At 65.5% G+C, this 57,671-nt stretch carries 49 protein-coding genes (1 of these 49 running past the window's edge); 19 read left to right on the top strand and 30 right to left on the bottom strand.

Annotated elements, in window-relative coordinates:
- The 5 genes from AC3FOF_RS08670 to AC3FOF_RS08650 all read left to right on the top strand — a co-directional run.
- Positions 1 to 83 carry the 3' portion of an NAD(P)H-dependent oxidoreductase gene (locus AC3FOF_RS08670; RefSeq protein ID WP_017226241.1) on the top strand. 409 nt of this gene lie to the left of the window's left edge, so only the last 83 of its 492 coding nucleotides appear in the window; its start codon lies off the left edge, out of view; it ends in the stop codon at positions 81 to 83.
- 156 nt (positions 84 to 239) lie between these two features.
- The gene (locus AC3FOF_RS08665; protein WP_488726335.1) at positions 240 to 983 is read left to right on the top strand and encodes a DUF3348 domain-containing protein; all 744 of its coding nucleotides are present in this window, start codon (positions 240 to 242) and stop codon (positions 981 to 983) included.
- Positions 984 to 993: 10 nt separating this feature from the next.
- Positions 994 to 4,134 carry a DUF802 domain-containing protein gene (locus AC3FOF_RS08660; RefSeq protein ID WP_488726334.1) on the top strand — a complete coding sequence of 1,047 codons (3,141 nt, stop codon included), beginning with the start codon at positions 994 to 996 and terminating at the stop codon, positions 4,132 to 4,134.
- Positions 4,131 to 4,778, top strand: a complete 648-nt coding sequence (locus AC3FOF_RS08655) for an OmpA family protein (protein WP_276269246.1) — start codon at positions 4,131 to 4,133, stop codon at positions 4,776 to 4,778. Before AC3FOF_RS08660 ends, AC3FOF_RS08655 begins: the two co-directional genes overlap by 4 nt.
- Complete coding sequence (locus AC3FOF_RS08650) at positions 4,771 to 5,496, top strand: DUF2894 domain-containing protein (RefSeq protein ID WP_488726333.1); 726 nt, start codon at positions 4,771 to 4,773, stop codon at positions 5,494 to 5,496. Before AC3FOF_RS08655 ends, AC3FOF_RS08650 begins: the two co-directional genes overlap by 8 nt.
- Positions 5,497 to 5,592: 96 nt before the next feature.
- Here the strand turns inward: AC3FOF_RS08650 and AC3FOF_RS08645 are convergent, their stop codons facing one another.
- On the bottom strand, positions 5,593 to 5,775 hold the full coding sequence (locus AC3FOF_RS08645; protein WP_488726332.1) for a hypothetical protein: 183 nt from the start codon (positions 5,773 to 5,775) through the stop codon (positions 5,593 to 5,595).
- A 436-nt stretch (positions 5,776 to 6,211) separates the two neighbouring features.
- On the opposite strand from AC3FOF_RS08645, the gene AC3FOF_RS08640 reads away from it, so the two are divergent.
- Positions 6,212 to 7,150 carry a type VI secretion system accessory protein TagJ gene (locus AC3FOF_RS08640; RefSeq protein WP_488726331.1) on the top strand — a complete coding sequence of 313 codons (939 nt, stop codon included), beginning with the start codon at positions 6,212 to 6,214 and terminating at the stop codon, positions 7,148 to 7,150.
- 72 nt (positions 7,151 to 7,222) lie between these two features.
- Here AC3FOF_RS08640 and AC3FOF_RS08635 read toward each other — a convergent pair whose 3' ends face one another.
- The 19 genes from AC3FOF_RS08635 to gspG form a co-directional block, all read right to left on the bottom strand.
- Positions 7,223 to 7,846: an SCO family protein gene (locus AC3FOF_RS08635; RefSeq protein ID WP_488726330.1), complete on the bottom strand. Its 624-nt coding sequence runs from the start codon at positions 7,844 to 7,846 to the stop codon at positions 7,223 to 7,225.
- Positions 7,847 to 8,086: 240 nt separating this feature from the next.
- Positions 8,087 to 9,835: a c-type cytochrome gene (locus AC3FOF_RS08630; protein ID WP_488726329.1), complete on the bottom strand. Its 1,749-nt coding sequence runs from the start codon at positions 9,833 to 9,835 to the stop codon at positions 8,087 to 8,089.
- 2 nt (positions 9,836 to 9,837) lie between these two features.
- Positions 9,838 to 10,671, bottom strand: a complete 834-nt coding sequence (locus AC3FOF_RS08625; protein ID WP_488726328.1) for a hypothetical protein — start codon at positions 10,669 to 10,671, stop codon at positions 9,838 to 9,840.
- Between the two features lie 16 nt (positions 10,672 to 10,687).
- Positions 10,688 to 11,473 (bottom strand): outer membrane lipoprotein-sorting protein, encoded by a 786-nt coding sequence (locus AC3FOF_RS08620; protein WP_488726327.1) that lies wholly within the window; start codon positions 11,471 to 11,473, stop codon positions 10,688 to 10,690.
- A gap of 47 nt (positions 11,474 to 11,520) precedes the next feature.
- Positions 11,521 to 12,006, bottom strand: a complete 486-nt coding sequence (locus AC3FOF_RS08615) for a hypothetical protein (RefSeq protein ID WP_017225291.1) — start codon at positions 12,004 to 12,006, stop codon at positions 11,521 to 11,523.
- 137 nt (positions 12,007 to 12,143) lie between these two features.
- Complete coding sequence (locus AC3FOF_RS08610; protein WP_488726326.1) at positions 12,144 to 20,912, bottom strand: cadherin-like domain-containing protein; 8,769 nt, start codon at positions 20,910 to 20,912, stop codon at positions 12,144 to 12,146.
- A gap of 17 nt (positions 20,913 to 20,929) precedes the next feature.
- Entirely contained in the window at positions 20,930 to 22,531 is a 1,602-nt protein-coding gene (locus AC3FOF_RS08605) for a multicopper oxidase domain-containing protein (RefSeq protein ID WP_017225289.1), read from the bottom strand.
- Between the two features lie 10 nt (positions 22,532 to 22,541).
- On the bottom strand, positions 22,542 to 24,074 hold the full coding sequence (locus AC3FOF_RS08600; protein WP_488726325.1) for a multicopper oxidase domain-containing protein: 1,533 nt from the start codon (positions 24,072 to 24,074) through the stop codon (positions 22,542 to 22,544).
- Positions 24,075 to 24,337: 263 nt separating this feature from the next.
- Positions 24,338 to 24,946 (bottom strand): hypothetical protein, encoded by a 609-nt coding sequence (locus AC3FOF_RS08595; protein WP_017225287.1) that lies wholly within the window; start codon positions 24,944 to 24,946, stop codon positions 24,338 to 24,340.
- Positions 24,943 to 25,332: a type IV pilin protein gene (locus AC3FOF_RS08590; protein WP_017225286.1), complete on the bottom strand. Its 390-nt coding sequence runs from the start codon at positions 25,330 to 25,332 to the stop codon at positions 24,943 to 24,945. The genes AC3FOF_RS08595 and AC3FOF_RS08590 overlap by 4 nt, the downstream gene beginning before the upstream one ends.
- Before the next feature lie 6 nt (positions 25,333 to 25,338).
- Positions 25,339 to 25,857 carry a type II secretion system protein gene (locus AC3FOF_RS08585; protein WP_035807942.1) on the bottom strand — a complete coding sequence of 173 codons (519 nt, stop codon included), beginning with the start codon at positions 25,855 to 25,857 and terminating at the stop codon, positions 25,339 to 25,341.
- A 3-nt stretch (positions 25,858 to 25,860) separates the two neighbouring features.
- The gene (locus AC3FOF_RS08580; protein WP_488726324.1) at positions 25,861 to 28,194 is read right to left on the bottom strand and encodes a secretin N-terminal domain-containing protein; all 2,334 of its coding nucleotides are present in this window, start codon (positions 28,192 to 28,194) and stop codon (positions 25,861 to 25,863) included.
- On the bottom strand, positions 28,195 to 28,782 hold the full coding sequence (locus tag AC3FOF_RS08575; protein ID WP_488726323.1) for a hypothetical protein: 588 nt from the start codon (positions 28,780 to 28,782) through the stop codon (positions 28,195 to 28,197).
- A 20-nt stretch (positions 28,783 to 28,802) separates the two neighbouring features.
- On the bottom strand, positions 28,803 to 29,369 hold the full coding sequence (locus AC3FOF_RS08570; RefSeq protein ID WP_017230878.1) for a hypothetical protein: 567 nt from the start codon (positions 29,367 to 29,369) through the stop codon (positions 28,803 to 28,805).
- The gene (locus AC3FOF_RS08565) at positions 29,366 to 29,896 is read right to left on the bottom strand and encodes a hypothetical protein (RefSeq protein WP_017230877.1); all 531 of its coding nucleotides are present in this window, start codon (positions 29,894 to 29,896) and stop codon (positions 29,366 to 29,368) included. Before AC3FOF_RS08565 ends, AC3FOF_RS08570 begins: the two co-directional genes overlap by 4 nt.
- Positions 29,893 to 30,801 carry a hypothetical protein gene (locus AC3FOF_RS08560; RefSeq protein WP_035818125.1) on the bottom strand — a complete coding sequence of 303 codons (909 nt, stop codon included), beginning with the start codon at positions 30,799 to 30,801 and terminating at the stop codon, positions 29,893 to 29,895. Before AC3FOF_RS08560 ends, AC3FOF_RS08565 begins: the two co-directional genes overlap by 4 nt.
- Positions 30,782 to 32,485 (bottom strand): GspE/PulE family protein, encoded by a 1,704-nt coding sequence (locus tag AC3FOF_RS08555; RefSeq protein WP_488726322.1) that lies wholly within the window; start codon positions 32,483 to 32,485, stop codon positions 30,782 to 30,784. The genes AC3FOF_RS08560 and AC3FOF_RS08555 overlap by 20 nt, the downstream gene beginning before the upstream one ends.
- Positions 32,486 to 32,498: 13 nt before the next feature.
- Complete coding sequence (locus tag AC3FOF_RS08550; RefSeq protein ID WP_488726470.1) at positions 32,499 to 33,701, bottom strand: type II secretion system F family protein; 1,203 nt, start codon at positions 33,699 to 33,701, stop codon at positions 32,499 to 32,501.
- A gap of 67 nt (positions 33,702 to 33,768) precedes the next feature.
- The gene (gene gspG, locus AC3FOF_RS08545; protein ID WP_017230873.1) at positions 33,769 to 34,290 is read right to left on the bottom strand and encodes a type II secretion system major pseudopilin GspG; all 522 of its coding nucleotides are present in this window, start codon (positions 34,288 to 34,290) and stop codon (positions 33,769 to 33,771) included.
- Between the two features lie 313 nt (positions 34,291 to 34,603).
- Between gspG and AC3FOF_RS08540 the strand changes: the two genes are divergently transcribed.
- Positions 34,604 to 35,740: a PAS domain-containing sensor histidine kinase gene (locus tag AC3FOF_RS08540; RefSeq protein ID WP_488726321.1), complete on the top strand. Its 1,137-nt coding sequence runs from the start codon at positions 34,604 to 34,606 to the stop codon at positions 35,738 to 35,740.
- A gap of 138 nt (positions 35,741 to 35,878) precedes the next feature.
- Here the strand turns inward: AC3FOF_RS08540 and AC3FOF_RS08535 are convergent, their stop codons facing one another.
- Entirely contained in the window at positions 35,879 to 36,706 is an 828-nt protein-coding gene (locus AC3FOF_RS08535; RefSeq protein ID WP_051078635.1) for a response regulator, read from the bottom strand.
- Positions 36,707 to 37,507: 801 nt separating this feature from the next.
- Between AC3FOF_RS08535 and AC3FOF_RS08530 the strand changes: the two genes are divergently transcribed.
- Entirely contained in the window at positions 37,508 to 38,392 is an 885-nt protein-coding gene (locus AC3FOF_RS08530; protein WP_276269230.1) for a peptidylprolyl isomerase, read from the top strand.
- A gap of 60 nt (positions 38,393 to 38,452) precedes the next feature.
- Here the strand turns inward: AC3FOF_RS08530 and AC3FOF_RS08525 are convergent, their stop codons facing one another.
- Entirely contained in the window at positions 38,453 to 39,124 is a 672-nt protein-coding gene (locus AC3FOF_RS08525; RefSeq protein WP_488726320.1) for a lytic transglycosylase domain-containing protein, read from the bottom strand.
- A 303-nt stretch (positions 39,125 to 39,427) separates the two neighbouring features.
- Between AC3FOF_RS08525 and AC3FOF_RS08520 the strand changes: the two genes are divergently transcribed.
- From AC3FOF_RS08520 to AC3FOF_RS08510, 3 genes are all read left to right on the top strand, one after another.
- Positions 39,428 to 40,750 (top strand): cytochrome C, encoded by a 1,323-nt coding sequence (locus tag AC3FOF_RS08520; protein WP_488726319.1) that lies wholly within the window; start codon positions 39,428 to 39,430, stop codon positions 40,748 to 40,750.
- Between the two features lie 21 nt (positions 40,751 to 40,771).
- Positions 40,772 to 41,092, top strand: coding sequence for a high-potential iron-sulfur protein (locus AC3FOF_RS08515; protein WP_488726318.1), 321 nt, complete (start codon positions 40,772 to 40,774; stop codon positions 41,090 to 41,092).
- Between the two features lie 429 nt (positions 41,093 to 41,521).
- Entirely contained in the window at positions 41,522 to 42,163 is a 642-nt protein-coding gene (locus tag AC3FOF_RS08510; protein WP_488726317.1) for a DsbA family oxidoreductase, read from the top strand.
- Positions 42,164 to 42,348: 185 nt separating this feature from the next.
- On the opposite strand, the gene AC3FOF_RS08505 is transcribed toward AC3FOF_RS08510, so the two are convergent.
- The gene (locus tag AC3FOF_RS08505) at positions 42,349 to 43,140 is read right to left on the bottom strand and encodes a DUF2182 domain-containing protein (RefSeq protein WP_488726316.1); all 792 of its coding nucleotides are present in this window, start codon (positions 43,138 to 43,140) and stop codon (positions 42,349 to 42,351) included.
- A gap of 53 nt (positions 43,141 to 43,193) precedes the next feature.
- Positions 43,194 to 43,958: a DUF899 domain-containing protein gene (locus tag AC3FOF_RS08500; protein WP_276269225.1), complete on the bottom strand. Its 765-nt coding sequence runs from the start codon at positions 43,956 to 43,958 to the stop codon at positions 43,194 to 43,196.
- 125 nt (positions 43,959 to 44,083) lie between these two features.
- Here AC3FOF_RS08500 and AC3FOF_RS08495 point away from each other — a divergent pair, with 125 nt between their 5' ends.
- Entirely contained in the window at positions 44,084 to 45,304 is a 1,221-nt protein-coding gene (locus tag AC3FOF_RS08495; protein ID WP_488726315.1) for a helix-turn-helix domain-containing protein, read from the top strand.
- Positions 45,305 to 45,313: 9 nt separating this feature from the next.
- Positions 45,314 to 46,000, top strand: coding sequence for a Vgb family protein (locus tag AC3FOF_RS08490; protein ID WP_488726314.1), 687 nt, complete (start codon positions 45,314 to 45,316; stop codon positions 45,998 to 46,000).
- A 69-nt stretch (positions 46,001 to 46,069) separates the two neighbouring features.
- On the opposite strand, the gene AC3FOF_RS08485 is transcribed toward AC3FOF_RS08490, so the two are convergent.
- The 3 genes from AC3FOF_RS08485 to AC3FOF_RS08475 all read right to left on the bottom strand — a co-directional run bounded on the left by AC3FOF_RS08485 (position 46,070) and on the right by AC3FOF_RS08475 (position 48,439).
- The gene (locus tag AC3FOF_RS08485; RefSeq protein ID WP_488726313.1) at positions 46,070 to 46,471 is read right to left on the bottom strand and encodes a cupin domain-containing protein; all 402 of its coding nucleotides are present in this window, start codon (positions 46,469 to 46,471) and stop codon (positions 46,070 to 46,072) included.
- 82 nt (positions 46,472 to 46,553) lie between these two features.
- Positions 46,554 to 47,381, bottom strand: coding sequence for an AraC family transcriptional regulator (locus AC3FOF_RS08480; RefSeq protein WP_488726469.1), 828 nt, complete (start codon positions 47,379 to 47,381; stop codon positions 46,554 to 46,556).
- A gap of 119 nt (positions 47,382 to 47,500) precedes the next feature.
- On the bottom strand, positions 47,501 to 48,439 hold the full coding sequence (locus AC3FOF_RS08475; protein WP_051078465.1) for a MurR/RpiR family transcriptional regulator: 939 nt from the start codon (positions 48,437 to 48,439) through the stop codon (positions 47,501 to 47,503).
- Positions 48,440 to 48,529: 90 nt separating this feature from the next.
- Between AC3FOF_RS08475 and AC3FOF_RS08470 the strand changes: the two genes are divergently transcribed.
- From AC3FOF_RS08470 to AC3FOF_RS08445, 6 genes are all read left to right on the top strand, one after another.
- Positions 48,530 to 49,693: a M20 family metallopeptidase gene (locus AC3FOF_RS08470; RefSeq protein WP_276269220.1), complete on the top strand. Its 1,164-nt coding sequence runs from the start codon at positions 48,530 to 48,532 to the stop codon at positions 49,691 to 49,693.
- Positions 49,694 to 49,744: 51 nt separating this feature from the next.
- On the top strand, positions 49,745 to 50,746 hold the full coding sequence (locus AC3FOF_RS08465; RefSeq protein WP_276269219.1) for a Bug family tripartite tricarboxylate transporter substrate binding protein: 1,002 nt from the start codon (positions 49,745 to 49,747) through the stop codon (positions 50,744 to 50,746).
- 255 nt (positions 50,747 to 51,001) lie between these two features.
- The gene (serB, locus tag AC3FOF_RS08460; protein ID WP_488726312.1) at positions 51,002 to 51,856 is read left to right on the top strand and encodes a phosphoserine phosphatase SerB; all 855 of its coding nucleotides are present in this window, start codon (positions 51,002 to 51,004) and stop codon (positions 51,854 to 51,856) included.
- Between the two features lie 287 nt (positions 51,857 to 52,143).
- On the top strand, positions 52,144 to 52,446 hold the full coding sequence (locus AC3FOF_RS08455) for a hypothetical protein (protein WP_488726311.1): 303 nt from the start codon (positions 52,144 to 52,146) through the stop codon (positions 52,444 to 52,446).
- A complete protein-coding gene (locus AC3FOF_RS08450; RefSeq protein WP_276269594.1) occupies positions 52,443 to 52,757 on the top strand; it encodes a hypothetical protein in 315 nt (104 codons plus the stop codon). The genes AC3FOF_RS08455 and AC3FOF_RS08450 overlap by 4 nt, the downstream gene beginning before the upstream one ends.
- A 33-nt stretch (positions 52,758 to 52,790) precedes the next feature.
- Positions 52,791 to 54,419, top strand: coding sequence for a PepSY-associated TM helix domain-containing protein (locus AC3FOF_RS08445; RefSeq protein WP_488726310.1), 1,629 nt, complete (start codon positions 52,791 to 52,793; stop codon positions 54,417 to 54,419).
- 49 nt (positions 54,420 to 54,468) lie between these two features.
- Here AC3FOF_RS08445 and AC3FOF_RS08440 read toward each other — a convergent pair whose 3' ends face one another.
- From AC3FOF_RS08440 to bktB, 3 genes are all read right to left on the bottom strand, one after another.
- Positions 54,469 to 55,695 (bottom strand): cystathionine beta-lyase, encoded by a 1,227-nt coding sequence (locus tag AC3FOF_RS08440; protein ID WP_017228708.1) that lies wholly within the window; start codon positions 55,693 to 55,695, stop codon positions 54,469 to 54,471.
- 107 nt (positions 55,696 to 55,802) lie between these two features.
- A complete protein-coding gene (locus AC3FOF_RS08435) occupies positions 55,803 to 56,465 on the bottom strand; it encodes a hypothetical protein (protein WP_488726309.1) in 663 nt (220 codons plus the stop codon).
- A gap of 19 nt (positions 56,466 to 56,484) precedes the next feature.
- Positions 56,485 to 57,669 carry a beta-ketothiolase BktB gene (gene bktB / locus AC3FOF_RS08430; protein ID WP_488726308.1) on the bottom strand — a complete coding sequence of 395 codons (1,185 nt, stop codon included), beginning with the start codon at positions 57,667 to 57,669 and terminating at the stop codon, positions 56,485 to 56,487.
- Positions 57,670 to 57,671 lie beyond the last annotated feature (2 nt).

The following is a 57,671-nucleotide window of genomic DNA, read 5'->3' as shown; positions in this document are numbered from 1 at the left end:
AGGAGATCGGCGCCGAGGATCTGGCGCGCTGTGCCGAGCTCGGCGCCGGATTGGCGGCCGGTCTTGCGCTTGGCGTGTTCTGACGTCGAACCGTCGCTGATCGGACCTGGCCCGATCAGCGGCCGAACCAGTCCGACGCGCCCGTACTGCCACCCGGGCCGGAATCCGCCTTCCCCAAGCCTGCTTGCCCCATCCCCCCCGCCGGAGTGTAAACTCCTCCCTTTTTTGACTCTGGTGGTATGGTGCAAGCCCCCCGGCATACAGGTTTCAGCGGCCCGGCCCTCGTTCGCTTGCTGGCTCGCCTGACGAACGCCGATGTTCCCGAATCCAGCCAATCGCTCTCGGACCGGCTGAGCCAATGGCTTGGCTGGACGGATGCCATCGCGCTGTCCGCGGCCCTGAACGGCAGTCCGCCTGCGGTTGCCAGCGGCGCGCGGACATTCGGCAGCGCCGAGGAGCGCGAGTGCGCCCGTGTGCGGACCGCGCTGGCGGATGCCATTGCCAGCGATACCGCGTTCACCCCAGCCAGGCGGGCCGGGCGCACGCAGGCGCCGACGGAGGCAGCCCCCGCGGACACGGATGCCGATTACTCGACTTTTCGCCAGCGGTATCTCTCGCTGCAGCAGACGATGGAGACGAGCATCGGCAACCTGCGCCCCCGCCTGCGCGGGATGCTGGCCGCCAGGACGCCCGAGATGAGCCGGCTCGCGGTGGTGGATGCCGTGATGGAGCGCGGGCTGATTGTGCGCGAGCGGAGTCTGCTGGCTACGGTGCCCACGTTGCTCGCAGGTCACTTCGAGCGTTTGCGCCGGGCCGAGCGGGCGGCGCTGGCGGACGCCGAGGCCTCGGATGCGCCCGCGGCGATGACGCCCGGCGCCTGGCTGGAAGTGTTCCGCAAGGATATGCAGAGCGTGTTGCTTGCTGAATTGGAAGTTCGTTTACAACCGGTGGAAGGCCTGCTAGCGGCTCTTCGCACCAGCTAATTAGGACGCCATGTCCCGAAATCTTGTTAATTTCGCTGTTTTCCTGGTGGGTCTGGCCGCCGTGTGCTGGATCGGCGCGGGTTATGCCGGCTCGAATACGCTGGCGCTGGCCGTCACGATGCTGGTTGGCGTTTGCTATCTGGCGGGCGCGTTCGAGTTGCAACGCTATCAGCAGGCCACGTCCAGCCTGATGCGCGCCTTGGCAGGCCTGTCGGAGCCGCCGGCCAGCCTGGGTGCCTGGCTGGATCCATTGCATCCCAGCCTGCGCAATGCGGTACGCCTGCGCATCGAGGGTGAGCGCGTGGGCCTGCCGGGGCCGTCGCTGACGCCGTATCTGGTGGGCCTGCTGGTGTTGCTGGGCATGCTGGGCACGTTCCTGGGCATGGTGGTGACGCTGCGGGGCACCGGGATGGCGCTGGAAAGCGCGACGGACCTGCAGGCGATCCGGGCTTCGCTGGCCGCGCCGGTCAAGGGCCTGGGCTTTGCGTTCGGCACCTCGATCGCCGGCGTGGCCACTTCCGCGATGCTGGGGCTGCTTTCCACATTGTGCCGGCGCGAGCGGATCCAGGCGGCGCAGATGCTGGACGCCAGGATCGCAACGACGTTGCGCATCTACTCACAGACCCATCAGCGCGAGGCGTCCTTCACGCTGCTGCAACGGCAAGCCGAGGTGATGCCCGCGCTGGTCGACCGGCTGCAGGCCATGATGACGGCCATGGAGCAGCAGAGCCTGGCCATGAACGAGCGGCAGCTGGCCAGCCAGGACGCCTTCCAGGGCAAGGTCGAGGCCGTCTATACCCGCCTGGCCTCCTCCATGGAGCAGTCCGTCAAGGAAGGCGTCGCCGAAAGCGCCCGCGCCGCGGGCGCGGCACTGCAGCCGGCCGTGGCGGCCACGATGGCGGGTCTTGCGCGCGAGACGGCCTCGCTGCACGAGACTGTCTCGCAGGCCGTGCAGCGTCAGCTGGACGGCCTGTCGGCGGGGTTCCAGGCCACGACGAAGGATGTGGCGGAGATCTGGCACAAGGCGCTGACCGGCCAGCAGCGTACGAACGAGGCGCTTGCCCAGGACCTGCGCGGCTCGCTCGATGGCTTCGCCGCGACGTTCGAGCAACGCTCTGCCACCCTGCTGGACGGCGTCTCCGCCCGCCTGGAAATCGTGGCGGGCAACGTGTCGGCGGCGTGGAACGACGCGCTATCGCGGCACCAACACGTCAGCGAGAAGCTGGCGGGCGACAACCAGCACGCCTTGGCGGCAGCTGCGGCGACCCTGGAACAGCACTCGGCATCGCTGGTGCGCGCGGTGGGCCAGTCGCATGCGGACCTGCAGGCGGAATTGGCGGCGCGGGATGAACAACGGCTGGCGGCCTGGGCCGGGACGCTCGGTGCGATGACTGCAGCGCTGCGCCAGGAATGGGAGCAGGCCGGCGCGCACACCGCCAGCCGGCAGCAGGAGATCTGCGAGACGCTGGCGCAGACCGCGCGCGACATGTCGTCCCACGCGCAGGCGCACGCCAGCAGCACGATCGCCGAGATCGACCGGCTGGTGCAAGCCGCCGCGGAAGCCCCCAAGGCTGCAGCAGCCCTGCAGGCGGAACTGGCATCGCGGGACCAGGAGCGGCTGGCGGCCTGGACCGAATCCCTCGGTGCAATGGCCGCCACGCTGCGCCAGGAATGGGAACTGGCGGGTGCGCACAGCGCCAGCCGGCAGCAGGAGATCTGCGAAGCGCTGGGTCAGACCGCGCGCGACATGTCATCCCAGACGCAGGCACATGCCAGCAAGACGATCGCCGAGATCGACCGGCTGGTGCAAGCCGCCGCGGAAGCCCCCAAGGCTGCAGCAGCGCTGCAGGCGGAACTGGCGTCGCGGGACCAGGAACGGCTGGCGGCCTGGACCGAATCCCTCGGTGCGATGGCCGCCACGCTGCGCCAGGAATGGGAACTGGCAGGCGCGCACAGCGCCAGCCGGCAGCAGGAGATCTGCGAAGCGCTGGGTCAGACCGCGCGCGACATGTCGTCCCAGACGCAGGCGCATGCCAGCAAGACGATCGCCGAGATCGACCGGCTGGTAGCCGCCGCCGCGGAAGCCCCCAAGGCTGCAGCAGCGCTGCAGGCGGAACTGGCATCGCGGGACCAGGAACGGCTGGCAGCCTGGACCGAATCCCTCGGTGCAATGGCCGCCACGCTGCGCCAGGAATGGGAGCTGGCCGGCGCGCACACCGCCAGCCGGCAGCAGGAGATCTGCGAAGCGCTGGGTCAGACCGCGCGCGACATGTCGTCCCAGACGCAGGCACATGCCAGCAAGACGATCGCCGAGATCGACCGGCTGGTGCAAGCCGCCGCGCAGGCCCCCAAGGCTGCAGCAGCCCTGCAGGCGGAACTGGCATCGCGGGACCAGGAGCGGATGGCGGCCTGGACCGGATCGCTCGGTGCGATGGCGGACACCCTGCGCAAGGAATGGGAGCAGGCCAGCACGCAAACGGCGAGCCGGCAGCAGGAAATCTGCGAGACGCTGGCGCAGACCGCAAGCGATATCTCGTCGCGGGCGCAGGCGCACGCCAGCGAGACCATTGCCGAGATCGGCCGGTTGGTGCAAGCCGCTTCGGAAGCCCCCAGGGCCGCGGCCGACGTTATCGGCGAACTGCGCCAGAAGCTCTCCGACAGCCTGGCCCACGACAACGCGATGCTGGAGGAGCGCAGCCGCCTGCTGGAAACGCTGGCCACCCTGCTCGATGCCGTGAACCACGCCTCCACCGAGCAGCGCACGGCGGTCGACGCGCTGGTGGCCACGTCGGCGGACCTGCTGGATCGTGTCGGCACCCGCTTCACCGACAAGGTCGAGGCCGAAACCGGGAAGCTGTCGGAAGTGGCCGCGCAGGTCACCGGCAGCGCCGTCGAGGTGGCGAGCCTGGGCGAGGCATTCGGTGTGGCCGTGCAGTTGTTCGGCGAATCGAACGACAAGCTGGTGGCCCACCTGCAGCGCATCGAAGCGGCGCTGGACAAGTCCCTCGCGCGTAGCGACGAGCAGCTCGCGTATTACGTGGCGCAGGCCAGGGAAGTCATCGACCTGAGCATGATGTCGCAGAAGCAGATCGTCGAAGACCTGCAACAGCTCGCCGGCCAGCGGGCACTCGCCGGCACCGAGGCAGCATGAGCGAGGACATCGACGGCGGCCTGGAGCCGACAGTACCGGCCTGGGCTGTTTTCGGCGACCTGATGTCGGTGCTGCTCGGCACCTTCGTCCTGATCCTGGTGAGCGTGATCGGCGTGCAGCTGGAACTCTCGACCCGGCTGGAACAAGAGGTCAAGCAGCGGCAGGTGGAGACGCAGCGCCGCAAGGCCCTGGAAGACGCGCTGGCGGGGCCGCTGGCGGCGGGCCGGGTGACGCTGGTGAATGGACGCATCGGCATCAGCGGCAGCGTGTTGTTTGCGCTGAACTCCGATCAATTGCAGCCCGAGGGCCGGGAAGTACTGAAGAGCCTGACCGGGCCGCTGTCCGCATACCTCCAGGCCCGGGACGAGATCCTGATGGTAAGCGGCTTTACCGATGACCAGCAACTGCGCGACGGCAACCGCCGCTTCGCCGACAACTGGGATCTGTCGGCCCAGCGCGCATTGACGGTGACCCGCGCGTTGATCGATGACGGCATTCCGTCGTCCTCGGTATTTGCGGCCGCGTTCGGCTCCGAACAGCCCGTGGCGTCGAATGCCGATGTGGCGGGACAGGCCAAGAACCGCCGGGTGGAAATCGCGCCTATCTCCAGGCCATCCCGGGAATCGGTGAAGCCCCGTGAGTAACGACGGAACACAGAGCAGCGAGGCAGGCAGCGGGGCAAGCCACGCCCGGGCGACGCTCGACGCATGGCGCGAGCGCGGCGCCGATCGCCTGGATCCCATCCGCTTCCATTTCATGGACGCGCTCGATCGGCGCGCAGCCGGCCACCGCGGCGATGCGCGACGCATCCTGGACGACAGGCTGTCCGGCCTGCTCAAGGCCTATGGCGACGATATCGAAAGCGCCGCGCGCGCGGCCGGCGATGCCGACGGCACGCCATCGGCACCCGCGCCCGCCCGCGGGGCGCTTGGCGAGCTGATCGATTACATCGCCAGCCATGCCCACAGCCATGCCGACAGCCACGCCGCCAGCCAACCGCCGGCGGATGGCGGCGGCGCTGCGGCGAGCCCCCCCCTGCCCCGGCGCGCCGCCAAACCCGAACTGGAGGTACTCGATTACTTCAGGGACACCTGGTCCAAGGTCAGGGTCAGTTCAGATCGACAGTTGCGGCAGTCACTGCAGCAGGTTCCCGACAATGCCGGACCGCTCAACTCGAGTCACCTGGTGCATCGGGCGTTCCTGCTGATGCACGAGCTGTCGCCAGGCTATCTCCACCAGTTCCTGTCGTACATCGACGCCCTGTCGTGGATGGAGCAGCTGAACGGCGGCGGCGCCTTGCCTGCCAAGGACGCACCTCGCGCCGGCAATACCAGGAAGGGTGCGCGGGGCAAGACACGATAGACAGTGCCATGAACGCCGGCAATCGCGCATTTTGCTCCTCTCCCCTGCGGCGAGCACAGACCCCAGCCTGCATCCCGGTGGGCAGGGCTCGGGCAATCAGACCCGGCTGGCAAATTGCCTGAGCACTTCCGCTATTTGCATCGCTTCCGATTCTGACAACTCAACCGGATCATTCTCCTTTGCAACAGCCTTGATATGGATGGATGAACCCTGCTCGATCCATACTCGAACGGTACCGTCACAGGATTCAAAGTAGTCTTGATTCGCCAGGCTCTGCATTGCTATTCACCAGGTTGAGGGAAGATTGGATGGCGCCTTTGTCGCGCGGCCACCGAACAGCCTGTTCCGCGGTTCTTCCGACCCGCTGCTTCGCTGCCTGACCGCCATCGTATCCATATCCTTGTCGAACGGCATCAACCGTTTTGCCTTTCGCCGCAGATTTGCGCTGCTGCCGCTAGCAGGAACTTGTCCTGCTTCGCCTCCGGTCCGCTTGCCTCATGCCGTCCTTTCGGCCTGACACCACGCCTGATTCGTAGGATGCTGCCCCATAGCAAGCAGTATCGCCCGCCTATACACTGCAACAATCGCGAGTGAAATCGCGCGCTGCGTCTGCACAAAAAACAGTCGCCTCGTTCCGATAGCCGAGGTGCGACGAGGTTCATCCCGACAGCGTCATATCCGTCTGTCCCGGCCTCAGGAAATCGGGAGAAACGCCATGAAGAAAAAGCTCGATAGCGGCTCTCCACCCGGGTCCCGGTCGAGCCAAGCCAGCATCGTCCGTCCGCCGCAGAGTTCGCTGGAGGATAGCGCAGCATGGGTCCTGGCTGCGCATACACATATTGAATTCCTCCTCGCGGAATCGCTGAGCTGCACGAAACAGACACGGCAAGCCTGGCGTCCGCACTGGATGGCTTTCCAATGGAGTTGCGTCACCGGCCAATGGCATATCGCGCGTACCATGCTCGCGCGCTGCGCAACCATGGCTCCGGAGCTCCGCCAGTGCATCGACCAATACCACGGTTGCCTGGGAGCCGAGCGTCAGCGAGCGAGCGTCTTCCTCGGCCAGCCCGCTTCCGGCCCGGCACGCCCCAGCTATCTGCCCGGCACGCGCCAGTGGGTCAGGCGGCGGCTATCTTCGCTGCGGACCATCAATTTCACGGGGCGCCTTGCCGCGGATCCCGGCACCGCACCGTATGACGCGACGCCAACGGTGCTCCCGGGAAGCACCAATCTCGGCCCGTTCTCATGGCTGCGCGATAGCGACGATCGCCTGGGGCCGATCAGCGAGGTATTTCTCGGGGGAAAATATTTCTGGATCCCATTCGAGATGGTGGCCGTCATGAACTTCCCCCCTCTCGTCTATCTGCTTGACAGGATCTGGCGGCCGGTCGAGATTCTGCTATGGGATGGGACAAGGCACACCGGCTTTCTACCCGCACGCTATGTCGGATCGCAGTGGGTCGACGATGACCTCAAGCTTGGCCATGGCACAGCCTGGATATGGCTTAACGCGTTGCTGCAAGCCGGCCTTGGCGAGCGGCAGTTCTGCTCGGAGCTGCGCTGCTGGCCGCTCTCCCAACTGACCATCGTCCGTTTTCATTGCCCTCCGATTCCCGGCTTTCTGCTGGCAAGCGGAGACAGCCCGCAGGATTAGCGGGCGATGCCGGATATCGGGAGACGGGGGATGAAGGACGCGCCACGCTCGCATCGCGCCCTCCCTTTTCATTCAACTCGCTTCGACCAGCTTCCGATACGCCTGCAACAGCTCGTCGGCTGTGGCAAAACCGTCGATCCGCACCCATGGATTGCCAGGGGCCGCCCGCAGGAATACCACCGGACCGTGGTTCATCTTGTCCTCGTGATAGACGTTGAACGCGCGCTGCGTTGCTACGCTCGCGGCAAGCGCGCCGGTGTAGTGCTGCCATTCGGGGCCCGCCCCGAACTTCGTCGCATACTCCCGCAAGCGCGACGGCGTATCCTGCTCCGGGTCGATCGAGATCGACACCATATGCACCTTGTCCCGGTCCGGGCCAAGTTCGCCCTGCAATTGCGAGAGCGTCTGACTGATCACCGGGCAAACCGATGTGCAAGTGGTATAGATGAACGTCAGCACGACCGGACGGCCATCGTCCAGCTCGCTCTTCAGGGAGACGGTCTGTCCATCATCCCGCACCAGCATGACGGAGGGTAGCGCGTAGGCCACCGTCGATGTGCGCGTGTCCCGCATCATGTGGTGATGCGCATGCGGATCGGCACCATCGTGCGCAATGGCATAAGGTATCACCGCGGCGGCCGTGCTTCCGGCCGCAATGGCCAGGACCAGCGCCCTGCCCCATCGTTGCTTGAACATTCCCATGGCATCCTCCTTCAGAAATCATCGAAGCGCTGCGGCAACAGACCGCCCAGCGCCGGGTTCCCCTCCGGCAGCGCTATCCCGCACCTGAATGGTAGAGACCGGCCATGCGGCGCGGTATGGGTCGACGCCCTACCGCGGCGGTAGGGCAATCCATCCTGGCCTCTCGCCGGGACCTGCATCCGCATCCGGCGACTCGCGGCTCCCCCGGGGATGGAGGCCTTTTGGGGCGCGTGGCTACGGCACCGTCCACTCGCCGTCGGCGGCCAGCCGGGTGCGCTCGGGTTCGGCGAACCGGACGATGTATCCGCCTTTGGATGCAAAGCGCTGACCCGGCCCGAGCGTCAGGCGTGGATAGTATCCGGTGATGATCCGGCGTTCGATCATGTCGTCGATGCGTTCCACCAGATAGTCGCGCGCAAACGTATCGGCCATGTGGCTCAGGGTCTCCGCCAACAGGCCACAGGCAAGAAACGTATCGGCCTGCGTCTGCTCGGCGACGACGGGAATATGCCGGATCGAAAACCAGCCGAGCGCATAGTCGACGCGGACGCGCCGGCGTTCCGGCAGATCGACAGGATAAGCCAGGCGTGTCACGCCGCGCCAGCCCGCGGGCAGGGGCGTGCCGTCGAGCCCACCCATCAGGCCCGACATGAACACGTCGGCGCGCGGCGGCGGCACGCCTCCCAGCGCGGCGACATCGCCCGGGCGCAGCCACAGCATGAGCGCGTCCGCTCCCGCTGCACCGCGCAGCGCCTGAGCAACGCTCTCGCCGTGCGCGAGAGCATGGCTTGACACCGCGACGCCGTGCCGCTTGAGCAATGCGGCGAGCGCCTTGGCGCCCGGCTCCCCGCTGTCGCCGGCACGATAAATCTGCTGCACCGACCTGGCCCCCTTGCCGTTGCCTGCATCGATGATCCGCTTCGCGATCAGCTCCGCTTCCAGCAGCACGCCGCTGGAGAAATAGAGGGAATAGAAGTCGGTCTCGCCGTTGACCGGCACTTCGACATTCGGAAACAGACATGGCACGGCTTCCTGCTCGCAGAATGCATGCACCGGCGCCCAGTTCCTGCCACCGAGCCCGGACACCACGGCAAAGACCGGCTCCGCCGCCAGATGCCGCTTGAGCTGATCCTGCCATGTCGCTTCCGGGCCGGTCAGTTCCCAGACGTGCAGCTGCCAGCGGCGATTGACCATGAACATCATCTTGCGCGACGCGCGTAGCGCCGGAGTCGGCCCGAGCGGGAACGTGTTCTTGTCCGCGAAGTAGTGCTCGAGCACATCCAGCATGCCGCGGCGCTTCACCGGATCCGCATCCGGGGTGATGATGGTGGCAAAGTGGAGCACCGTGTCCGTGACCCCGCTCGGCCCGCGCTGGTCCAACCGCTTCAGATAGGCGATGAGTGCGGCCATGTCGGCATCGTTCAGCGCGAACTGCGGCATCAGGTAGTTCAGTGGCCGGCCCTCCGAGTCAAGGCCATCGCGGATAGCTCGGGCAATGGTGTCATCGGTATACGGATCGCGATCGGCACGCATGCCCTCGACGAAGGGGAGGTCGAGGTCCTCGAGATTCCTGGCACGCGGGTGAAAAAGATACCGCCCGGTGATCGGGGGGACGGTGCCAAAGCCCTCCTTGGCGCCAAGTCCGCTGCGCCGGTGGCAATTGACACAGGCCGCGGCCGCCCCCTGCATGCGCAAGCCGCCATCGCGGCTCGCAGAGAGCGGCTCGCCCGAAGGCAACACGCCGCGCAGGAAGATCGCTTCGCCGGCATCCGTTGCCGATGCGGCGCTGGCCTTGCCGCCCAACGCCGCCAGTGCGGCGACCAGGAAGCACACGAGGATCGCCCACGCGGCGGATCGGCGCACTCGCGCGCCAGTTGATCCGCCGGGCAACAGCCTTACCCGAGGCGAGATCGCACCGTCACTCGCGCGCGTCCCGGCGGGGCGCACCGCCCTTGCAGCCGGAAGGAACAGTCTCCGTGCCATCGCTATGGGGCCCGCCGGACCATTCCGCCCGACCCTGGCCGCACCTCGGCACCGATCGAAACCGCTGCCTTGTCCTGTCTCGGCGTGCCAGGCTTGGCGAACATCCAGTCGCCCAGCGACGGGTTGAACGAGACCTCGTCGATCACGAGTTTATCCTTCGCCTGTGCCGTCGCCACGCCGCTCTCGATCGTGCACGGTATCTGCAACCCGTCGATTGCCCTGTAGTCACGGTAGAACACGGTGATCGTGTGCGACTGGCCGAGAACGTTGCGGGACTCCCGGTCGTACCGGATCTCCAGGAATGTCTTCGCGTCGATCCACAGCATCCGGCTGCCGCCCGAGGGCAACCGGATGCGAAGGCGATATGCCTTGCGCCCTTCGACTTCATCGGCGCCGTCGAGCGTAACGGCAATCCCCTTGGCCTGGTAGTCCATGAGCGGCCCGTCGATGACCTGCTCGTCATGCGCGAACTGCAGCTCTTCCATCGTGTAGGGCTGCAGATTCGGCTTGCCATCCTGGGTTGGATGGAGCTTCCAGCCATGGCTGCCGTCAAAAACGCGCACGGCCATCTGGTTGAGCGCCGTGATCTCGAAGCGCGTCTTGTTGGGACGCTTCATCGCCAGCAAGAAGTGCGCAGGCGAATTCGCACTCTCCACGTGCCCGACCCAGACCATGGTCTGGATCTTCCGCCAGGCATCGAGCCCTCCCCTTGCTTCGGCGTTCTTCTCTGCGATCTGGGCGGCGCTCAGATCGGACGCCATCACCGGCTCCGCCGCCATCGCCGCCACCGAGATGCAGGCGGCGAGCACCCTCGCTGCGATCCGTCTTGTTGTCATAGCCCCCCCAATCTCCTTACTTGCCTGGCACCTTGACCGATGCCAGCTGCGGCTTTGCAAACAATGCATCGTCCACCGGCTGATTCACCGCCACTTGTTGAATGGTCATCTGGTGGGTTTTCTTGACGCCTTCGACAACCGTTTCCATGACATGCGGGATCTTCAGTCCGCCCTCCGCCTTGTAATCCCGGTAGTAGACCGCCACGTTGTGCATCCTGCCGTCCAGCTTGCGGGGTTCGCCGTCCATCTTCACTTCAAGAAAGCTCGTGGCGTCCACCCACAGGCGCCGCTCGACGCGATCTTGCATCGTCAGCTTGAGCCTGTAGGCCTGATGCCCCTCCACGGACTCCATGCCCTGCAATTCGAGCTTGATGCCCTTCCTGGCGTAGTCGACCAGCGGGCCGTCAAGTTCCGCCGATGCGGCGGCCACCCTGGCCTCCGCAGGCGTGTAAGGCTCGACCTCGTCGCGCCCCAGGAAGGGCCTGACCTTCCACCCCTGCGTGCCGTCGTAGACCTGCAGGGCCGTCTGCTCCTGGAAGCGAAGCTCGAAGCGACTCTTGTGCGGCCGCTTCATCGTCGCCACGAATGGCAGCTTCACCTCCTTCTTGCCCCCAACGTCGATCTGGCCCGACATGGTCAGGCTGTTCACCGCGCGCCAGGCCTGGAGCCCGCCACGGGCCGCCACATTCCTGTCGGCGATCTGGGCCGCCGTCATCCGGCCCGCGGGCGCGCTTTCCGTCGCCGCGCCGGCCGAGGCCGCCAGGGAAACCAGGCCCAATGCCAGGAAGAAAAACCGGTTCATGAGTACACCCCCCTCGATCCATGCCCCAGGATCCCGCTCACGCGCGATCACTCGACCACCAGGCCGTCGATATGAAAGGAACCGATCATCACATTGACGCGGTCCCCGGCTTTGATCAAATTGCCCTTATTGGAAAACACCATCCAGTATTCCTGCCCGACTTCCAGCGGCCCGGACTGCCGGAGCTGGCCGATCTTGTCCATGACCGGAATCTGGAGCAAGGCCCGGCTCCTTTGCCCGAACAGGTAAGGCGTCGCGCTCTTGTCTGCCAGCACCTTGGCGATAACCGGATCGGTAACGCGATAGCTGAAGCGGATCAGGTTGCCGGACGCGGTCCTGCGTACATGCAGGTTGTCGACCCCGCCGTAGAGATCGTAGTAGGCCATCGCGTGCTTCGGCACCTTTACCGGGGAATAGGGCGAGGCCCTGGCAGGTGCCGCCACCGTGCGTGCCGGTACCACCGGCCGGGCTTCCTCGGGAAAGGCCGACTCGGCGAAGGCACTGCTTACCTGGATGCCGCTCACAAGCAGCATCGCGATCGCCGTTACTCGACTGGCATGGCTGGACATGTTCGTACGTCACCCTGGCGGCCACCTGGTCCTGGTTCCTCGACACGGGGGGCGGCACAAGCCGCACCCCCTCTCCCTTCGCTTCCAGCTCCCCCTCCCCCTTAACGCGTTGCCACTCCGCTCAAGGCCGACGTCTGCGTGCCGGCGCCATCGGTGATGCTGAGCGTGCCGTTCTGAGTGGAGTTGGCGGCATCCTGGCTAGGCGGCCTGAATTGCACGGCGATTGCACAGGTCCCGTTCGGCGCCAGGCTGGTGATCCTGTTCGCCGCATTCGGGTTTACCGTGCCGCACGTCGTCTGCTGTGGAACGATGATGAAGTTCGTAGCATCCACCGTGATCACCGGATTCGCAATGTGGGTCAACGGTACTCCGCCCGTGTTCTTCAGCGTGAACACATCGATCGCCCCGGACCCGCCGCGCGCCACGCTACCGAAGCTCTGCGTGGACGGTGTCAGGGCCGCGCCGGATGCGGTCCCGGCCACGAACTCGACCGCGCCGATATCGTACTTGCCGCCTTGCGGCCGGGTGGTACCGAAGAAGTCCTGCTTCGGAGCACCCGCGTCGGTGGCCGTATTGATTGCCGGCGAACCCGACTTGATGGCGTAGTTCCCCAGCGGCACGCTATAGCCCGGGCTGCCTGACGAGATGCTTGCATTGACCAGGGAAAGCGGCCCATAGGACATGTTGATCCACTGGTTGCCTTCATCGGGCGTCGCCGTCGGCATCAGGCCGAAGAGCGGGTTGGGCAGCACGGTATCCGCGATACCCGGAGGCACTGCGAACCCTACCCCGCCACCTTCGGGCGGCACCCGCGAGCCATTGCAGTACTGGCTGTAGACCGCCGGGTTGGAACCCAGGTTGTTCGCTCCCTGGTAGTCCGCGGCGTCGGTCAGGATCGAGAACTGCGGGTTGAGCGTCAAGCCCGACTCGTGTTTGCTCGGTCCCGAGTCGCCAAAGGCGCCGATGTCCCAGTAGACGGCCTTGGGATCGCAGTAGCCCGTCGTCTTCCCTGCCTGGTTCAGCGTCGGGTTCAGCGTCACCGTGTTCTGCAGGCCGGGGATCGATGCGTTGGGGCCGCCCACGGTGATGTAGAACGAACGGTTCTGCCAGAAGAGATTGTTGGCCAGCACCGGGTTCGAGAACGTCGTGCATATGTGGGTCGCTCCCGGGTCCGTCCCTGCCGGGCAAGTCACCGTGGCGCTGCTGAACGCTGCGATGAAGTTGGGCGTGTGACGCGCCGTCTCCAGGCCAGCCGGCTGGTAGGCCGACGTCGTGATCGGATCGCAGGTCGTCTCCGCTCCCACCGTGGTGCAGTGCGTCGGTGGAGGCACATTGGCCTGGGCGGCTGCCGGCGTGTTGAAGAGGACGCCCGCAGACGCCGTCGCGTCGTTGGAAACGATGGTGTTGTTGATGAAGTTGACGCCCACCGCATCCTGGATCGACACGCCGCCCCCTGCCCAGCCCGCGACATTGTTCGCGATGATGTTGTTGGTGACGGAAACCTGGTACCACTTCGACGAGTCCTTCGGACTGCGCTGCACATCGGTGCCGTTGATGTTCTGCAACCGCAGCCCACCGCCCTTGCCGCTTTCCGCCGTGTTGCCGACCAGGAGATTGCCGTCGATCGTCAGGCCCGGGCCCACGCCGTCGGACAGCTGCGGCGCGCAATCGACGTCGGTGGTCTGGTTCTCGCAGAAGGTGCCATCCGGCGGTACGCCCTGGGCGATGATGCCGCCCCCGTAGGTAGGCAACGTCGGGTTGTTGCTTTGGTTGAACAGCACCACGTTGTGCGAGAGGTCGCCGTTATAGCTGAACCCGAAGTGGGCAATGCCGCCACCATCGCCGCTGCTCATGTTGCCGCACACCCAGTTGTAGTTGAAGTGGTAGTTGTCGGCCCCGGAACAGAAGGTCACCCCCCCAGCGGACGACGGCGTGGTCGAGTTGATTTCGTCGCCATAGGAAGCGTTGGAGGTGACCGCGTTGTGATGCACGTTCACGTTCATGTTGTAGCCGAACGGAACCTGCGTCACGCCGTCCGCACCGATGGTCCCGTCGGGAACCTCCACCTGGCCAATGGTGATACCGCCCGTCAGCGTACCTGCATTGCCGAAGACGCGGTTGTTGGCGATCTCCATATTGTGGTTCCAGCCGTGCAGGAATATCCCGCCACCGCCTTGCGAGCTATTGGTGAAGGTGATGCCATCGATGCGCGACGGGTTGCACAGGAAATTGCTGGGATACGCAGCGCAATCCGCGGCGCTTGCCGTCAACGGCGTGCAGATGCCGTTTGCGAGGCAGTTGGCGTCCGGCTGTCCGTTGACATCCTGCACGCCCTTCGCCAGCACCGTAATGGCCGCCCCTTCGTACGCACCCATCAGCGTGGGCTCTATCAGAAGCTCGCCCAGGTTGCCGTTGAGCGTGTTGTCCCAACCGACGGTGGGCTCGAACGGTATCGGGTCGATCTGCCGCTGCATGGACGACGGGCAGCTGTAGGTATTGGACGGATCGAAGGCATTGGTCGGCGATATCGACCCACCGTTGCGAGACACACCGAACAGGCAGGCGACCTGGGCACGCCAGGGATCCATCTTGCCCGAGGGGTGGGTATTCGCATTGACCGTCACCGAGGCAGCGCCAACGCCTTGCAGCCGGACCGGCTTCCACATCAGCAGCATCTCCTTGTAGACGCCCGGTCCCACGATGATCAGGTCGCCTGGGCTGGCCTTGTCGATCGCTTTCTGGATGGCGTTGCTCGTGGCATTCTCGCCGGCGACATAGGTGGGCGCCTTGCCGCCGACGGTAACGGTGACGGTGTCCACCGACTTCTTGCCGTTGCCGGCCGTGATCACCAGTTCGCCATGGTCCGACGGCAGGGTGGGCACGGTGACCGTGATCGACTGGTCGGTCCACGCCGTGATCTGCGCAGGCACGCCACCGATGGTCACGCTCGACGGCACCGTGCAGGCGCCGCCGGCGCTGGTGCACTGGCTCCCGAAGCCGTAATGGCGCGTGATGAACTTCTGGTTGAATGGCGCCTTGCTCGCTCCGGGTCCACTATAAGCATGATTGATCACCTGCTGATCGCCCAGGGCGGTGATCGTCAGGCTGCTGCCCGCGGCGCTGACCCAGGGGCCGGCACCGCCATTGCTGGCGTCGCCAACCACCGTCGAGATCCCCGGCGTGGCATCCGGGTACGCGCAGTCGGGCTGGTTATAGGCATCCGCGAAGGCCTGCACGGGCACCACCGGCGTGTCCATGTACTGCGTCTGTCCCGGCATGAATGGGATCTCGTAGCAGAACTGGCTGTACGCGGGGTTGTACAGGGGATCCTTGATGGTCTGGCCGGGATGCGCGGGATCCGGCATATCCGGGTCGTTCATGCACGCGACCATCATGGTGGGCGCATAGCCGGTCGGATTGGGCGGATTGACCTGCCAGGTCGAATAATTCAAGCCATTGAAGATACCCCACTGATCGGCATACACACGAGCAACTTCATTGCCGGAGAAGTCCTTCATGGACACCGGCACGTTGGGAACCGCGAACTTCTCGCCGAATTGCGGCGAATACGGGTCGAACTCCGAGGAGAAGTCGTCCAGCATGAAGCCGGTGTAGTGCGCCGAGACGTGCGTCGAGCTGAAGATCCAGAACTTCGCCAGCACGGTCATCTGATCCGTGAGGACGACTTCCTTGCGGTCGCACAGGTGACGCGACGCCCCCGCGAACGGTGCCACCTCCTGCGAGCCCGGGAACAGGCTGATATAGTCCGGCACGATGCGCAGGGCACCCACGCAAGGCCAGAAACTTTCGACGCTCCCGGTGTCGCCCTCATGCCTGGGAGAAGACCCCAGATCCGAAGTCGGGTTCTGCGCATTGTTCGGGTTATACGCGGCATTCACCGCCGCCTGGTCGGGCAGGATGAAGATATTGCCAATACCAGCGAACTGCTGCGTCACCGGCGCGATGTAGTTGTCGCCAATCAGGATGTTCTTGTCTTCCTCCTTCACCAGTTCGTAGCCCGGAGGCACGATCACCTCCACCACGTACTTGCCGGGAGGCAGCATGGCTGTTCCACCCTCCTGGGTTGCACGGTCCGCCGGATTGCGCAAACAAATCTTGCAGTTGGTACCCGTCGACTTGCCGGTTCTCGGGTTCCGGCCGGTCACGCTGGGGAACTGATACATCCCGTCATACGGTGCCGGCTGCAATTGATTGAACATATGCATGCCGTCATAGCACTTGAACTGCGAGTTTGACGGCAAGGCACGATGGTGCGGATCAAGCCACTGGGTGGTCTTCTTCAGTGTGAAGAAGTAGGGGTCCGTGGTTTCCTGCCCCGGACAGTTCATATTGGGCACGCCGTCCGAGCGGAAGCCCTGCGCCCAGTCATCCCAGCTACTGGTCGTGGTGGTGTCCACCAGGGTCAGGCTCGGCGTTCCATCCGCAGCGGTGCCCTCCTGATACAGGTTGACGGTGACGTTCGGCACATTGGGGGTCCACTTCGTGTGGATCAGCAGCATGGGATCGTCGAACGGGCGTGTCGAGGCGTAGATCACTTCACCCCGGATGCCGCCGTTCTCGTTGGTGGCGAACGGCGTCTTGCCGAACTCGATGAACGAGGTCTGGCCGGAGAATCCTTGCCAGCCGAGCGTGGTCGCCGAGGGCGGATCGATCCGGCCGGTCGAAGGATTGGACGTACTGCTGCCCGGACCGTTCAGGATCGAATAGCCACTGCAGTCCGCGTTGTCGCAGTACACCGCGCCGGGTACCCGGAGGTGGGACGGGAGATGCGCGGTAGCGGATTCCGTTGTGTTGGCAAAGTGCTTGGCGATGGTCGAACTGCCTCCGCCAGGCGTGCCATCCGGCGGCCCTCCTGCGTCATAGACCACATGTACGCCAGTCTGCTTGAAACGGGTGGTGTCGGCCTCGACCACGTACCAGTTGAACAACGGGAATATCTCGTTGAAGGGAGCGTAGCCGTTGAGGTCGGTGGTATTGAAGTTGGAATAGCTGCCATCGCGGAAGCGTATATTGGTCGGGACCAGCGTCAGGCCGGGCTCGCTGGATTGCGAGACACCATCGCCATTCTGATCCAGGAAAGTACGCGTGTAGAGATTCGTGTGCCATTGCAGGACCGCAAGATCGCCGACATTGACACTCCTTGCATTGGGTCCCAACTGTACTGCCGTGGCAAGGCCGTCGACGATCTGGTCGTTCCACTGGTCGAATACCGTGATTCTGAAGGTGCCGTCGGGCAGGCCGGAAAAGCTGAACTCGCCCTTGTCGTTGCATTTGGTGAATGCAATATCCTCGCCGTCCGGGTCGCCCATGCTGACGAAGCACTGCGTGAACGCCAGCGAATCGCGCGAGCCGCTGCCGTAGAGATGCTGGTTGGGCGGGCGGCTGTAGTGCAGGTTGGTGATTCTGCCGTTGACCGAATTGGCGCAAGACGCTCCGGGAATATCGCACAACCCGGATTTCGCGGCATTGGTCCGGCGATCATTGATGATTTTCGCGTTGGCAAAGCCGACGGCGACATGGAAGCCGGCTGGCCCGAACTCCTGGAAGTACGCCGGTCCGCCTATCTTGACGAACGCGTCATGGCCCTTCTGGCCGTCGAGCGTATTCGTCTGCAGCCACTCTTCTCCCCTGCCGATGCGGTCGGCGGCCGGTGTGGCCACCACCCCGTACCTGCCGGGCATCAGGTTGGCGATGATGGCCTGGCCGACCAGCGGCGAGGGCGTCTTGCCGTCGGATTCATATTTCGGGCAGGTCGGAACCATGCCCACCAGTCCGTCGTTCGTCGTGGTCGAGATCGGGCACGCATTCAGGTGCGTGACGGGATCGATCATCCCCTGCAGGGCATTGGACAGCGGCATGTTGAACATGTCGTAGGTCATCTGCCCGGTCGGGTCACCCGTGCCGCCAGCGTCGTCCCAGAGCTTGATCTCAAAGCCACCCAGCCCCGGTTCGCGGGCCGTCCCGAAGGTGTCCGTGCCACCGCTGACGTCGACTTCACCGTTGAGCGGCGCATCGTCCTCGAACACGAACACCGAGACCTTCGCAGTGGGCACTGGTGTCTGTGGCAGCAGCACGTTGACCGTCTTCTGCGCGGGCGCGATCGGCGCACCGCCCATGGTGTGGCCGCAGGCTCCCGATCCGGGGGCGAAGTCCGCCCCGCCCGGGCCGGACGGGCAATCCAGCGCGATGCTGAACGGTCGCTTGGCCCCATTGGGCTTGCTCGGGTCGACGGGCTTGGGCGCACCTGCTCCCGAAGCGAAGGTATTACCGGCATCTCCCGGCAGGATCGAGATGTAGTAGTGCTTGGTGGGATCGAGTACGACCTGGCTCGGATCGACGGGCGCCTGCTGCACGGCGTCCGTGCGGCAAACGCCGTTGCCGATGTCGCATACGGCAGGCATGTGCGAATTGCTCGACGGGTCGAACACGGTCTGCCCACCTTCGCAAGCCGCGCGGCCGACACAGCCCGAGGCAACTACCGGCATATAGCTGACATGGAAACTGGTGCCCAGGCTGGGAACCGGCAGCGGTGGGCAGTTGGCCGGCCGCTTGGCCGAGTTCACCTGGCAGGCGGGATCGATCTGGAAGGTGCGGTCTTCCTCGATGATCCAGCGGTAGTCGGTGAGCTTGACCGGCGTCATCCCGGGCTGTGTGCTCGGCGCGTCCAGTACGTTGACGGTCAGGCCACTGCCGCCATTGAAGGTCACGGTTGCCGTCGCGCTATTGCTCGGCGTCTTCTGCGAATTGATCGCCCGGTACTGGAAGCTCACGCTGACGCTTGCGCCGGCGGCCGGCGGTGCTGAGGGTACCGCCGTGAACGAGCCGTCCGCGTTCAGCGTAACCGTGCCATTCTTCACGGTACCGGCGACAATGGAGGCCGACAAAGGTAGTCCCGATGGATCCTTGTCATTCGCGAGCACACCGGGAGGCGCGATCCGCAACTGCGATGCCACATTGCTGGTGAAGCTGTCGGCCATGGCCATGGGCGCCCCGCCCAGGCAGCTGCCGGTACAGGCGGCCAAGGTCACCGTCGCCTTGATCAGGGGATTGCCGTTCGCCTGATACGTGAAGCTGTCGGATGTCGTATTGGCATTCGGCGCATAGATGAATGTACCGTCCGCGTTCAGGGTGACCGTGCCCCCCGTGGGCGCTGTCAGGATCTGGACGCCATAGACGCCGACATCGTTGGCAATCACGCCCTTGGCGGGGTCCGATATGGTCAGGCTGGTCCCCGGAACCAGGAAGTAGGAATCGGGGTTGGCCTTCGCCGTCACGCCGCTGGCGGGAAGGGTTGCGCCGCTGGCACCGATGTAGGCCAGCATGCCGCCATCGCGCTGATTGTTGGTGGACAGGCTCAACTGGCGGTCGAACACCGCAAGCGCCGCAGGCGTGGTCGCCGGAGCGACAGGCGTGGGCGCGTTGACCAGCACATCGTAAGTCTTGCCCGCGGCCAGGAATACCTCATTCTGGATCCGGGGCTTCCCGGGGAGCGGGTTGCCGTCCTCTGCGACCAGCGAGAACCCGGAGGTCACCTGTGGCTTGCCCGAGCTGCTATCCGTGGTCAGCCCCCCCACGATGGAAGGGACATGCATGCGCAGCCCGGCGTTCACGAATCGCACCAGGACATTGCCGGTGGCGGAGGCAGGGCTGGTTGCGAACAACGAACCCGTGGCCTTGGTCCTGTCAAAGGCGACGCCGTTGATCAGGTAATAGCGCGGATCGTAGTTGACCGCCGGCGGATAGCATGCGGCCGCGCCGTCGCTGCAAAGGACGCCTTTCGTTGACAAGGCCGCCACCAGTTGGGCGTCGGTGCCGGCAGCGCCGGTTCTCGTTGCCGCCGCGGCAGGAACCGAGTAGTAGCCTGTACCGCCGCTGTCCACCGCGACAGCGGTGATTGCGCCGCTACCGTCGACGCTTGCGACGTGGCCGGTCGCGGCAACCGAGGCGCCGCCGCCGGAGAACGTGACAGGGTCGTTGACCTGATAGCCTGAGCCGCCGAGCGGATTCCCGGCGGAGTCGAGCGCCACGGATACGGCGCTGACCGTGTCCCTGAGGACGCGGGCGGAAGTCTCGCTGAACTTCGCCGTCGATACGGCCTGCGCCACGACGGCGTTCTGCGCGGCATCGATTTCACTGAGAAGCAGGGGCACCTCTGCGTTGTAGGTCACGCCCGGATAGGCAGTGCCCAGTGCGGGCGCCACGGGAGCGGTGGTGACCACCAGCACGCCATACAGGCCCATCGGCCCCTGGATCGAGGGGTGGGTGCCCGATTCGATCAGGTAGGTGCCCGGCTTGAGGTTGTTCCAGGTCAGCGCCGTCGCGCTGCCGCTCCCGGTCGTCGGCACCTCGGTGGCAAACGACTGGACACGAGGCCCTTGAGCGGGCGGATTGAACGTGGCGCCGTTGGTGGTCCCCGCGACCGGCCAGGTGACACTCTGGATGGCGTGGGTCGGGCTGGCCACGGTTGTCCGCGTGGTGCCAAGGCCGCCACCCAACTGACCCACGATCACCAGTGACGTGGGTATGCCGGTGGCCGCACCCGGGGGAATCGGCAGATTGTTCTTCAGGTTGATCGTCAGGTTGCCCGGCGGGACGGTGATCACGATTGGCGACCAGCTCATCCCGGCGTTCGGATTCAATCCCGCGCAGGTGGCCGGCGCTGCGGCGCCGGTGCAGGTGTAGCCCCACATCGGGACAGACTGCCCGTCGGGGAGCGTGGTGGTGGTGGCATTCGCAGTCAGGTTGACGCTCTGCGCGAACGACGCGCAGCTCGCCATGGCGAGAATGGATGCCGCGAAACCTGTCTTGACCAAGTCGAAGAGGCTCGCCTTGAACTGGTTGGATCTCATCGCGTTTCCCCTGACCGCTAATTGGCTTCGTTGATATTGAAGGCTTGCGGATCGACCAACATCATCATCATCATCCCGCCCGGGAAGATATTGTTCGTGGTGATCTCCCGCTCATTGTGGGAGTGCCACATGAACGCAAAGCCTGCTTCCGTGGTTGGCGGGTTCGCGACCGTGCCGGAGGGCGGAATCGTGCCTGTGGGGCCCACGGCGCGCACGGTTGCATCCGGTCCGAGATAAGGACTGCCGCCGTACCAGACACCTTTGGTCAGGATGTTCGCGTCGGGCAGCGTGACAGGACCGCCGCTGGCGACCTGGCCGAACGGATGGGCCTCGAGGCCTTTGTTATGGTCCTGGCACCACTCGTAGTAATTCGGCGCCGCCGGGTCGGCCGTGTAGTACCCGTTGGCGTCGGGGGTGCAGACTACCGGCTTGCCCAGATAGGCGGGAAACGCCGGGTCGGTGTAGACGCCGCCTTCAACATGGCCGTACACGTCCCAGTTCAGGCCCCGCCCCGTCCAGTAGAAGATGCCATCCATCGCCACGCCGGGGGTCGTCGTCGTGGTAAACAGCAGTGGTCCGGCAGGCGAGGCATTGTCCGTCTGGCTCAGCAGCAGGTTTCCGTCCCGCGCCAGTATGCGCACATGGTTGCCGTGCTCGTGGAACGGATGCTGCCAGCGGCCGTTGCCGATGATCCGCAGCAGCACGAGCTCGCCGGGATGCATGTGCGGATTGCCGTTGTACGGCTGGTGCGGATACTGCGCCGCGTAGTTCGGGTCCATGTCGTCGGGCATGGACCGGCCATTGATCATGAAATAGGCCGGATGGTAAGGCTCGGTCTCGACCGTCATGCAGCCGTTGGGCCGCGTGCATGCCTTCCCGGCCGGCGTGCCCACCTGCTGCTCCGCCTGCGTATGGATGCGCGGATCCATCTCCGAGAACTGGAACAGGTACTCCCGGTCGTAGCACGCGGCGCTGTTGCTGTAGGCTGCCGCGGCATTGCGGAAGTCGGTCTGCCCGTCCGGCAGCGTGCTGCCGACAGCCCGGCAGCCAGCGGGAATGCCTTTGGGCAGAACGATGATCGCCCCGTACAAGCCCATCTCGATCTGCAGATCGCTCTGCGTGCCGCTGTAGTAGCCATGGGTCCCCTCCGTCGCCGCGACGAAGGTATAGGTAACCGAGGCGCCGTGTGCGGCCTCTCTTGTGAGCAGGCCCGGCACGCCGTTCGACGTGGTGACCTGGAATCCCGGGAAGAGAATCGAGGTGTTGCCCGCGGCCGCCGGCAGGTTGTTCCTGAGCGTCACCGTCACCGTGTCACCCTGATGGACGATCAAGGTCGGCCCCGGTATCTGCATGCTCGGACAGTTCGCACCGGGAATCACCGCTGGCGACGGCGAAAACCCGGACGGCGCAGCGCCGCCGGCACGGCAACCGTATCCCCACGAGTAGACGCTCGACCCGTCCGGCTGGCTGATACGGGCCGCCTCGGCAGACAGATCGAAACTGGTCCCCGTGATGCCCGGCGACGCGGCTTGCACCGGCATGCAGAGCAACGCGGCGAGCATGGCGGAGGCGAGCCGCGCGAGATTCGCGATCCACGTGTAGCGTGTAGTGTGGCCCACGGCGCTTCTCCTATTTGCACAGCTTGGTAATCGGGTCGAACGCACCGCAGATGTGAACCTCGGTCATCAAGCCACCGAAGTTCTCGGCGTCATTCGACAGGTGGTCCAGATTGGGCGTGTACAGGTAATACGTCGATCCCGCCGGGTAGCGGAAATTTCCGCTTGCGTCCAGGGCGCTTGCGTCCAGGATCACGTCGATTGACTCACCGCCGCCCAGCGTGATGGAGTTCGTGTAGTAAGTCAGGTCGTTGCCCGACATGTCGCGCAGCAAGCGCGCGTTGATGCCGATCACGTGCATCGGGATGCCGAGCGAGGCCAGCGTCTGGAACTCGGTGACATCGAGATCCGAAATCCGCAGCAACGCCTTGCCGCCAAGCGGGATGTTGATCAGCGTCGGCAGCGGTTGAGAGAAGTGCGCCGAGCCATCCGACACCTGCGTGCTCATGGGTCCCGGCGTCACCGTGTCCGGATAGCTTCGCCCGTTCAGCAGGAAGTACTTGTCCTTCATGTCGGTGAACGGCTCCGGGTTGAAGGTCATGCCGACAAAGTGGAAGTTCGGATCGAACCCATGGATCTGGATCGGATACTCGACATCGTATGCAGTCGAACCATCGCCATCGTTGTAGGCGTAGAGCGTCGGCGAGCCACTCTTGTTGAGCTGGTGGGTGGCGCCGTTGTCCACGCGCGGCAGTGGCGTCGAGCACAGGATGTCGGTACCGCACCTGGTGCGCAGATCGTTCTGCTGGGCCTGCAACCCGGCGTACAGGGACGCGCCGGTGGGAACGCGGTTCTGGCGCGGCCGCACGTAGATCTGGCCCACCATGCCCATCTGCAGGTGCTCCGGCGGGGTGATGTGGCAGTGCCAGAAGTAGGTTCCGGCATCCGGCGCCAGGTAGTAGTAGGTGAAGCTGCCGCCGATATTGATGGCAACCGAGGCATCGGGCACCCCGTCGTAGAACGAGGAGGCGTTCGGGTAGCCATGGAAATGCACCGTGTGCTTCTCGAACAGGTCGGGCCGCATGATCATGCCGACATTGGTCAGGGTGAGGAAGAACTCGTCGTCCTCGTCGATGGCCATGGTCGGCGCCGGTATATTGCCGTTCATCACGCCGACATCCATGATGGGCCGCGGATCGACGTGGCCGGTGATCGCCCCACCGGCATCCGGATCGGGGACCAGGCCAACCGCCCCATTGAAGGTGCTGACATCATGTACCCCATCGTGGATCGGATAGGGCCAGAGCGTATTGAACACCGATGACGGCTCCGTGCCGGGCAGGCCTTGCTTGATGTCCGCGAGGCCGGACAAGGGGCCGAAGGAGAACATGTAGGTCTGCGTCCCGTCGCCCATCGTCGAGTAGCCGTCGCCGCCCGAGATCTGCTGGCACTTGATCCCGTCGCTGACCACCCCGGCGGACGACTTTGGGTGCAGCACCGTGTTGTCCGGGCATTGGACCCGGAACGACTGCGCGAGCGCCGGTAATGCAAAGAGAAGCAATAACAGCGCCGAAAAGCCGCTTCGATATACGCGAGCACTGAACATACCGCCTCCTTCCTGCGGATCGGCCTGCGCGATCCCCATGGGACATCAATTCCTACGCCTGCGGCAACCACGTCCGTCGCTGCCGTCCATCCCTGCTCGACACCATCGCGCCATCGGCGCGGCGGGAACCGGATACCTGCATCTCGTCTTCCGTGGCTCCCTCTCCTTCCTTGTATTGTGGGGAACGCCGGCGATGGTTTGCATGGGTCAACACCCTACTGATGCGGTAGGGCATTCCATCGACGGATATCGCACCGGCGAACTCATTTCGCCCACCCATTGGTACTGAACGCAGACGCGTTGTTCGCGCCTGCGCGCCGGGCCGCCGCGTCGGCCCGCGGGCCCGCGCCTTGCGTCCCCGGGAGATCGATGCCCGTGCGGATTCGGCGACCCGGCGGCAGATAATAGAATTGCCACTCGCCATAGGTTTTCGCATTGGCGAAATCCGCATAGCGCCGGGGGAAATTCGCGTGCTTGATCGTCTGCGCGGCGGAGCTGCTCTGGACACCGTAAATGCGGTCGCCGTCGTGCAGGAACAGCCAGTCGTTCTTCCCGGTGATCGGATCCGGGTAGGCGCGCCGCAGATGGTGTAGCGGCACCGGGAAGCGCTTGTCTTCCAGCAGATCGTCAACGGATGCGGGCAACGTCCTGCCGGCCTGGTAGTAGCGCTGTATCGCCAGCCTGTATTGGTTGCCGACGAACAGCAGTTCTTCCTCTTGCAGCCGCTTTCGTTGTAGCGCCCAGACATCGAGCGCGCCCATCAGGGCCACTGAAACAAGGATCAGGGCGATCAGCAGGGCAAGCAGCACCAGACCGCGGGCGCCCCTGCCCTGGCGGCGCCAGCCCGCACGCATGCTGCGGGTGCCATTCATTTTCCCTGCACCACGGCAACGGCGGGAGCCGCCGCGGCTTCGCTCGCCGGCGCCACGTCATAGACGCCGGCCTTGTCGGCGTCCGGCGACGCAATGACGGTCCAATCGGTTCCGCCGCTGACCGGGTCCTCAGGCACGCTGCGCAGATAATGCTTCTGAACCAGCTCGTCGAGGTTCTCCGGATACTGCCCGTTGTCTCCGAAAAATTTGTCGATGGCATCCCGCATCACGGCGATGTTCTGCCGCTGCACCTGCGCCTTGCCGCGGTCGATGCTGCGAAGGTAGCGCGGTAGCGCGATCGTCAGCAGCAATCCGATGATCGCCATCACGACCACCAGTTCGATCAAGGTGAATCCATGCAGCCGATGGCCGCGAGCGGGCTTCATTGCGTTTCACCATTCTTTATAGGGAATGCCGTTGAGACCGGTGCGGTCGGCTCTGGACGACACGTCGAACACGTCATTGCCACCCTGCGGACTGCTCTCCGTGCTGCCATAGGCGCGCAGATTCCAGGTTTCCTCCGCCGGCGTGGCGGCGTCGCCGTTGAAGAACGGATCGCGCGGCACGCTGCGCAGGAACATCAGCAGGCCTGCCTTCGGATCCTTGGCATCCTTGACACCGGTCACCAGCACCGTCAGCGTGGGCGGATAGCCCGATGCGCCAACTTCCCTTTCGATCGATCCGAAATCGCTGGCGTCCTTGTAGGCATCCAGCGCGCCACGGATCTGCCGCAACGCCACCCTCAGTTCCTGCTCCTTCTCCCGCTGCACCATCAGCTCCGAGAATGGCACGATCGCCAGCGCGACAATGCCGACAAGCGCCAGTGTCACCACCAGCTCTATCAAGGTGAATCCGCGGCCAGCTGCGTTCCAGCGGCCGCGGCATCGCGCTGTGTGGGTCGGGGGCCTCATGGGTCAATGCGTTCCAGCAGGGATGGGATAGAGCGGGTTCTCGCTCGCCATATCGTTTGGCGGCATCCGCAGGATTGGCGCGGGCAAGGGCGCCGGCGCCGCGGCGGGGCCGGGCACTGGGGTCACGACCGCCGTGGCGGGCGCATCCGGCACGGCAGCGTTCCCATCGGCCGGCACAGCGGCGGCGGCTGCCGGAGCCGGTGGCGCGGCCTGGATGGCCGGGAACCGCGCCGCGAACGGGTCGGGCGGCGGCGTCGTCCGCGGCGCCGCGGGTGCCTGGCCCAGCGAGCCTCTCGGCGGTGCTGCAAAGGGTACGGGCGGCGCCGTGCTCCCTGCTGCCGCGGCCTTGGCATCGCCCCCAACCGCCGCGCCATCGACACTCGCCGGCGTGGCCGGTGCCACGGGTACAACCGGTGTCACAGGTACAACCGGTGTCGCGGTACCGCCCCCCACCCTTCCTGGCTTGACAGGCGCGACGGGAGCGGCAACGGGCAGCGCTGCGCTGGTGGGATCGAGGCGCAACTGTTCGGTGCGCACATTGGCGTCCGTTCCCGACCAGACTTCACGCGTGTCCGCATCCGCAACACGCTGCGGGCGGATGATATGCGGCGTGATCTGCAGCACGATTTCCGTCTTGACATGATCTCCGTTATGATCCGAAAACAAGCGCCCGAGCACCGGCAGCTGGCCCAGGCCAGGCACCTTGTCCGCGGTGGTGCGGTCGGCATCCGAGATCAGGCCGCCCAGAACCTGCGTCTCGCCGTCCCTCAGGCGCAGGCTGGTCGATGCGCTGCGCGTGCCGATCTGGTAGGCCAGAGAACTGAGGCCGGTCTGCGCGTTGCTGCTCGATATCGTCTTCGTGATGTTGCTGACCTCGAGATTGATCTTGATGCCGACATCGTCGTCGCGATAAACCTGCGGCTCCACCTCGAGCTTGATGCCAACGTCCAGGTACTGGATATTCTGCGCATAGGACGGGCCACTGGTGCTAGGGGTGCTCGAGCTCGAGATCACCGGTACCTTGTCGCCGATCAGGATCTTCGCCTTTTCCTTGTTGCGGGTGCGGATGCGCGGGCTGGCAAGCAGGTTCGCGTCGGTATCCGTCAGCTTGAAGTTGGCGGTGGCGGACAGCCCGCTGACCACCAGCTGGTTGATGGGCAGCGTGTGGAGCGCACCCCATGTCGACGCGGTGCTCGGCGTGGCCATGGTGAAGCTGTTTGGCCACGCGACCCCGAGGTCGGTCAGCCGCTCGTGGGAAACCTCGAGGACCTGAACCTCCAGCATGACCTCGGGCTCAGGAAGATCCTGCGCGGCGATCAGTTGCTCCGCCAGCCGTATCGTGTCCGGCGTACCGCGAATCGACAGGGTATTGGCATGTTCGTCGATCACGATTTCCTTGATCTTCAACAGGCTCTTGAGCAATGCCTGCACCTGCTTTGCGTCGATGTTCGACAACTGGAAGGTCCTGACCTTCAGCTCCTGGTACTCCAGTTGCTTGTTCGGCGTGGCCGGGTAGATGAAGAGCGTGTTCGCGTTCAAGACCTTCTTGTCGAGCTGGTTCTGCAGCAGGATCAGATTGACCGCGTCCTCGATGGCGGCATTGGTCACGAAAATCGTCGTCTTGAGGTCCGTCCGCACATCGCGATCGAAGATGACGTTCAAGCCCGACGTGCGCGACAGCGCCTCGAAGACCATCCGCACGTTGGCATCGCGGAACTGCAGCGTCACCGGCGTACGCATGATGGATGCGGCGGCGCTCTTCTCTTCCCGCTCGGCCCGCAGCTGCCGCCGCTTGTCTTCGATCAGCTGCATCATCTGCCGCGCCTGGACATTGGTCGGATTCTCCGCAAGCACGTCGCGAACTCGCTCCGCCGCGCTGTCATACGAGCCGCGTTGAAACATCCGTTCGACCTCGGCCAGGATGACCAAGTCGCGCAGATCGATCTGGAGCGCGGCGCCCAGCTTCCGCCCCCGCTCGCTGCTTGGATCGATCCGGCTCGCTTCGTCGAGCTTCAGGATGGCTTCGTGAAACTGGAGCCCGGCCCGCAACCTTTCCACCTCGTCCAGGATTGCGTTCACCTGGCGGTCGCGCACGTGCACGTAGTTCAACTGCAGTTCGGCATTGGTAGGCTCGCGCGCGCTGGCCCTATGCAGCGCTTCCCGATCCACCGCACAGCCACCGAGCGCGATCGCTATCAGAACCGCGCCGAGTCCGCACGTGCGGCAGCCGGGAACGAGCGCGGATGGTGCCGCGCGACCTGACGCGGCGATCGACCTTTGGGGCGCGTTGCAGCGGTCTACTCTGCAGGCAATGCCCGATCTGCACGAGGAGTTCATTTACTTTCCTTCGCCCTGGGTGGACATGACCTGTTTCACATTCAGCGGCAGATAGGTAAAGGTCACACCTGTTGCCGTGATCGACTCGAGACGGTACTGGCCGTCAATCACATCGCCCAGCGAGACGATCAACAGACGCTCGCCGCTGCTCAGGAACACCTGCTCCTTGGCGGCATCCGCTCCCAGCGCGCCCACATAGCCAAATGGCAGAGGCGGCGCCGTGGGTGCCGCGGGTGGAAGCGCCGGCGGGGGCGGCGCGGGTGGCGGAGGTGGTGGAAGCCAGGATGAAACGCTGAATGGATCGTTGGCCGTCTCCGGCGACAGGGGGGCACGCAGCGACGCGAGCCGTTCTCGCGGCGCTATCCCGGCGGCCGTATCCGCGGCGCTTTCGCTCGCCGCGGCGGGCGCGCGCCGCGGCCCGCCCGCGCTCGCGGCCGGCGCGGCGGCCTGGGGAATGCGGGGCCCGGCAGGGATGCCGCGGCCATAGGCGGCCTTGATTGCCGAGACGACATCGGGAACGCGGTAGCCAGGCGCCAGGCCCCAGCAGATCAATGCCGCGATCGCCAGGCCAGCACCGGCGAAAAGCATCCTCCTGGCGAGAGCGCTGTTCATGGCCGGTCCGTCCGATAGATCAGGTCGAAGCGGATGCGGGCCTCGAGAACATTGCCGTCAACCGCCGGCCGTTCGACATGGATCTCCTGCAGCGCGGCGTTCGGCACGCTGTTGAGCACCGACGCCACAAAACGGCGAATCGTGCCGTACTGGTCTTTGACCGGGAACAGAACCTGATAGTGCGTGAAAGTCGCCCCGGGCTCCGTGACGGTCTGATACTGCGCCGAGCCAAGCGCCAGGTGGCTCTCCCGTGCCTGCGCGAAGATCACGGCAATGTCGTTACCGCTTTCCGCGAAGGTCGAGAACAAGGCCGGCAGCTTGCCCAGGGAATTCACTTCGGCCGCCCCCCGGCCGGCATCGTCGGGATGCCGGGCTTTCGCGGCGCGTGCCTGCCGCGCGCTGTCCTGCAAACCTCGCGTCTGCGAGTCCACGGTGGGGATCGCGCTCCATGTCATCGCGGCGGCGGCCAAGGCCATTGCCCCGAGCAGGCCTGGCACGCCGAATGCGCGCCGCATCTCGAAACGCAGCGTCAGCAGGAAGTCGGGGAGCCGGCGGGCAATCATGGCTTTCTCCACACCGCTATGATCTGGAAACGCACGGGCGTCCCGGGGACGTTGGTCTCGACCAGGTGGCCGCTCAGCACCGCCTCGTGCAGGAGCACGCTGCCTTGCAGGTACTTCAGGTAGGCGATCATCCCGTCGGCGTCCTTGGCTTCGGCAGTGATGCGGATCTGGCTCTGCGCGGGACTCTGATCGATGCCGATCAGCGCGATGTCGTGGCCCGGATAATCTTCCACGATCGACAGAAGCCGCTGCCATGGCACGGTGAGCTCGCGCAGGATCGCCTCACCCTGCTTCTCCGCCAGTTTGGCGCCAGGCGTGGGAGCGGCCTTTTTAGGGGGCTTCCTGGAGATGTCTTCGCGCACCGCCATCTCAAACTGGTTTCGGGCATGATCGTTGTCCTGATACGCCCGCCACAGCGCCCTGGCGCCAAGCAGCAGCATTGCGCCCGCCACGATCAGCAAGACGACGCCGGCCGGCGCCACCGCTGACGGACGCCGGCTGAAATCGATCTTGAGCTGCGGCATCATAGTGCGAACTCCATCAAGCGCAGCGGAGCCGAAGCACCCGGCGCAACATCCCGCAGGCAACGCGCGGAGGCGAACCGCCCCTCGAACGCCGATGGATCGAGGCCGAGCCCCGCCAGATAGATCGTGCAGTCCTCCCGCCGTGCATTCGTACAGCGTTCGAATACCTGCTCGGCAATCGTCGCCAGCCGCGGCGCATCGCCGGCATCGTCGGCAAACAGGCGTTGCGCGCCATAGGCCACCCAGCGGTTCCGGTCCATCAGCACCGCATGCAGCGCCGTCTCCGCCACCACCACGAGCATCGATGCGCTGCCGCCGACGGCCCGCCGCGCGCGATTCATCATCTGCGGCAACCCGAGCTTCAGGCTCTGCACCTCCACGCGCGCCGCGTCGCTAACGTCGCGGATACCTTCGTGCAGCGATCGTGACAGCGCGCTTGCGAACAGCGCGCGCCCGCCCCGTTGCATCGCGGCGCGGACCACGATGGCATCGGCATCCAGTCCGAACGTCTCCGCGAAGTAACTACGGGCGATATCCTCGACCTCCCGGGTGCGCATGGCGCGGAAGTCGCCCCGCAGGATCGCGTGATTGGCCCAGAAATCGTCCAGCACGATGCACGCGCGCCGCTTCGAATTCGCTGCGCGCCCCGAGACACCCGGTGCTTGCTCGAATGCCTGACGGAGCGCATCCAGCGCCCCCTGCTCGGAAAAGCACTGCGCCTGCGCCATCTCGATGCTGGCATGCTCGACAACCGGCGGCGGCGGCGCAGCCGAGACGGCAGCCCGCCCCCCAAGCCCGGCGCGCTGAGCAAGGCGACGCAGGTATTGCAGCCGCGAGGGGCGCACCCCGACCGCCACTGCGCACGTGCCGAGTCCGACGGCGAGGGCGTCATTCAACGATCGTGACACGATTGATCTCCTCGAGGGTCGTCTCGCCCTTCGCCATCAGGCGGACCGCGGCGGTGCGCAGGGTCTCCATCCCATAGCGGAATGCGGCGCTCTTGATGCGGCCGAGCGGCGCACGCTCGGACAGCAGTTCGCGCAGTTCATCGTTCATCCGCAGTGTTTCCGCGATTGCACGCCGGCCACGATATCCCGAGCCCCGGCAAGCTGCGCAGCCGAGACCCCGCCGGAAGCGGAATCCCGTTGCCGTGCCGGGATCGATCCCGGCGCGCGCCAGCGCGTCCGGGTCGCCCTCCTCTTCGACCGCGCACTCGGCGCAGCATTGGCGCACCAGACGTTGCGCGACGACGCCATTCAGAGCCGATACAAAGCTATAGGGATCAACGTCCATATTGGTGAAGCGGCCAATGACATCGAATACATTGTTCGCATGCACGGTGGTGAAGACCTGGTGCCCGGTGAGCGCAGCCTGTACCGCGATCTGCGCGGTCTCCGGATCGCGGATTTCACCGACCATGATCTTGTCGGGATCGTGCCGCAGGATCGAACGCAGGCCGCGGGCAAACGTCAGACCCTTCGCTTCGTTCACCGGGATCTGGAGGATGTCCCCCAACTGGTACTCGACCGGGTCCTCGATCGTCACGATCTTGTCGAGACCGTCGTTGATCTCGGTCAGGATGGCATAGAGGGTGGTGGTCTTGCCGCTGCCGGTGGGCCCCGTCACCAGCAGCATGCCGTACGGCATGGCGGCGACAGAGCGCATGAAGCGCATGTCGGCGTCCTGGAAGCCGAGCGCCTCGAGCGTCAGGCCGCCCGCCGCCTGCGACAGCTGGTAACGATCCAGGATACGGAGCACGGCATCCTCGCCGAACAGGTTCGGCATGATCGACACCCGGAAGTCGATGTCCCGCCCCGCGTACTGTGCCTTGAAGCGCCCGTCCTGCGGAACCCGCCGCTCGGCGATGTCGAGTTCCGAGATGACCTTGACGCGCGATAGTACCTGGTCGGCAACGCCACGCCCCTCCGCCCGGCCGACCACCGCCAGCACGCCGTCCACGCGGCATTTGATCACCAGTCCGTTCGCCCGGCATTCCAGGTGAATATCGCTGGCTTTCATTTTCAGTGCGTCGTAGATCGTCGAGTTGAGCAGGCGCACCACTGCGCTGTCGTCGCTGCTGATGCCCTGCAGCGTCAGAGCCAGTGCCGATGGGTCGCTGGCGCGCTGTATCGGGTCATTGAAGGCAAGCGTGTCCAGCGCCCGCACATCCTTCTCACGCGCGGCCAGATAGGCAGTCAGGTCGCCGACGCTGGCCAGGGACCAGCCGTAGTGCATCGTTGGGCGGGCGCGCATGCGCTGATCGACGTAGCCGCGGGTGCGCGCGTCCAGCGGATCGGCGATCACGAACAGCAGGCCTGCGCCCTGCCGGAAGCACACGCACAGCCTGGTGGCCGCCTCGACAAAGGGCAGCACATCGAAGTCAGGCTCGAGCTGATGCAGTTCGCGGATAGCGATCGGGGGCATCCGAAACTCATCCGCCAATTGCGCAAGCACCGCGTCGGCCCCCGTCGACTGCTGCGCAAACAGCGCCTCCACGGCGCGGATGCCCGAGCCGTGGCGTTCGCCGAGCTCGCGCAGCGTGGCGCGGAACGGAACGCTCCCTTTTTCCTTGTCCGCGCCGGTCGGGTTCATGGCGTACCTGTACCTATTGGATGCTGGAGGCAATTTCAAATATCGGCAAATACATCAGTACGACAATGCCGCCGATGACGAAACCGATGAAGACCATCATCATCGGCTCGATCAATCGCGAGATCACATCGATCGCCCGCGACACTTTTGCCTCCTGGAATCCGGCAATCTTGTCGAGTACGGGACCGAGGCTGCCGGTCTTCTCGGCGACGGTCAGCAGGCGATAGGTGATTGCGCTCGCCAGTCCGCAATCCTGGAATGCGTCGGACATCTTTCCGCCATTGCGGATGGCGTTCATCGCCGTGGCGAGCGCCGTACGATCGCCGCGGCCGATCAGGCCGCGGGCGAGATCGAGGGCCTGTACCACCGGAATGCCTCCGTCCACCAGCATCGCCGAGGTTCTGAAGAACTGCGACTGGCGATAGATGCGGAAATGCAGCCCGATGCCCGGCATCGCAAGGATGCGGTCGGCAATCCAGTCACGCACGTCTTGCCGGCGCATCACCACGATCGATCCCAGCACCAGCGCAGCGAACCCCGTTGCCAGGGACGACCCGTGCGCGTGCACCAGCCCGCCCCATGCCATCAGCCATCGCGACAGCAGCGGAAGCTCGCGGCCGCTGTTCTCGAGCAGGTTCGCGAAGCGCGGGACGACAAAACCCAGCAGGAACAGCACAACGGCCAGTCCGACCACCATCAGCACGCATGGATAGATTGCCGCCGAGACCACCCGGGAACGCAGTTCCCGCAGCGTGGCACTGTTGCGCGAGTAGCGCTTCAGGCTTTCGGCAAGACCGCCGGTTTGTTCGCTGGCCTTTACGCACGCAATCAGGACAGTCGGGAAGACGTTGTCGGCATGCGCCAGCGCGGAGGACAGCGAATGGCCTTCATCCAGTTGCCGGAGCAGCTGGCGATACACTTTCCCCGAGGCGTCGCGGCGCTCGTTTCCGCCTAGCGTGCGCAGGGCATCGATCACCCCGACACCCGCATCGAGCAAGGCGGCGAGCTCTCTTGCGAACAGCTCGACGTCGAACTTCGCCACCTGCAGTGTCAGCCAACGGGTGCGTCCGCGGCTGGCGCCGGCGGTCACCCGAATCGAGGCGACACGTAGCCCACGCGAACGCGCCGTCGCGGCCGCACCGGCAGGCGAGTCGCTGTCGATGTGGATGGTCTGCACCTCGCCACAGGTATCGAAGACACGCATCAAGTACTTCACTTCGTTCCCCCTGCGTTCTCCCCGTGGGCCTTCCGGCACGCCGCCGCTTCACTGGCGGCACCGCGGCTCACCAGGACGTGACATCCGCGTTCTCGCCCTCGCCTCCGGCTTGTCCGTCTTTTCCGAAGGAGACCAGATCGTAGTCACCGTGCTCGCCCGGCGAGCGGTACTGATAGGGCCTGCCCCACGGATCCAGCGGCACGGCCTTTTCCAGGTAGGGCCCGCTCCAGCGCGGCTCGTTCTGCGGCTTGTTCACCAAGGCATCGAGGCGCTCTTCGGTGCTCGGGTAGGATCCGACGTCCAGGCGATACTGGTCCAGCGCCTTGCCCAGGGAGTTGATCTGCGCCTTGGCGATATTGGTGTTTGACTTGCCGAGCTGAGCGAAGTATTTTGGCGCGACGAGTCCTGCCAGCAAGCCGATGATGACCAGGACCACCAGCAGTTCCAGCAGCGTAAAGCCGCGAATCCGGCCTTCGTCCTCCCCTGCATGCGGATGGCGGCACTGCCTGGACGGGCATGCATGCTGGCACAGGCCGGTGCACCGGCCTGTGCACCTGTCAGGCGGAATCCGTTGCATATCGATGCGCATGGAAAACCCCTTGCTTTCGATCGGGGCCTCGGCACAACCGCGGCCTTTTTCCCATTCTTGGCCAGCGAACGAAGGGAAAGTAGTGGGAATACCCGCCGAACGGCATGGGTAGAGACCCTCCACCTGCCCATGGCAAAACGCCGTATTGGCATTTGCCATCCGGGTACATACAATAAGACACACCCGAAGGGAAGTCCCCTTGGACAGCGTCTTTCCGTCTTTCCGTATTCCCGGATGTCGCCCTTGCGTGAGGAGGTGATGGCGCTTTCCGGCCGTCGTGGGCCGTGGCCGCAGCAGTACTTTAGGAGTTCCGATGGACGCAAGCACTCCCCCGGGCGGAGAGTATCTGAAGCTGCGTGACGTCACCGATGCCATGCGCAAGATGATGGCCGCGATCGATTCGAGCAACAGGGTCCTCCGCGCGATAACGGACGTTCGTGGCACCGCGCTTGCGATCCTTGCGCCGGGTGGCCGGTTCCTGTCGGCAAACAGCAGCGCCGCGGCACTGTTCGGCTACTCGATTGCGGACCTGATCGGCAAATCACTTGTCGATATGGTTCGGGACAGCGACCAGACAAGAGTCAGCGAAGGATTCTCCGGCACCGCGTCGAGCGCGTTTCATTCTTTTGGCGCGGTCCTGCGCGGACGAGGAGGACGAGACACCGATATCCTGCTGCACAAGCAGCCGATTGCGGATAGCGAAGGCAAGTTCAGCGCATTCCTGGTGGTTTTCGAAGAGCCGGTCATTCTGCAGCAGGAGAGCCTCGAAGCACTGAGCCGGCCCCAATCGGAGTTTCGGCGTCTCTACGCGCACCTGATGATCGGCCAGGAAAAAGAGCGCAAGCGCGTCTCCGCCGAACTCCACGATGGCCTCGGGCAGGCGCTCACCCTGATCAAACTGATGGTCGAAGACTCCCTGCTGCGCATCGAGCGCGGCAGCGTGGATGAAGCCATCGGCTTGCTGGAAACCACGGTGCTGCGTATCCGCGAGACGATCGGCGAGGTACGCCATATCTGCAACGAGCTGCGCCCCAGATTGCTTGACGATCTGGGGCTGGCCCCCGCGCTGGAGTCGCTATGCCGGCAGATAGAGCGCGCTTCGGGGAAGGTGGTCGTCATTTTCGACTGCCGGGTGAGGGAAGACGAGGTTCCGGATGGCCTCAAAGCGGACATGTTCCGCGTGGCCCAGGAGGCAATGAACAACGTCGTGAAGCACGCCGTGGCGACCGAGATCAGGGTGAGCTTGCAACGCGTCGCCAGCAATATCCTGTTGACGATCCAGGACAATGGCATCGGCTTCGAGCACTTGCCCTTGTCGGCGGACGATGCGTCGTCTTCGGGCCTGGGCCTGATCGGGATGCAGGAGCGGGTCGAATCGAACGGCGGAAGCTTCTCCCTTCAGTCAAGCGAGTCCAGTGGCACCCTGGTCTCGGCAACGTGGAGGACCTGAGCCGCCCGGCGGCAATGGCAACACTCACACGGCGGCCACCGGCGCGGCCACGCCTGCCGGCGCCGCGCATTCGTGCGGGCGCACGCCCCGCACTCGAACTGATCGCCACGAAGTGCCGCCACGACGCCGGCCAGGCAGCTACGTTGCATCGCGACAAGGACCGTTGAGCCGCCCGTCGTTTCCGGCAGCGCTGCCGGACCGGCCGTCCCTGGCGTCATCGCCGCTCCCCATATCGTCATCGGGCGCTTCGGGAGCATGCGTCAGCGACGGCTTCTCGCTGCGAGCGGGATCATAGTACTGCTTGGCCAGGGAGGTGATCAGACCCATATTGATCGCGATCAGGACCAATCCGGTCAGATTGGTTATCCCCAATTTGTGCATCAGGCTGGCACGGTATTTTTCTATCGTTTTCGGACTGAGATTCAGATATTGGCCGGCCTGCTTGTTGGACCGTCCCTCGGCCACCAGTTTCAGGACGCTGCGCTCCCTGGCGGTAAGGATATCCCACGCATTGTGCGTCGGCGCCGCAGGGTCATTGCCGCTAACAAACGATTCGACCAGGCTCCCATACATTTCCGCGCTCAGATGCTTCTTTCCCTGCATGACCGCGTGCATGGCAAAAACCAGCTCCTCGAATGAGGCATCCTTCAGAACATAGCCATCGACACCGGCGCGCAGCGCTTCCCGAACGTACTCATCGCTCTGGTGAACGGTCAGCGCGATGATCCGGATGGACGGTGTACGGCGCCTGATCGCGGCGATCGCGTCGATGCCGTTCATGCCCGGCATCGATAAGTCCATCAGGATCAGATCCGGACTCAGCGAGATGGCAAGATGACATGCCTCCCTGCCGTCCTTCGCCTCGCCGACGACGTTGTATTCTGCGATACCGGACACCATCGAGCGCAGGCCGCTTCGTAGAAGATGATGATCTTCCGCGATCAGTACATTGCATTTGATATTCACTTTCACCCTCCCTGGGCAATTCTTCTTCTAATTCTCGTTTCCGCCGCTTCTCCGAAGCGGCGATGATCTCCCATAAGAGGTTGGTCGGGATACTGTGCGGCCGCACGTGCGGCTGGCATGGGAAAGTGCTCGCGCCAAATTGTCTCCACCCACTGCGTGGTCGATCCGAGCGCGGCAAGCACCGGTCTTCGGAGCGCCTCTGCGGTACGAGCGCAGGTTCTGTTCCAGACAGCGTCCACCGATGCCCGCGGGCCATGGCATGGAGTCTCTCCTCCATCTGCTGGCCGCCCGGCGGCTTCAGCTCGTTTCTCCCCAGGCATGGCAGTGCGGGGCACGCCGGTGCGGGGTAATTCCGCGTAATTTTTCGTAATCCGTCGTGATACAAGGCTAGATAGGAAATCCACGGGAATGTACCAACCAGATGGATTAGTGATGTGCGAAATACAATTCATCTGAGCACCAGATGCATGTATGAACCTGGATACAAGAACGCCTGGCCCGTGGCCGGCTGCCATGGCCGGCTGCGACTGGATGGTGGCCCACCAGCCGGACGGTGGAGAGCCCTACCGCATCTGTAGGAGGTTGCCCCATGGCAGGCCCGATCGCCCCCCCGCACAATGCAAAGGCCAGGAGAAAGACAAGCGCCGCCTTGTGCCACAAAACGCGAGATGCGGTGGCGACAGGATCGGCATAGGCGCCGGTTTCCGAGCAATGAACATACGTACAGCATTGCCGGGAGAAGGCTTGAATGAATGCGCGAAGCCTTAGCCGGCCATCCTTATGCCCAGGACGACGGGCTTGTTGGCGACACGCAACCGGGACACGCAGATGAATACGAACGCCTTGGCCCTCGTGGCCGTTTCCTTTGCCTTCGCGCTTGGCCAGGCAACACCCGTTTCCGCCCAGGACGCCACCAGCAAAGCCGCCGTCAGCTTGCCGAAGGACACCCTGGCGATCGTCAATGGCGTGCCGATTCCGCAGTCGCGGCTCAGCGACGCCATGCGCGCTGCGCGTCAGCCGGATACGCCCGAGCTGCGCCGGCTGTTCAAGCAGGAGCTGATTGCGCGCGAGGTGCTGCGCCAGGGTGCCGAGAAACAGAACTACGGCGCGAAGCCGGCGGTGGTGGAAGCCGTCAATGCAAGCAAGGCCGCTACCGAGACTGAACTCTACCTGCGGGACAACGTGCATCCCGAGCCGATCACGGACGCCCAGGTCCAGGCTCGCTACAGCGAAATTGTAGGGTCGATGGGAGAGGAGGAGTACAAACTGCGGATTCTCTCCGTTGCCGATGACGCAACGGCGGCGAAGGTGCTGGAACGATTGAAGTCGGGCACCGCGTTCGACGCGCTCGTGCGCGAGTACAGCATTGCGGCGAGCAAGGAAGACGGCGGCGAAATGCCGTGGGTCAGTTTCAAGACGCCGGCAACCGAGGGAAAGACGCAAGGGGTGCCGCTGGCCGTCGCCCAGGCCGCGGCGCAACTGCCGGCCGGCGGCGTCACGCCCGCGCCGCTTGTCGTCGACAACGTGCGCGTGATCGTCAAGCTGGAAGCCAAACGGGCGGCACACGTGCCGACCTTCGACCAGATGAAGGGCGCGATTCGCCAGCAGCTGCAGATCCTCGCCCTCAAGAACGCGAGCGCCGGCTTCATCGGTGCCCAGGTGCAACGCGCGACGATACAGCAATGACGGCAGGCGCCTCCGGCAGGCGACAGGCCGGAGGCGCTTGTCACTGACTGTCACCGACTGTCACTGACGCAGCGAGACCGGCGCCCGCGGATAGCCGCTGCCCCCGCTCAAGCGCCGATAGTGGGCCATGACCATCGGCACATAGCTCTGCGTCTCCGCATAGGCCGGGATGTGATAGCCGGCCTGGATCACCGCGTTCTCTCCCGCGTTGTACGCCGCCAGCGCCAGCTCGATATCATCCCTGAACAGATCCAGAAGAAAACGCAGGTACTTTGCGCCGGCCCGCACATTGTCGCGGGGATTGAGTATGTCGCCGGCGGAGAACCGCCTTGCGGTCTCCGGCATCAATTGCATCAGGCCCCGCGCGCCCTTCCTGGACACCGCATTCGGGTTGTATCCGGATTCGACCGCGATCACGGCCGTGATCAGTTCCGGTGGCACGCGCGTGTCGCGGCTAGCCTCGGCGATGATCTCGGCATACCGGGCGGCATCCGGCGAGGCCGGGGCAGCAGCCGGGGGGTCTTTTCTTGCGCCGCGCGCTGCCGGTTCGCTGGCGGTGACTACCAGGTGCAGCGCCGGATTACCCGGACTGTTGGTCAGCATGATCGATCCGTCGGCGTTCACGGAACCGAAGATCTGCGCGCCGGCCACGCGCGGGCAAGCCAGGCCCAGTGCGAAGGACGCAACGAGAAGGCTGACTCTCAACAAGGGCGGCAACACACGAACACGCATCTGGATATCCCCCAGACTGCATTCTGCGGACAAGCGATGCGGCATGGTATGGGTCGCGCCCCTACTGCCGCGGTAGGGCAAACCATCGCTGGAGATCCGCCTTGCATCGCGCCCGCTGCCCGGGCAAGGCTTGCGCACTCTGTTCCCGGCACGCCAATGGTGATCCCACCCAGATGAGCAGGAGTAGTTCTCCTCCTTAAAGACCGCATGCGGGCGGCCTAGAATTTCTTACAAGCTGGAGCCGAGTCAAGGACAGACGGGAGTACCGCAATGAAAGCCCCCTGCACAGTCATTAGAGGCGTCATGCTAGCGCTTTACCTGCTAGCCGGATTCGCCGCCGTTCCGCGTACCGAAGCGAATCCGCTCTTTGCCAGGCAAACAGGCCTGGCCTGCGCTTCCTGCCACACGGTCTATCCCGAACTGACTCCGTTCGGGCGGAAATTCAAGCTTGGAGGATACACGCTGGGTGAACGCGAAACGGTTCCACTCGCCCTGATGGCGGTGGTCTCGCGCAACTCCATCAACGACAATACCGACAAGTCGACCGGAGACAAGCTGTTCGGCAAGAACAAAGAGTTTGTTGTAGAAGCCATCAGCCTTTTCTCCGGCGGCAAGATCACGGATAACGCCGGGGCTTTCATCCAGTACACCTACAACAATATCAGCACCACGGACAACCATACCTTCGTCGGGCATAGCGCGCTCGACAATACGGATCTGCGCCTGGTGAAGTTCCTGGGATCGGAAGAAAAGCCGACGATCTTCGGCCTGACACTGCATAACAACCCCACCGTCCAGGACGTCTTCAATACGGCGCCGGCCTGGAGCTTTCCGTACTGGAGCCCAAGTATCGCCGCTCCGGGCCGTGGCGCCCTGACATTCATCGAGTCGGGTGCGCGGGTGGCCGGGGCTGGTGGCTATGCGTATCTGCTGGATTCGCTATACCTCGAGGCAACCTCGTATCAGACGGCAAAAGGGGCGCTTTCGGTCCTGCGCGAGGGTACTCCGGACAATCAGAGAGTCACGCTCAATGGCGCCAATCCGTACTGGCGCATCGCCTACACCCTGGGCGGGGAGCATCAGAGCTTTACGATCGGCCACTTCGGCACGATTGCAAGCGTCGAAGCACCGGGCAGCAGCGGTACACCCGGAGACCGCTTCCGCGATCTTGGCTTCGATGCCCAATACCAGTTCTTCAGCAAGGACGACCGGCACATCATCAGCGCACAGGCTGCCATGATCGACGAGAAGACCGACTGGCGATCGGGGTTCCCGAACGGCACCAATGACAATCCCAGCTCGAAGCTTCGCTCGACCCGGGCGAAGATCACCTATCTGTACGACCGCACCTACGGCATCACCGCTGGCGCGTTCAAGGTGACTGGCGACGCCGATTTCGCAAGGTTCGGCACGACCACGGGCAAACCGGATACGTCGGGCTACATCGTCGAGCTGAACTATTGGCCCAAGTTCAAGTTTGCGTGGGACCCGCAAATGAATGTTCGCTTCGGGCTTCAATACACCGGCTATACCAAATTCAATGGCAGTCACTCGAACTACGACGCGACGCTCAGACGCGCAGCGGATAACAACACCCTGTTCTTCTATGCGTGGTTCATGTTCTAAGGGACGTATTGATGCATCGCTATGGACATTGAGGAACATTCGGGAGGAAATGCCGTGAAAACAATCATACCGTTATCGCGCCGGACTCTGCTTCGTCGAGGCACGATCGTGCTGGGCTCCATTGCGCTGGTTCCAATCGCGATTCACTCGCTCTCCGGCAAGGCAGGGTCGGCAACGAAGGGGATGCTGCACTACCAGGACAGCCCCAAGGATGGCCACTCGTGCTCCGGGTGCTCTTCATTCAGGCCACCGACCGCTCCCGATGCGGAAACCGGCACCTGCAAGGTTCTGGAAGGCCCCATCAGTCCGCACGGGTGGTGCATGGCCTATTCACCCCGTTAAATCATCTCCCGGATCCTGCCTCCCTTCAGCAACGCAATGGCGAAGCCGAAGATGCGTCTGCTGCCAATCCTGCTGTCCCGGCATTCGACATCCAGCCCGTTGACGGCCGGCACATCACGCCGGCCACAGCGGCCGGCCGCATTGCCGTCATCAATTTCTGGGCAAGCCGGTGCGGACCGTGCCGCAAAGAGATGCAAAGGCGTATAGCTTGACGTGCTTGCCCAGGTTCACCGTGGCGCCCGTGCTCGCCCCATCGCCTGGCGCAGGCGAAGACCGGAAGCCTTGTGCGCACGGCCAGTCGAGAGCGGTGCTCTTCATGCCCCGGACCGCCGACGATCCTGCAGGCATTGGCAATTTGGGCTACCCTGTCCGCGCCTGCCGCCCCCATACCGGACCAGTTGCGCGGCAGGCCACCCCAACAGGAAAGCCATGACACAACCGCTTAGAATCGATTTTGTCTCAGATATCGCATGCCCATGGTGCGCTATAGGCCTGTCCTCGCTCCAGCTTGCACTATCGCGCCTTGGCGACACCGTTGACGCCCACATCGTCATGCACCCCTTCGAACTGAATCCGCAGATGGGACCGGACGGAGAGGCCATCGCTGATTATCTCGGCAGGAAATACGGACGCACGCAAGCCCAGATTGCGCAGACTCAGGCCATGATCCGCGAGCGTGGCGCTGGCGTTGGCTTTGCCTTCGGCCCGCGTACACGCGTCTACAACACCTTCGACGCGCACCGCCTGCTGCATTGGGCCGGAATCCAAGGCAGGCAGTTGCCGCTCAAACTGGCGCTCCTGCGGGCTTACCATGGCGAGGGAAAAGACCCGAGCAGCCACGATGTTCTGGTCGAAGCCGCGGAATCGGTGGGACTTGACGCCGCACAGGCACGCCACATACTCCAAAGCGGCGGCTACGCCGATGAGGTTCGTGCCGAAGAAAGGGAGTACCAGGCAATGGGCATCCAGTCGGTGCCGTCGATCATCTTTGACAACCGCTATCTAGTGACCGGCGGACAACCCGTGGAAGCCTTCGAGCAAGCTATCCGGCAGATTCTGGCCGATCAGTAGCCGTGGCATCCCGCCGTAGCGGCGGCTCGCCGGATCAATACTGCCTGCGAACAAGGCGCTGACCGGCATGTGGCTGCAGCACCCCTTGCGGCACGGTTGCGCTTTTTCCGATTTGCCCTCGCAGACCGACACGCATGGTCCCGGGCGCGCGGTGCACGCAATCCAGGCCTGCCATGCGGGAAGCGTCATCCAGGCCCGGCTGCCCGCGCGATCAGTAGCAACCCTGCCCAGACGATGACGGTGCCGATGGCGCGCGCCACACGCTCACCACACGGTGCGAGACGTTCGACCGTGATGGTTGCCGTCACGACAGCCATTGCACGCAGGTCCATGACCCCGATGGCGAGAAGGATCGCCGTCAGGCCAGCACAGGCGCAGCTGCAGTGAAGGCCGAGGCGCAGGCCGTGTCGCCAGGCCGTCGCGGCGTCCGCCGGCAATCTGCCGCCGCGCCCCGGAAACGCCCGGCAGCAAGCGAGGTGATGCGCCTTCCATGCGGTGAACTGGAGCGCACCGGCGATCAGGACGACCGCACCGGTCGCGACCGGAACGGCGCGCGCCAGCGCCGGCAGCTGCATCTCTGCCGCCGCCAGCGCGGCGCCCAGCGCAAAGGCGGCCATGCCGAACCCGGTCCATACGAGGAAGTACCCCACGCCCGCCAGCGCGGCCAGCCGGCCCAGGCGTGTCTCGCCTGCCCCGCCGGCGGCCTGGCGGTAGCGCCACAGCGTGGGCACCAGGGATGGCAACATCATCGCCACCATCATCGCGCCCCACATGCCGAGGAACGACGCCGCGACGCCGGGCCACGTCTGCCCGCACATCCGCATCCACGCCATCGACATCGTCCAGCCGCCGGGCATCGGCATCCCCGCCATCGCCGGCATGGACGCCCGCCAGACCACCGTCACCGCCACGCTGGCGGCGAAGAGCAACGCCGAGACGCCGAAGAAGGCTCGCCGGGAAGTCCGTTCGGAAACCATGCGTCGCAAGATCTCCCGCCGCACGGTTGCGCCAACGACAGGCATGACTCGCCTCAGCGCTTGCCGTACTCGTCGTGGCGGCGCCACCAGGGACCGGTCTCGTTGCGACCCCTGGGCGCACGGTCGAGCCACTGGTACATGCCCCAGAGACCGTCCAGTCCGCGTGCAAAGGTGGAATAGGTGTGGTAGACGACGCCGTCCTCGAGCACGAACGCGCTCAGGCCCGGCCTGTCGCGCGAGTACGTGGGCGCGTCGGTTCCGCATGTGGCCGCGAACTGGACGACGGGTTCCGGGGCGGTTGTCGCGTCCATCGCGTGTTCGCCGCGCCGGTAGTTGTATTCGATGCTCCCCTCGCGCTGCTGCTGCTCGGTGAACGAGACATTGAAGTCGAAGTTAAAATCGCCGCCGAGCGAGGACGCCCAGGGAAACGTCCAGCCCATCCGCCGCTTGTACGCCTGCAGCTTCGCGATCGGCGCCCGCGACACCGCCGACAGCGTGACATCGTGGTTCGCCAGGTGGATCGCGAAGCCGTCGAACCCGTCCGCGATCGCCGAGCAGGACGGGCACCCCGCCGTATAGTCGGGCCCAAACATGAAGTGGTAGACGAGGAGCTGCGAGCGTCCCCTGAAGAGGTCCGCCAGCGAGGCGCTCCCCTCATCGGTCTCGAACCGGTACGCCTTGTCGACCCGGACCCACGGCAGCGCCTGGCGCCGCCGCGCCAGCTCGTCGCTGCGCCGCGTCAACTCCTTTTCCGCTTCGAGCAGCTCGAGCCGCGCTGCCAGCCACGCTTCACGTGTTCCGGTCATGTGTGTCGTCATGCTTCCCTCCGTTGGGTGTTTTTCGCCGTTCGTTCGGTTCCCGATACGACGAACTGGTTGGTGCTTGTGTGATAGATTAGGCTCGGACATCGAACGGTGGGAGTGACAAGTGTGGCGGGATTCGAATGGATTCGCTGATTACGGCCGCCGCGCGCGCGCTCGCGGCGGGTGATCCGCTCGGGGCGCTGAACCGGGTCGCCTTGCGCGACGACGCGCCTGCGCTCGCGCTTCGCGGCATCGCGATGGCGCAACTCGGCGATCTGGTTCGGGCGAAGGCGCTCGTGCGCAGCGCGGCGCGTGCCTTCGGCCCGAAAGAGGCCGTGGCCCGCGCGCGCTGTGTCGTCGCCGAGGCCGAGATCGCGCTCGTCTCGCGCGACCTGGGCTGGCCTGCGAAAGCGCTCGACGCGGCGCGGGCAACACTCGAAGCGCACGGCGACCTGGCGAACGCCGCGCATGCGCGGTATCTCGAGGTCCGGCGCCTGCTCCTGACCGGGCGCCTCGACGAGGCCGAGCGCGCGCTCGCCGAGCTCGACCCCGCGCCCTTCCCGCCCGCGTCAAGGGCCGCTCACGAGCTGGTCGTCGCGGGGATCGCGATGCGGCGCCTGCGGACAAGGACGGCGCGCGCCGCGCTCGCCCGGGCCGGGCGAGCCGCGCTCCACGCAGGCATCCCTGCGCTGACCGCTGAGGTCGACAGTGCGTCCCTCCTCCTGGACCAGCCCGCGGCGCGCCTGATTGCGCGTGGCGAGGAACGGCTCCTGCTGCTCGAGGAAGTTGAAGCCTTGCTGGCGTCGGGGGCGCTCGTCGTGGACGCGTGCCGCCTTGTCGTGCGCGACGCAGGCACGGTGGTCTCGCTCGCGAGGCGTCCGGTGCTGTTCGCGCTCGCACGCGCGCTGGGCGAAGCCTGGCCCGCGGACGTGCCGAGGGACACGCTCATCGCGCGGGTGTTCCGGACAAAGCTTGCCGATGAATCGCATCGCGCACGGCTGCGGGTCGAAGTCGGCCGGCTTCGCGCGGCGCTTCGGACGCTGGCCGGCGTGAGCGCGACCAGGCGAGGATTTGCGCTGGCGCCGCCCCACGCACGCGAGATCGCCGTGCTGGCGCCGCCGGTCGAGGAGGAACACGCGACGGTGCTCGCCTTCCTCGCCGACGGCGAGTCGTGGTCGAGCTCGGCCCTGGCGCTTGCGCTTGGCGCCAGCCAGCGCACCGTGCAGCGCGCGCTCGACTCGCTTGCGGCAACGGGCAAGGCGCAGTCGTTTGGCCGCGGGCGGGCGCGCCGCTGGATCACCCCGCCCGTACCCGGATTCGCGACGACCTTGTTACTCCCCGCTCCGCTACCAGGCGATTAGGATGCAAGCATGAAAAGATCATCAGCCGAAATCATCCGTGAATATGGCCCCTTTCCGGATGTCGACAGCGTGCACGGGGTCACGTATGACGGTCAGCACGTCTGGTTTGCTGCCGGAGACAAGCTGAACGCCCTGGATCCGGCGAGCGGGCAGGTGCTGCGCTCGCTTGACGTCGCCGCGCATGCGGGAACGGCCTTCGACGGCAAGTACCTCTTTCAGATCGCCGAGGACCGCATCCAGAAGATCGATCCGAAGACCGGCCATGTGCTCTCCACGATCCCGGCGCCCGGCGGCGGCGGTGACTCCGGGCTCGCCTGGGCCGAAGGGACGCTCTGGGTGGGACAGTACCGGGAGCGCAAGATCCATCAGGTCGATCCCCACACAGGGGCGATCCTTCGCACCATCGAGTCCAACCGCTTCGTCACCGGGGTCACCTGGATCGACGGAGAGCTCTGGCACGGCACCTGGGAAGGTGACGAAGGCGAACTGAGGCGGATCGACCCTGGAACGGGAGAAGTCCTGGAGAAGCTCGATATGCCGCCTGGCGCAGGCGTGTCGGGACTCGAGTCCGATGGCGGCGATCAGTTCTTCTGCGGAGGCGGAAACAGCGGGACGGTGCGAACCGTTCGCCGCCCCAGGCGAAACCCCGCGTCCGGCAGCAGCGCCGGGATCCCCGCCGACGCCGCCGGCGAGTAATCGAAGCGGTCCTCCGGGGCGCGGCTCGCGCAGCGGAAGTACCGGGCCGAACGTCTTCGCCCTGACGAATCAAACCCAGATATCATTCGGTGCCGTCCTGTCGTTTTCCGCGTCGCCGGTATTCAGAACGCCGCGCGGCTCGATCAGCAGCATCTTCACTTCGCTCGCCGCGTACGGCTTGTGTTCGACGCCCCTGGGCACCACCGCCATCTCGCCTGCGTGCAGCAGCTCGGAGCCGTCGCGGAAATCGATCCGCAACTCACCTTCGAGCACGATGAAGGTCTCGTCGGTGTCTGCGTGCGCGTGCCACAGGAAGTCGCCTTCGATCTTCACCACTTTGAACTGGTAGTCATTCATTTCCGCAACGACGCGCGGTTGCCAATGGCCATCGAGTCGACTGATCTTGTCGAGCAGGTTGATGGCGACGCGCTGGCCGCGAGATGCCGGTGCTGGCTGGGATGCCTCGTTCATGTGTTGCTCCGTTTGCGGTTGGGGATGCAACGAGCTTACGGTGCATGCCAGAGCCACGTCTTGAACGATTGTGCGTGCCGGCTCAGTTCCTGCCCGAGCCGCTTGCCATCCGCAGCCAGCGTGCCGGAGGAATCCCATACGTCTTCGTGAAATGCCGCGTCATGTGGCTCTGGTCGGCAAAACCGGCGGCCGCCGCCACGTCGATCAGCGCCATGCCTTGCAGCATCAGCCTGCGCGCGGCCTCGAGGCGGCGCATCGTCAGGTAGCGATACGGGCTCGTACCATAGAACGTGCGGAAATCGCGCGATAGGCTCCAGCGGTCACTGCCGGTCGCCGCCGCGAGTTCATCCAGCGTGACGGTGCGTTGCCACGCCGCGTGCAGATATTCGCGCGCTATCCGCGCGCTGGCAAAGTCCGCCGAGGCACGCGCCGGCGGTGCACCGGATGCCGCATCGAGCGCGAATGCCAGTTCGACGAGTGCGTCATCCTGTTCGAGCGGCTCGAGCGGGTGAGACATCTGCTGGAGCAAGGTCTGCGTGGCATGCAGAAGACGGGGGTCCCTCGTCAGGCCTTCCTCGATGAACGGCAGTGCCTTGCCGCCCAGCACCGCCTGAAACAGCGCCGGTTCAACATAGATCATCCGGTAGCGAAAGCCTTCGTCGGTGCCGGCCTGACCGTCGTGCGGCTCGTCGGGATGGAGAACCATCGTATGGCCGGGCAAGCTGCGGCGCTTGCCACGCCGGTAGTTGAAGTTCTGTACGCCGGTGAGCGTCCGGCCGATCGCGTAGGTATCGTGCCGATGCAGCGCATAGGCGCTGCCTTGAAAGAAGGCCTCGATACGCTCGACGCCCTGCACCGGCTCGGCTCGAAGCAGCCAGTCGGTGCGGCCATGATCTGTTTGCCGATTCATCGTGTCTCTCTCATTGGGGCGGCGCGGATTGAAGGCGCGTTCAAGGAAAGCACTGAACCACGAACCACCCGCCGAACGATTTCCCCGGTCCGTTGCATCCACCGGTTGCATCCGCAATCTTAGCTGCGCGGACTGCCCGCGGTGCCGCCAGGTGCGCCGCGGCGCAGGCCGTCGACAGGATCGGATTCGAAGGCTTCCCACAGTGCGTCGCGCCGTTGCAGCGCCTTGATGACATCCGGATGGCGCAATTGCGCTACCGCCGAGACCAGCGCATTGCACAGGAAAAAGGCTGCCGTATAGGAATCGAAGGGTGAGGCATTGGCCGTGCGGACCAGTAAATGATGATGCGACAGCGGAATCAGCGGCGCGGCCGGGCTGTCGCAAATCGCGATCACGCGCGCACCGCGTTCGCGAAAGGCGCGAGCGATGCTGACCGGCGCGCTGGAATAGCGGCGGATGCTGAAAGTCAGAAGCACGTCCTCCGGTTCCACCCACAGCATGGCGTCCGTCGCGGTCACCGCTCCGGCGCCCAACTCCTGCACCTGCGGCCGGCACATGTTCAGGTGCAGCGCCAGCCATGCGCCAACCGGCGCGCTGTTTTTCTGCGCCAGCACGAACAGCCGGCCGCGCGGATCGGCCAGCAGGCGCGCAATCGCCTCGAAGGCTGCGATGTCCAGCGCTTCGTGGGTGGCAGCCAGGTTGTGCTGGTCGTGCAGCAGCGCGTCGTCCACGCAGGCGCGCAGCGTGCGCTTGTTGCCGATGGTGGCTGGGGCGCGCTGGCCCGCGGTGGGCAGGAGCGCGGTCACGCTGGCCCGTGCTTCGCGCTGGGCGTCGGAGTAACTGGCATAGCCCAGCTTGGCGAACAGCCGCACCACCGTCGAAGCGCTCGTGCCGTGCTGGGCTGCAAGCGCCGTGGCCGATTCCAGCAGCGCATGCGGATAGTCGCGGCCCAGTGCATCGGCCAAGGCGCGCTCGCGGGCGGTCAGCGTGGCCGCCTCGCGCGCGAGGCGCTCGAGCAGCGTGGCGCTCTGGTGGGGAGTCTCCTGGCGATTTTTCATGGTGTTGACACGTTGCAATGTGTATTGCATGATCATATCACCTTTGCAATACGCAAATCATTTCCATACAACGGAAGGAGCGGGTCCCATATGTCGGATAGCGCGATGCTTGCCCAGGCGGCCGGCAAGGTGATCGATTGGCTGGGCGGCCAGCAGGCCGAGATGCAGGCGCTGCTGCAGCGCATTGTCGACATCGACAGCGGCAGCCGGCAGGAAGCCGGCGTGACGGCCGTGGCGGAGGTCCTGCGCGCACGCCTGGAGGCCGCCGGCATTGCGGTCACGCTGCATGCCGTGCCCGGCTACGGTGTATGCCTGGATGCGCAGGTGCGCGGCTCCGGCGACGGCGCGCCCATTCTGCTCATGGGCCATATGGACACCGTGTTCCCGGCCGGCACGGCGGCGCGGCGGCCCTTCCGCGTGGAGGACGGACGCGCCTACGGACCCGGCGTGGCCGACATGAAATCGGGGCTGGTGATGAATGTGTTCGTGGCCGAAGCCCTGGCGCGCTTCGGCGGCAATGGCTCGCCGCTGCGGCTGTTCTTTTCCTGCGACGAGGAGATCGGATCGTCCGCCACGCGGGAACGGATCATGGACGTGGCGCGCGGTGCGCGCACCGTGTTCAACGCCGAGCCCGGCCGCGTCAGCGGTAACCTGGTGACCGGACGCAAGGGGTCGATGGTGGTGGAGTTCGAAGTCGAGGGCGTAGCCGCGCACGCGGGCATCAACCATGCCCAGGGCGCCAGTGCCATCGACGCGCTTGCGCAGAAGATCCTGGCGCTGCACGCGCTGACCGATGCCGAACGCGGCATCACCACCAATGTGGGCTGCGTGAAGGGCGGCATCGTGCCCAATATGGTGGCGCCGCATGCGCAGGCCCAGCTCGACGTGCGCTTCACGGCTGACACGGACGTCGATGCGCTGTATGCGCAAGTGCGCGCCATCGTCGAGGCCGAATCGCCGCCACGCACACGGGGCCGGATCACTGCCATGCGCCGCACCCAGCCGATGGCGCGGACGCCCGACGCCCTGCTGGCGCTGTACCAGCGCGGCGCGCAGCGGCTGGGCTTCGCGGTGGAGGGCGAGTTCACCGGTGGCGCGGCCGATAGCGGCCTCACCGCCTCGGTGGGCACACCCACGCTGTGCGGCACCGGCCCGGTGGGCGGCCATGCGCACACCGAGCGCGAGTACTGCGAGCTTTCCACCTTCGTGCCGCGGGCTCGGGCGTTGGCGCTCGCCATCCTCGAGCTGCGCTGAGCCGGCACTTTCCGCCTGCACCGTTTTTTTAACTACTTTCACCTCACTGCCATGCAGAACGTGCCATCCTCCCGCCGCCGTTTCCTTCGTACCGGCCTCAGCGCAGCCGCGCTCGCGTGTGCCGCACCTCTGGCCCTGCATGCCCAGGGCGCCTATCCCTCGCGTCCTGTCACGCTGGTGGTGCCCTTTCCGCCCGGTGGCTCGGTGGACATCATGGCGCGCCAGTACTCGGAACCGCTTTCACGCATCCTCGGCGTGCCGGTGGTCGTCGACAACCGGCCCGGCGCCGGCGGCTCGGTAGCCACGCAGGCGGTGGCGCGCAGCAAGCCCGATGGCTATACGCTGGTGGTGTCCTCCCAGAGCAGCCATCTGGCCAACCCCTTGACCCAGCCGAAGCTGGGCTACGACCCGATCAAGGATTTCGAGAATATCGCCATCCTGGGGCGCCAGCCCAACGCCTTGGTCGTGCACGCCAGCTTGCCGGTGCGTACCTTCGCAGAGTTCCTTGCCTACGCGAAGAAACACCCGGGCAAGCTCGACTACGGCAGCGGCGGGGTTGGCAGCATGGGCCAGCTGAATGTGGAGATGCTCAAGGCCAGCACCGGCATCTATGCCACGCACATTCCCTATCGCGGCGGCACGCATCTGATCACGGCGGTGCTGAGCAATGAGGTCCAGTTCATCCTCGACAACCTGGTCATCATGCTGCCCTATATCAAGGAAGGAAAGGTGCGTGCGCTGGCGGTGGCCTCCGAACAGCGCCTGCCGCAACTGCCCGATGTGCCGACACTGGCTGAACTGGGCTATCCGCAGCTCAACCTGAGTTCCTGGACGGGCATCGCCGCGCCTGCCGGCACGCCCGAGCCGGTGGTGCGGAAGCTCTACCAGGCGGTGCGCCAGGCCGCCAGCGACCCCGCCATGCAGGCGGCACTGCGCGCGCGGGGCGTGGTCCCGCCCGAGGAGATGGCGCCAGCCGCCTTCGAGCGGATGATGGCCGAGCGGATGCAGCGCTATGGCGAAGTGGTGCGGCGAGCCAAAATCTCGGCGGAGTGAGTGCGGCGGACCGGCCCGCTTTGCATGAGGCCGGAACCGCGTGCCGACGCCGGCCGCCAGGCCGGCGCATGAGGCCATGGGGTGGAGCGATCTGGCCGCGCAGTGCAAGGCCGATGGGCCTGCGGCGTCAGCCCGGGCCCAGGCTGGCTGCGCCGCATGCGCGCACGCATATACAATAGCGGTCTTCGCCGCCACCGCGGCATGTACTCCGCACTTACCGCCATCCGCCGGCCTGCCCGGCCCGGCATTCGCGCCATGTCCCTGATTCTGCAAAGTCCCGCCCCGCTGTCCGCCAACGATATCGATGCCATCCGTGCCATCGCCCAGGCCCCCGCGCTCGCGCTGCGCGCCGAGACCGTGGCCGCTGCGGACGCCAGCGCCGCGCTGACGCCGGCCCTGCGTGAAGCGCTCGACGCCTACTGCGGCCCGCGCGCCATCGACTGGGCGATCGTACCCGCCAGCCGCAGGCTGTCGGAGTTCAAGCTGGTGGCGATGGATATGGACTCCACGCTGATCACCATCGAGTGCATCGACGAGATCGCCGATTTCTGCGGGCTCAAGGCGGAGGTCTCGGCCATCACCGAGGCCGCCATGCGCGGCGAGATCACCGATTTCAACGAAAGCCTGCGCCGCCGCGTGGCCCTGCTCAAGGGACTGGACGCCAGCGTGCTGGATCGCGTCTACGAAGAGCGCCTGCGCCTGTCGCCTGGCGCGGAAAACATGCTCCGGGCCGTGCAGGCACTGGGCATGCACACCCTGCTGGTATCGGGCGGCTTCGTGCACTTCACCGACAAGCTGAAGCCCCGCCTGAAGCTTGACGTGACCCGCGCGAACACGCTGGAGATTGTCGACGGCAAGCTCACCGGCCAGGTGCTGGGCGAGATCGTCAATGCCGACGTCAAGGCCCGCACGGTGCAGGAAGTGTGCGCGCAGATCGGCGCGGACCCGTCCCAGGCCATCGTCATGGGCGACGGCTCCAACGACCTCAAGATGATGGCCGTCGCCGGCCTGTCGGTGGCCTTCCGGGCCAAGCCGGTGGTGCGCGCCCAGGCCAGCGTGGCGTTCAACCACGTGGGGCTGGATGGCTTGCTGCAATTGTTCCCGCATTAAGCACCTGCCCGCGACGCCCCTCCACCCCGCTCGGTCCCCCGTTTAACCAGGGCACCCGCGTCGGCGGGCATGCCCGGACCGCTGACAAAGCAGATCGTCTCCCCGAAGGGGAGACGAAGCGGCTTTTGACTTTGAAGGTGGAAAGCCCCCGCCCCGCTGCGGCGGGCGTCCTGCGTTTCAGGCAACGCCTGAGACTCCCCCCGTCCTCGATCCCCTCCAGCATTTCTTGCGAATTCAAATGGTAATTATTATCATTCGTTTTTATCGATTTTTTCCCTGAACCTGCCATGCAAGTGTTTGCCTTGCTGCTAGGCCTGGGCGGCGCCTGCTGCCTGTACCTGGCCTCGCCCAACCAGCGCCTGTTGCCGCTGCCACCGGGGCAGGCCGCGGCACGAAGCCGCGGCACCCGCCTGTGCTGGCTGGGCGTGGCGGCGATCGCCGCCTCGGCGTGGGCATGGAGCACCACGCAGGGCTGGCCCGCCGCGACCGTCGCCACGCTGGCCACGGTCGGCACCGGCCTTTCGCTCTGGCCCTTCGCCGGCGCTTACCGCGATGCCAGGCGGCAGCACCCGGTGCAGGCCCGCAGATGAGCGCCGCCAGCCCCCGGACCCCACGCAAGCCACAGCAGGCCATGGGCACGAAATGGCTGGCCGGCACCCTCCTTGGCTTGCCGCTCGCCGTGGCGCTGTGCGCCCTATCGGTCATCTGGCTGCCGGGCGGCTGGGAGAGCGGCGCCATCGGCGCGCTGCTGGCCTGCCTGCCACTGTGGGTTGCGATCATCTGCGCCAGCGTGCTCTTTGCCACCAGCCGTGCCGCGTGGCTATGCCTGGCGGCAGGCAACCTGGCCGCTTTTGGCCTGCTATGGGCGTGGCGCCTGCTGCTGGCGCCCGGCGCGGCGTGACACGCACAAGGGCAAGCGCACAAGGACTATCCAATGAAAGCCGCCACCCTGCGCCTTTACCAAACCCTGCACACCTGGGTCGGCCTGATGGCCGGCTGGGCCCTGTTCATCGCCTTCTTCGCCGGCGCGATCACGGTCTTCCACGAAGAACTGCATGCCTGGCAATCGCCGCAACGCACCGTGGCCGGGCACCCGGCCGCCGCGGGCCCCGATCCGGCCGCGCTCGACGGCTTCATGCACGCGCTGGTGGCGGCGCATCCCAACGCCGCCGCCAGCGCCTATGTGACGCTGCCGACCAAGCATGAGCCCGGCCTGAGGGCCTACTGGCAGGACCAGGCCGGCGAATGGCAGACCACCACCTCCGCCAGCCTGGCCGCGGGCAGGAACACGCCCAAGGACACCTCGCTCGACGCCACGCAGGGTGAACTGGCAGCCTTTGTCGACAGCCTCCACTACACGCTTGGCGTGCCGGTGGCCGGCAATTACTTCATGGGCGTCGTCGCGGTGCTGTACGGGCTGGCGCTGGTGTCGGGCGTGCTGCTGCACCTGCCGCGGCTGAAGCCGGACCTGTTCGCGATACGGCCCGGGCGCAACCTGAAGCGCTTCTGGATGGATGCGCACAATGTCATCGGCCTGTTCAGCCTGCCCTTCCACCTGGTCTTCGCCATCACCGGCGCGGTGCTTTGCCTGGCGATGGTGCTGGTCATGGTGTTCAACGTCATGGCCTTCGACGGCAAGCTGCTCGAAGCCTTGCCGCGCCTGACCACCGCCTCGCCGGAGCTGAAGGCGTCAGGCCAGCCGGCGCAACCCCTTCCCGCCGCCACCCTGCTAGCCGCGGCACGGGCCAGCGCGGGCGAGCGCTTCGCGCCGCTGTCCCTGCGCTACCAGCACTATGGCGATGCCAGCGCCTTGATCGAGATTCGCGGCGGCAGCGCCCGCGCGCTGGGCAACTACGGTTCGGTCTCGGTACGCGCCGCGGCCGGGCAGCCCGACAGCGGCAAGGTGCTGGCCAACCAGGCCGCCGGTAGCCGCGACGCCAACCATGCCATCTACAGCGCGCTGTATGACCTGCATTTCGGCACCTATGGCGGCCTGGCGCTGCGGCTGGTCTACCTGCTGGCGGGACTGGCAGGTGCCTTCCTGTTCTATTCCGGCAACCTGCTGTGGATTGAATCGCGGCGCAAGACCCGACAGCAGGAGCAGCCCCGCGTGCACCGGCTGCTGGCGCAGGCCACCGTCGGCGTATGCATCGGTTGTTGCATCGCGGTGGCGGCGGCTTTCTGCGGGGCGCTGCTCTGGCCCGCGCGCGCCACCGGCTACACGTATTTCCCGGTCTTCTTCGCAGCGATCGGCTGGGCCCTGCTGCGGCCGCCGGCACGCGCCGCGATCGAACTGCTTTGGACCGCCACCGCAGCCGCCCTGCTGGTGCCGCTGGTCAATGCGCTGGTGACGGGCGACTATCTCTGGCGCGCCGCGCTGGCCGGCCACTGGGCCGTGGCGGGCTTCGATATCGGCGCACTGGCGCTGGCCTGCGGCTTTGCCGCACTGGCCCTGGCCACGCAGCGCCGCGCCCGCAGCGGTCCGCCCAATTCGGTATGGGCCATGCAAAAGGCACGCACCGGGGTGGCCGAAACCACCGTGGCAGACGCGGCCGCGAACTAGCACGGAAGGCAGGGCACGCGCCGGATACCGTCTGGCGCCCCCGCCCGGCTCACACCTTCAGTTGGGCTTCCATCGCGCCGCGCAGGTCGGCGATCAGGTCGCGGGTGTCTTCCAGGCCGATGTACAAACGCACCAGTTCGCCGGCATCGTGCCAGCCCGCGGGCGGCCAGCTACCCTGCGGACGCATGGTGGGAACGTGATACGGCACCGCCAGGCTGTGCGCCCCGCCCCAGGACCAGCCGATCGCGAACAGGCGCAGCGCCTCGACGAAGGCATCGACCTGCGCGCGCGTGTAGCGCGCATGCAGCACGACCGAGAACAAGCCGGTGGCGCCACTGAAATCGCGCCGCCAGAATGCATGGCCGGGACAATCCGGCAAGGCCGGGTGCAGGACCTTGACCACCTCGGGGCGCTGGGTGAGCCATTCGGCCACTTCACGCGCGGCGCGGTCATGGGCGGCCAGCCTGACCGGCATGCTCGGCAGCGAGCGCAGCACCAGGTAGCAGTCGTCGGCCGACACGCCCCAGCCCATCAGCATGCGGGCGCGCCTGAGGCGGTCATGCAGCTTCGCATCGCGGGTCAGCACCGCGCCCATCAGCACGTCGCTGCCGCCCGACTGGTATTTGGTCAAAGCCTGCACCGAGATGTCGATGCCATTGTCGAAGGGGCGGAAATAAACACCGGCCGACCAGGTGTTGTCGATCGCCGTGATCACGCCGCGCGCCTTCGCGGCGGCGACGATGGCCTGGGTATCGGGCACCTCCATGGTCACCGAACCCGGCGACTCCATCCAGATCAGGCGGGTATTGGGGCGGATCAGGCCGGCGATGCCGGCGCCGATCATGGGGTCGTAATAACGGACCGACACGCCGTAATCCCGAGCCAGCCATTCGCCATGCTCGCGGTTGGGGCCATAGACATTGTCGGGAATCAGCACATCGTCGCCCGACTTGACCAGTGCGAAATACACCTGCGAGATCGCGGCGAGGCCGGATGGCAGCAGCAGCGTGTCGCGCGCGCCTTCGATCAGCGCAAGATGCTGGCACAGCGCCTCGCTGGTCGGCGTGGCATGCAAGCCGTAGCGCCAATAGGTGGTGGCGCCGTCGCCATGCGCGCGCAGTTCCGCCAGGTTGCGGAAAACCACGGTGGAGCCGCGATGCGTGGGGGGAGAGAACGAAGCGAAGCCGGGGGCGATATCCAGTTCTGGCTGGACCGCCACGGTTTGCAGGAAGGCGGGTTGGGAAGCGGGCTGCTCGGGTGGCTTGCGGTCGGACACGGCGATTCCTTGTCTGGCGATGACTCGATGAACGTTCGAGCTTACCAGCATTCAGGTGCGCGTTGGCACACCCGCGCCTTGCCGGCGCAGACGCGCCCGTGCCTGTCCTACCTGCCGTTGATCGACGATTTCGGCGGCGGCGGCGCGTAGGTGATGCCGCTGCCCGGCGTCATGTCGAAGGGCGGAATGACCAGCACGCCCAGGGGCCGGATCATGAAGGGCAGCACGATGGCCGGGTTGAGCGGGTCGGTCCAGTTGCCATGCACGACGCCGGCGCCGTCGATGGTGCCCTCCCAATTGCCCGTGACATGCGTGCCGTCATTGGACTCTTCCATCAGGAAAGCGCCATTCTCGTATTCGCCGGCCAGCAGGCGCACGCCACCCGTGCGGCCGACGCTGTACTCGCCATGCACGCTGTCGCGCTCATCGGGCTTGGGCCCGAGCCGCAGGCGCACCGGCTGGCCGCCGAGCGTGCCTGCGTAGACCGGTAACGATGCGAACTCCGGCCGCGGCGACAGCGGCCTGGGCGCGGCCCCGGTGGAAAGCTGCGTGCCGCGGCGCGCCTCGCCGTCGCGGATCGCCTCGTTGATGCCGAATCCCTGTACCTGGCTGCCCTGTACCTGGCTGCCGGTAGCAGCCTGATTGGCGCCGGTGCCCGTAGACAGCTCGGTACCGCCGGCGGCCAGCGCGGCGCCGGCCAGCGTTGCCGCGGCCAGCCCGGCTGCCAGTGACAGGGAAACGGAACGGGAGAAGATCGCTACGCGCCGCAAGACAGCCTCGGGGTCAGGTTCAGAGTCGTTCGAAGATGGCCGCAATGCCCTGGCCACCGCCGATGCACATGGTCACCAGCGCATAGCGGCCTTGCACCCGTTGCAACTCGTACAGGGCCTTGACGGTGATCAGCGCGCCGGTGGCACCGATGGGGTGGCCCAGCGAGATGCCCGAGCCATTCGGGTTGACCTTGGCCGGATCCAGCCCGAGCGCCTTGGTGACGGCGCAGGCCTGTGCGGCAAAGGCCTCGTTGGCTTCGATCACGTCGAGGTCGGCCACGGTCAGGCCAGCGCGTTCCAGCGCCTTCTTCGTGGCCGGCACCGGGCCGATGCCCATGGTCTTGGGATCGACGCCGGCATGCGCGTAGGAGACCAGGCGGGCCAGCGGCTTGAGGCCGCGTTTCTCGGCCTCGGCACGCTCCATCAGGACCACGGCGGCGGCGGCGTCGTTCAGGCCCGAGGCATTGCCCGCGGTAACCGTGCCATTCTCCTTGACGAAGACCGGCTTGAGCTTGGACATGTCCTCCATGACCGCGTCGTGGCGCACGTGCTCGTCGGTGTCGAAGGTGACGTCGCCCTTGCGGCCCTTCAGCGTGACCGGCAGGATCTGGTCCTTGAAGTGACCGGCGCGGATCGCCGCCGACGCACGGCGATGCGACTCCAGCGCGGCCTCGTCCTGCTGGATGCGGCTGATGTCGTATTCCTTGGCCACGTTCTCGGCGGTGACGCCCATGTGGATGCCATGGAAGGGATCGTGCAGCGCGCCCAGCATCATGTCGAGCATCTTGGCGTCGCCCATGCGCGCCCCCCAGCGTGCCGACTGCGCCAGGTACGGCGCACGGCTCATGCTTTCCGCCCCGCCGCCGATGGCCACGTCGGTATCGCCCAGCAGGATGGACTGCGCCGCGCTCACGATGGCCTGCAGGCCCGAGCCGCACAGGCGGTTGACGGTCAGTGCCGGCGCGTCGATGGTGACGCCGCCCTCCACTGCCGCCACCCGGCCGAGGTACATATCCCGTGGTTCGGTCTGGATCACGTTGCCAAACACCACATGGCCGACATCGTCACCGCTGACCTGGGCGCGGGCCAGTGCTTCACGCACCACCATGGCACCCATCTGGGTCGGGGAAAGATCCTTCAGGCTGCCGCCGAAGGTACCGATCGCGGTCCGCACGCCGCTCACCACCACCACTTCACGTGTCATCT

Source organism: Cupriavidus sp. 96C5-1, from assembly GCF_057798855.1.
This window is presented reverse-complemented; position numbering and strand designations above follow the sequence as displayed.

Excerpts from the sequence above, each read along its gene's own strand:
- AC3FOF_RS08500 (WP_276269225.1), bottom strand. The coding sequence starts at position 43,958 with ATGACGACACACATGACCGGAACACGTGAAGCGTGGCTGGCAGCGCGG.
- AC3FOF_RS08455 (WP_488726311.1), top strand. The coding sequence starts at position 52,144 with ATGCAAGTGTTTGCCTTGCTGCTAGGCCTGGGCGGCGCCTGCTGCCTG.
- gspG (WP_017230873.1), bottom strand. The coding sequence starts at position 34,290 with ATGCGCATCGATATGCAACGGATTCCGCCTGACAGGTGCACAGGCCGG.
- AC3FOF_RS08645 (WP_488726332.1), bottom strand. The coding sequence starts at position 5,775 with ATGCAGAGCCTGGCGAATCAAGACTACTTTGAATCCTGTGACGGTACC.
- AC3FOF_RS08485 (WP_488726313.1), bottom strand. The coding sequence starts at position 46,471 with ATGAACGAGGCATCCCAGCCAGCACCGGCATCTCGCGGCCAGCGCGTC.
- AC3FOF_RS08665 (WP_488726335.1), top strand. The coding sequence starts at position 240 with ATGGTGCAAGCCCCCCGGCATACAGGTTTCAGCGGCCCGGCCCTCGTT.
- AC3FOF_RS08625 (WP_488726328.1), bottom strand. The coding sequence starts at position 10,671 with ATGACAACAAGACGGATCGCAGCGAGGGTGCTCGCCGCCTGCATCTCG.
- AC3FOF_RS08660 (WP_488726334.1), top strand. The coding sequence starts at position 994 with ATGTCCCGAAATCTTGTTAATTTCGCTGTTTTCCTGGTGGGTCTGGCC.
- AC3FOF_RS08555 (WP_488726322.1), bottom strand. The coding sequence starts at position 32,485 with ATGAACCCGACCGGCGCGGACAAGGAAAAAGGGAGCGTTCCGTTCCGC.
- AC3FOF_RS08565 (WP_017230877.1), bottom strand. The coding sequence starts at position 29,896 with ATGATGCCGCAGCTCAAGATCGATTTCAGCCGGCGTCCGTCAGCGGTG.
- AC3FOF_RS08470 (WP_276269220.1), top strand. The coding sequence starts at position 48,530 with ATGTCGGATAGCGCGATGCTTGCCCAGGCGGCCGGCAAGGTGATCGAT.
- AC3FOF_RS08505 (WP_488726316.1), bottom strand. The coding sequence starts at position 43,140 with ATGGTTTCCGAACGGACTTCCCGGCGAGCCTTCTTCGGCGTCTCGGCG.
- AC3FOF_RS08515 (WP_488726318.1), top strand. The coding sequence starts at position 40,772 with ATGGACATTGAGGAACATTCGGGAGGAAATGCCGTGAAAACAATCATA.
- AC3FOF_RS08465 (WP_276269219.1), top strand. The coding sequence starts at position 49,745 with ATGCAGAACGTGCCATCCTCCCGCCGCCGTTTCCTTCGTACCGGCCTC.
- serB (WP_488726312.1), top strand. The coding sequence starts at position 51,002 with ATGTCCCTGATTCTGCAAAGTCCCGCCCCGCTGTCCGCCAACGATATC.
- bktB (WP_488726308.1), bottom strand. The coding sequence starts at position 57,669 with ATGACACGTGAAGTGGTGGTGGTGAGCGGCGTGCGGACCGCGATCGGT.
- AC3FOF_RS08640 (WP_488726331.1), top strand. The coding sequence starts at position 6,212 with ATGAAGAAAAAGCTCGATAGCGGCTCTCCACCCGGGTCCCGGTCGAGC.
- AC3FOF_RS08630 (WP_488726329.1), bottom strand. The coding sequence starts at position 9,835 with ATGGCACGGAGACTGTTCCTTCCGGCTGCAAGGGCGGTGCGCCCCGCC.
- AC3FOF_RS08580 (WP_488726324.1), bottom strand. The coding sequence starts at position 28,194 with ATGAACTCCTCGTGCAGATCGGGCATTGCCTGCAGAGTAGACCGCTGC.
- AC3FOF_RS08620 (WP_488726327.1), bottom strand. The coding sequence starts at position 11,473 with ATGAACCGGTTTTTCTTCCTGGCATTGGGCCTGGTTTCCCTGGCGGCC.
- AC3FOF_RS08570 (WP_017230878.1), bottom strand. The coding sequence starts at position 29,369 with ATGATTGCCCGCCGGCTCCCCGACTTCCTGCTGACGCTGCGTTTCGAG.
- AC3FOF_RS08450 (WP_276269594.1), top strand. The coding sequence starts at position 52,443 with ATGAGCGCCGCCAGCCCCCGGACCCCACGCAAGCCACAGCAGGCCATG.
- AC3FOF_RS08495 (WP_488726315.1), top strand. The coding sequence starts at position 44,084 with ATGGATTCGCTGATTACGGCCGCCGCGCGCGCGCTCGCGGCGGGTGAT.
- AC3FOF_RS08510 (WP_488726317.1), top strand. The coding sequence starts at position 41,522 with ATGACACAACCGCTTAGAATCGATTTTGTCTCAGATATCGCATGCCCA.
- AC3FOF_RS08615 (WP_017225291.1), bottom strand. The coding sequence starts at position 12,006 with ATGCTGCTTGTGAGCGGCATCCAGGTAAGCAGTGCCTTCGCCGAGTCG.
- AC3FOF_RS08490 (WP_488726314.1), top strand. The coding sequence starts at position 45,314 with ATGAAAAGATCATCAGCCGAAATCATCCGTGAATATGGCCCCTTTCCG.
- AC3FOF_RS08575 (WP_488726323.1), bottom strand. The coding sequence starts at position 28,782 with ATGCTTTTCGCCGGTGCTGGCCTGGCGATCGCGGCATTGATCTGCTGG.
- AC3FOF_RS08475 (WP_051078465.1), bottom strand. The coding sequence starts at position 48,439 with ATGAAAAATCGCCAGGAGACTCCCCACCAGAGCGCCACGCTGCTCGAG.
- AC3FOF_RS08600 (WP_488726325.1), bottom strand. The coding sequence starts at position 24,074 with ATGTTCAGTGCTCGCGTATATCGAAGCGGCTTTTCGGCGCTGTTATTG.
- AC3FOF_RS08655 (WP_276269246.1), top strand. The coding sequence starts at position 4,131 with ATGAGCGAGGACATCGACGGCGGCCTGGAGCCGACAGTACCGGCCTGG.
- AC3FOF_RS08595 (WP_017225287.1), bottom strand. The coding sequence starts at position 24,946 with ATGAATGGCACCCGCAGCATGCGTGCGGGCTGGCGCCGCCAGGGCAGG.
- AC3FOF_RS08635 (WP_488726330.1), bottom strand. The coding sequence starts at position 7,846 with ATGTTCAAGCAACGATGGGGCAGGGCGCTGGTCCTGGCCATTGCGGCC.
- AC3FOF_RS08540 (WP_488726321.1), top strand. The coding sequence starts at position 34,604 with ATGGACGCAAGCACTCCCCCGGGCGGAGAGTATCTGAAGCTGCGTGAC.
- AC3FOF_RS08520 (WP_488726319.1), top strand. The coding sequence starts at position 39,428 with ATGCTAGCGCTTTACCTGCTAGCCGGATTCGCCGCCGTTCCGCGTACC.
- AC3FOF_RS08445 (WP_488726310.1), top strand. The coding sequence starts at position 52,791 with ATGAAAGCCGCCACCCTGCGCCTTTACCAAACCCTGCACACCTGGGTC.
- AC3FOF_RS08590 (WP_017225286.1), bottom strand. The coding sequence starts at position 25,332 with ATGAAGCCCGCTCGCGGCCATCGGCTGCATGGATTCACCTTGATCGAA.
- AC3FOF_RS08610 (WP_488726326.1), bottom strand. The coding sequence starts at position 20,912 with ATGAGATCCAACCAGTTCAAGGCGAGCCTCTTCGACTTGGTCAAGACA.
- AC3FOF_RS08525 (WP_488726320.1), bottom strand. The coding sequence starts at position 39,124 with ATGCGTGTTCGTGTGTTGCCGCCCTTGTTGAGAGTCAGCCTTCTCGTT.
- AC3FOF_RS08585 (WP_035807942.1), bottom strand. The coding sequence starts at position 25,857 with ATGAGGCCCCCGACCCACACAGCGCGATGCCGCGGCCGCTGGAACGCA.
- AC3FOF_RS08480 (WP_488726469.1), bottom strand. The coding sequence starts at position 47,381 with ATGAATCGGCAAACAGATCATGGCCGCACCGACTGGCTGCTTCGAGCC.